The following is a 50,549-nucleotide window of genomic DNA, read 5'->3' as shown; positions in this document are numbered from 1 at the left end:
GGGTTCTTTGGTCGCCGAGTTATTTCGCGGGGAGTTGTGGTGGCGCACCAATATCCATTATCCGCCAGTACATTGAGCAACAGGAAACACCGAGTTAGTTAAAAAACCGCGCCTTATATCCCCGACCTGAAGGACGGGGTTTTACGGTGCTTTGGATAAGCTGATTTACAGCTGACCCTCTTTTTTGCGGATCAAATAACGATAAGGTGTTGCTTGCGTCTCTTGCTGTAATAGGTCATGTTCCATAAAACGACAAAAACCGGGAATATCACGCACTGTAGCCGGATCATCAGCAATCACCAACAGTGTTTCCCCCTGAGCCATATTTCTTATGGTTTTACGCACTAACATAACAGGCTCAGGACAACGTAGTCCTAAGGTATCTAATGTTTTTGTCGCATCATCAAATTGGGCATTCATTGTATTAACCATTTTTTCGCACTAACAGATAGCACTATTATATCTCGCTTTGCCTCGTACATCACGGCACATTCATCAACTTCACGTTGAGTTATCGCCGATCTTTGCTTTTGTTGCGCAACAAGAGTATGATGCGCATCCTCTCCTGATGAGAGAAAATCATACGTTTTATTGGGTTCCCTCACCCCAATCACTAAAAAGGTACAATTTATGTATAGGTTTACCTCCCGCCAAAAAGCGGCGGCGCTATTATGGCTTTCGTTATTTCATATATTGATAATTACTTCTAGTAACTATCTTGTTCAATTGCCTATTTCTATTTTTGGCTTCCATACCACATGGGGTGCATTTACTTTTCCATTTATTTTCTTAGCGACAGATTTAACTGTTCGTATCTATGGAGCCCCTCTGGCAAGACGCATTATTACTGCCGTTATGATACCGGCATTAGCTATTTCCTACCTAATATCAACACTCTTTTTCCAAGGAAGTTGGCAAGGTTTTGCCTCACTCAATGATTTTAATATCATGGTGGCAAGAATAGCGACAGCAAGCTTTATGGCGTATGTGTTAGGACAAATTATGGATGTTTCTGTCTTTAATCGTTTAAGACAACAACAAAAATGGTGGGTTGCACCAAGTGCAGCGATGTTTTTTGGTAATTTCTTAGATACTGTTGCCTTCTTTTTTATTGCCTTTTATCGCAGTACAGATGCGTTTATGGCGGCCAATTGGGTCGAAATAGCGCTTGTGGATTACACTTTTAAATTGACGATTTGTATGCTGTTTTTCTTACCGGCCTATGGCGTATTATTGAACTTTATTTTGCGCTACTTTTTTGCACAAGAAAATCAACAACAAAGCTATGCTCAAATCCGTCCTTAGCTGATTGACTCCCCCAATAAGGCTTTATTCTTTGCACAATAAAGCCTTAGCTTACTTTTACCAATACCTTGATCTACCGGCAATAAATACCATTATTTAGCATAATAAGTGAAGACACCGCACTACTATTGATGAATGATAAAGAGTAAGACTTTTATTGCCTAGCAATACAAAAATTAACCCGTTTCAATATAATATTTTTATTATCAATTAAACTATTAATAGTATTCTGGATCATCTCAGCTTTTTTCCATCTCGGTTAAGATGATATTCCCCGCCATAAAGATTTTTTACTCTTTTGAAGATAGTAGGAGTCTATTATGTTAAAAGTTATTCAATCCCCAGCGAAGTATATCCAAGGGCCTGATGCGTTATATCATATTGGGAAATATACAAAACCTTTGGGTGAGAGAGCATTGATTATCGCTGATAAGTTTGTCATGGATCTGGCTGGCAGCATCGTCAAAGACAGCATGACACAGTATGAAGTCAATGGACACTTTGAACAGTTTCACGGTGAATGTACACATAAAGAGATTGACCGCTTAGTTGAGATAGCCAAACAACAAGCCGCTCTTGTTATCATTGGTGTTGGGGGAGGAAAAACCCTTGATACCGCCAAAGCCGTCGCCTATAAATGCCAGTTACCTGTGGTGATCTCTCCTACTATCGCATCAACCGATGCCCCTACTAGCGCACTTTCTGTTATTTATACAGAATTAGGCGCATTTGATAGCTATCTTTTCTACCCGAAAAATCCTGATATCGTTGTTATGGATACCAATGTGATTGCCTCAGCACCACCACGTTTATTAGTGGCAGGGATGGGAGATGCCTTAGCGACCTATTTTGAAGCAAGAGCCTGTAGTCGAGCACAAAAGCAAACAATGGCTGGAGGTAAAACCACCCTTGCAGCACTGGCATTAGCAGAGCTTTGTTATCACACCCTACTTGAAGATGGCTATAAAGCCAAACTGGCCGTCAGCCGTAGTGTGTGTACTACTGCGGTTGAAAATATTATCGAAGCAAATACCTTTTTAAGCGGTATTGGTTTTGAAAGTGCCGGATTAGCCGCCGCACATGCAATACATAATGGTTTCACTGCATTAGAAGAGTGCCATGCAATGTATCACGGTGAAAAAGTCGCCTTTGGTACTCTAGTTCAACTAGTGCTAGAAAATAGCCCGTTAGAAGAGATCGAAGAAGTACTCGATTTCTGTGTTCAAGTTGGCTTACCTGTTACCTTAGAAGAATTAGGCGTACATGCTACAGGTGATGAATTAAATGAAAAAATCATGGCTGTCGCAGAATTAAGCTGTGCAGAAGGTGAAACAATTTACAATATGCCATTTGATGTTGATTCCGATAAAGTGTTTGCGGCGATTATGGCAGCAGACCAATTAGGGCGTGAGTGGTTATATTAAGGATTAATATTAATGGCGCCAACAGGGTGCTCTGTACCCTGTTGACTCACGATGTGATGTAAAGTAATAAAAAAGGGAATAAAAGGTCGACTTTTATTCCCAAATTGCTTGTTATTGTGATCAGTGACTACGTTATTGTTATCTGATTAATTTTTTCTACAATGCCCGAGCTAATAAGCTAATTGGGTGTTCACATTTTTTGGTTGTTGACATTTCTATTTGCCATTTACAGGTTTCGCAATCTGTAATGACTAAATCACAACCACTCTCTTCAATTTGACGGAATAATCCCGCCCCAATGCCTTGCGCAACATCGTAGTTCTCCGATTTAAAACCATAAGTACCGGCAATACCACAACATTGTGAATCTAATACAATCACTTCTACCCCAGGAATACGTTTGATTAAATCAATGGAGTAAGCCGCCCACCCCATTTTTTCCATATGGCAAGGGGTATGATAAACCACTTTTAATGGGGTATGTTTTAATGGTAATTCACGCCCTTCTTCCAATAACCGATAAATATAACGTGTTGCTAATTCTATATTTTCCCGTACTTTTGAAGTATCAATATCTAGAATATGTTCATATTCATCACGAATAGTGAAAGTACAAGTAGAAGATGTAGCAACAACCGGAATGTTGTTCTCCACAATTTTTTCTGTCAGAGATTCAAGGTTTACGGTGGCTTGTTTTTTCGCTTGTTTCACAAAGCCGTTGGCAATTAATGCAACACCACAACATTTTTCACGTTTTAATAGTTGAACACCAATATCCATTTTATTGAATACTTTAACTAAATCTTTCCCTAATTGAGGGTGATTGTAGTTAGCATAGCAACCGTGGAAAAACGCAACCTGATCTTTAAAGCGTGCTTGCTCTTCAACCTGTTTTTTCATCCATGTTCTAAATGTACCAAAAGAGTATTTGGGTAATTCACGACGATGGTCGATTTTAAGCGCTTTATCCAAGATTTTACGTACTGGTTTTAATCCGGTAATAGTGTTAACAATCGGCGCCATTGGCGTAGAGAGCGTTCCCATTAAATCAGTATGACTTAAAATAGCATCACGAATTTTAGGTGTTTTAGGATTGTAGTTAAGTTTAGCACGGGAAATGATATCCCCTATTTTTACATCTGAAGGACATGCCACTTCACAACGTTTACAGTTAGTACAGTATTTCAGTGCTTCATCATAAAGCATGGGATCTTTTAAGCGTAAACGCTCACCATCAGGGCCTGCTTGTTTAGGTCCTGGATAGAGTGGATTGACCTTTGCCACAGGACAATAGGTCGTACAAACTGTACATTTAATACAACTTTCAAAACTGGTATCTTGTAAACTCATAGTACTGCCTCCACAGCCGCAGATGTGGTGTGCTGCGATTTATCACTCTGTAATATTTGTTGAGCTGCATAGAGTGCACTTATCATGGAGACACCTGCACCACAGCCTTCGTTTAGAGGATCAAAACCACCTAAAAGCGCCCCCACCGCATAGACATTGTCTAACGCTTCACCATATTTTAACGGTCTTAATTGACTATCTGTATTAACACCAAATCGCATATAAGGCTGTTTGGCAAACACATTGACTTGTGTCCACTCATTACGCGGTAAACTTTCTAATAAATCTAATTCCATTAATGGCTCGTAAATACGATCAAATTCCGCAATTAAGCCATTATTGAAAAAACTGCCTGTGGCTAATACGACATGCTCGCTACGGATAGGGATATCAGTATGATTACGGGTATGAATACCGACAACCTTATTACCAACTAAATCGGCTTCTTCTGCGCGATCACCCGGCATGATCAAACCACCTGCTTGTTGAAAACGCAGTTTTAGTGCCTGATGTAGGCGAATACCTAATAATGAAGGCGGTAATGTCGGTAATAGACAAATTGGTTTACCCACACACTCTTGTAATAAATTAACTGGCGCTTCTTCATCTAGCCCGATACATGCAGGTAGTACAATTGCCTCAACACTATTATCTATGTGTTTAATTAATTCTTCTGCTAATGCTTGCGTGTTTTCAGGCTTATCTAAATAGCGCGCAATATTAATTGCTCTAAACTCACTTGGATTATCACGTAGTCTATCCAATAAAGGTAAATGAATGTGATAAGGAATGGCCTCAATACCTTGTTCATTTAAAGTACTACTTGCAAACTGAGGTTGAAAATCCAAGAATCCCTCAATCCCCACCACCGCTATTTTTTTCCATAGGAATGGTTGATTAACGCTATAAGTCGGCACACGCTGTGGGCTCATCCAACTCATACGTGAACGTCCAACCGGGGTAATACGGTAATGGTTTTCATCACCGTTACCTTTATAGTCTAAATTTCTCGTTGTTGATAACAGCGTTTGCGCTTGCTCTATCAATTGAGTGACATTTGCTTCACCAATACGACTATATGGATGCTCTGGTGCTTGTTGTGCCAGTGTTGATAACGCTTGTTTCGGATGAGAAACTGGCGTGCCATCGGGAAGATGCGTTAATAAATCCAGTGATCCAGATGAAAAATGTAACGCACTTTGTCCATTACTGATAATGGCGCAAGATTTGCCTGCTTCAGCAAGGCGGATCCCCGCAGTCAGCCCTGCTAATCCGCTTCCTATAATGATAACGTCAAATTTCATCATCGGCCTCCACTGAAGCTGTTTTATCAATCATATCGGCATCTAAGCCACATAAACCTTGGTACACCCAACTGGTAAACTCACTTTCACGTAACGCATTACCCCATGCGATAGGACGAATACCTTTCCAACGTTCATTTAGAAAATGAGCAAGTTGTTGTTCGGAGCCATGAGGCGTTGTGACTTGTAAACGATTTAATAATCCTGCTGCGCGACAAGCACATAACTCACCTTGGCAAGTTCCCATTCCCACACGAGTACGACGGCGTAAATCGAGCAAATTATTCACGGTTAAAGAATTCACTGCATAACGAACTTCACCGGCCGTGACCGCTTCACATTCACACACTAAGCTTTTATCAATACGCTCATTACTCAATAGTTTATTGGCTAAATCGCCATGACGATAAACCGCTGAGCCTCGAATTGGCGCCGGTAACGACACCACACTACGCAATGCTTGCTCTGCTGATTGGCGAGAGCCAGGCAGTGGCTCTTCAGCCGTGGTACATTTTGCTGAAATATTTAATTTCTCACAGATCTTGTTTGTGGCCCATTCAGCCATTAATCGGTAAGTCATTAATTTACCACCCGTTATGGTGATAAAGCCCTCGAGTCCATCCCGTTGTGCGTGGTCAAGTAATACAATACCGCGGCTCACATTACGACCAGAAGGATCATCGTCGCTAGCCACTAAAGGACGTACACCGGCATAAGCACGTAAAATACGAGTTTGAGCCAGTTTAGGTGCCAGCATTGAACCTTCGCGGATCAGGATATCAACCTCTTCAGGGGTGACATACATATTGTCGATTTCATCATAAGGAACGCGAGTTGAGGTGGTTCCTATTAATGAGATGGTATCGCCAGGCACTAAAATATCGGCATCCGCAGGCTTACGACAGCGGTTGATCACCATATTATTAATACGGTGTCCTAAAATCAGTAATGCCCCTTTTGCTGGGAACATGCGGACTTTTAAATCACCATATTCTGCAATTTTTTGTCCCCATATTCCTCCCGCATTGGCCACTATTTGTGCGCGGATCTCATACATATTTTTAGATTGATGATCATAAACACGTACACCTTTCACACGGTCGCCTTCACGGATCAAGCCCATCACTTCATGATAAGTGAGCACTTGCGCGCCATGTTCACGTGCATCTAACATATTGGCCGCCGTTAAGCGGAAAGGATCAACCGTACCATCAGGTACTTTAACCGCACCAATAAGATTAGGATTCACCGAAGGCTCTAAGCGAATAGCTTCTTCAGGTGAAATGGCTTGAGCATCAATACCTGCCGCTTGGCAAGATTGAATAAAGGTTTGTTGGAATTCTAACGAATCTTCAGGGAGAGTAATAAAAAGGCCATCCGTTTTTTCAACACAATGACGAGCGACCCGTTTTAAGATCATGTTTTCTTCTATACACTCACGCGCTGATTCCGGATCGGTCACTGCATAGCGTGCGCCACTATGTAATAAACCATGGTTTCGACCGGTTGCACCGGTTGCGATATCGTGTCTTTCCAGTAGGATACAGCGTAATCCACGACGAGCACAGTCTCTTGCCATGCCTGCCCCCGTAGCTCCACCGCCGATAATAATGACATCTGTTTCTGTCACTGGTGAACCGCTCATCATAGAGATGCCCTCTCACATTACATTCAGCAAACGCTTAATTATTCTTTAACGTTAATTATAGTGTATAAGATACACAAAAAATGTGGTTAATGTTTGATAATGAGCAAAAACGAAAGAGAAACGCTCATGAGTGAAAAATTAAAACGACATATGTGATACTAATCACAAATTATTTACCAGAAAGTGTTTCATAAAGTTAACATATCACTCAAAATTACACATCTTGAAAAATTATTCGACAACTGAGTATTACTTCACAGTAAATTTGCTTCAACAAGTTTACTATTACGTTCGTTAAAGAAAATTTTTTGATTCCTTTGTTGTTCGTTTTGTCATTGTTTAATATCAACATATTAAAATAAAAGCCATCGGAGGCTAATATGTTAAGTCTGTTTAGACCTGCGCCACATAAAGCGCGTCTGCCAAAGGAACAGATAGATCCTGTCTATCGCCGTTTACGTTGGCAAATCTTTATGGGGATTTTCTTTGGTTACGCTGCTTATTATTTAGTAAGGAAAAACTTCGCTTTAGCAATGCCTTACCTCGTTGAAGAGGGATTCTCTAAAGGGGATCTGGGTTTTGCTTTATCAGGGATCTCGATTGCTTACGGTTTCTCTAAGTTTATCATGGGGTCATTCTCTGACCGTGCTAACCCGCGTTACTTCTTACCCGCAGGTCTTATTCTTGCATCCATTGTGATGTTAATTATGGGCTTTGTGCCATGGGCAACTTCGAGCATTATGATCATGTTCGTGCTGTTGTTCCTGTGTGGTTGGTTCCAAGGTATGGGTTGGCCTCCTTGTGGACGTACCATGGTTCACTGGTGGTCACAAAAAGAGCGTGGCGGTATCGTCTCTATTTGGAACTGTGCTCATAACGTCGGTGGTGGTTTACCGCCATTGCTGTTCCTGTTAGGTATGGCATGGTTTAACGACTGGAAAGCAGCATTATATATGCCAGCATTCGCGGCTATTTTAGTAGCGATGATTGCGTTTGCATTAATGCGCGATACACCACAATCTTGTGGTCTACCTCCTATCGAAGAATATAAAAACGATTATCCACCTGATTATAAAGAAACAGACGAACAAGAACTGACAGCAAAAGAAATCTTTATGAAGTATGTTTTCCCTAACAAACTTCTGTGGATGATTGCAATTGCTAACGTATTTGTTTACTTACTTCGTTACGGCGTATTGGACTGGTCTCCGACTTATCTTCGCGAAGTCAAAGATTTCGCCATGGATAAATCCTCATGGGCATACTTCTTATATGAATACGCAGGTATTCCAGGCACACTGCTGTGTGGTTGGATGTCAGATAAAGTGTTCAAAGGTAACCGTGGTGCAACTGGGGTATTCTTTATGACCTTAGTAACCATTGCCACTATCGTATTCTGGATGAACCCAGCAGGTAACCCGAACATTGATATGGCATGTATGTTAATCATTGGTTTCTTAATCTATGGTCCTGTTATGCTAATTGGTCTGCACGCCCTTGAATTAGCGCCGAAAAAAGCTGCGGGTACCGCAGCAGGCTTCACCGGTCTATTCGGTTACTTAGGGGGTTCTGTTGCGGCAAGTGCTATCGTAGGTTATACCGTTGACTACTTCGGTTGGGACGGTGGCTTTATGGTCATGATCGGCGGTAGTGTATTATCTGTTGTGTTATTACTTATCGTGATGATAAATGAAACCAAACACAAACGTGAAATGTCACAGAAGTATGAATAATCATTAACTGATTATTTATGAAATTGATTAAATCTCATCTCTAAAAATCAAGCCACATCAACTTTCTGATGTGGCTTTTTTATTGCCAACTGTACATAGCTTTATTGTACGAAAATGAAAATGGAGCAACTTTATGAGTACACCTTTCAAACTGAAACCGTTAGTGGCGGGCGTTCTTTTAACTCTATCTTTAAGTACAATCGCACAAGCAGCAAGCGATAAAGTAGTGATTGCCCATCGTGGTGCCAGCGGTTATTTACCTGAACACACCTTACCTGCCAAAGCACTCGCCTATGCACAAGGTGCCAATTATCTAGAACAAGATCTGGTGATGACAAAAGATAACCAACTGGTTGTCTTGCATGATCACTATCTCGATCGTGTCACCGATGTTGCTGAACGCTATCCAGACAGAGCAAGAAAAGATGGCCGTTACTATGCTATCGATTTTACTCTTGATGAGATCAAAGGACTGAAATTTACCGAAGGTTTCGATATTGTTGACGGTAAAAAAGTCCAAAGTTATCCAAATCGTTTCCCAATGGGAAAATCCGATTTTCGAATCCACACTTTCCAAGAAGAAATTGAGTTTATCCAAGGCTTAAACAAATCAACAGGACAAGATATTGGTATTTATCCTGAGATCAAAGCACCTTGGTTTCATGAACAAGAAGGGAAAGACATTACTAAAAAAGTTCTCGAAGTCTTAAAACAGTATGGCTATACCCAAAAGAGCGATAATGTTTATCTACAATCCTTTGATCCTAACGATCTAAAACGCATTAAAACAGAATTAATGCCACAAATGGGGATGGATTTAAAACTGGTTCAGTTAATCGCTTATACCGATTGGAATGAGACATATGAAAAACAACCAGATGGCACATGGACAAACTACAGTTATGACTGGATGTTTAAACCTGGCGCCATGAAAGAAATTGCGACTTATGCTGATGGCATTGGCCCTGATTATCATATGTTAGTAGAAGAAGACTCGACACCAGATAAAATCACCTTAACCGGTATGGCCGCCGATGCTCATGCCAACAAGTTAACCATTCATCCATTTACGGTACGAGTGGATAAACTACCTAAATATGCCAAAGATGGCGATCAGCTTTATGACATTATTTATAACCAAGCGGGTGCCGAAGGGGTATTTACTGATTTCCCTGATTTAGGGGTTAAGTTCTTACAAAAACAAGCTAAATAACCTTTATTTCTGTTATCCTGCTCTTATCAATAAAGGGCAGGATAATTTCCCTTGAGTTGCTCTGCTACTCTCACCGTATCTCATAGTGAAAATCGCTCCGATTATCCATACGCTTTACTCGTTTGTTATCACAGTATATTGTGTTTTAGGCTAATTTTATGCTCGTTTAAATGCTCGTTTACCAATTTTTCGTATTTTTCCATATTATTCATATTAAAAAAGAGAGCCTAAACTCTCTTTTTAATCTGATTAGCAAATAAATTATGCTCTATAAACAGGGAAAGCAATCACATCACTAATGCGCTCAACACCGAGTGCGAGCATAATCAGGCGATCAACGCCTAAAGCAACCCCTGAACATTCAGGTAATCCAGCTTCAAGCGCAGCTAAAAAACGCTCATCAATAGGTTGTTCAGGTAATCCCATGGCAACACGTTGACGATTATCACGTTCAAAACGAAGACGTTGCTCTTTAGCATCCGTTAATTCACGAAAACCATTTGCTAACTCAACACCTTTAAAATAGACCTCAAATCGCTCTGCAACACGATGATCTTCTGAGCTAATTTCAGCAAGGGAAGCTTGTGAAGCAGGAAAATGATAGATAAAGGTTGGTTTTTCAAGACCAATATGAGGCTCTACACCTGACACAAAAAGTAATTGCAGTAGCGTATCTCTATTTTCTTCTGTGTCAGCAATATTTGATAAATCAAGCTTTGCCGCAACCTCACGTAACTTTTCTTTATCTGCAGATAAAGGGTCGATATCGAGATAGCGCAAAAAGGCTTGTTGATATGAGAGCGATTCAGACGCTTCACAATCAAGCACTTCTTGTAATAAATCATCGACTTCATTCATCAACCGGTACATATCAAAACAAGGTCGATACCATTCAAGCATCGTAAATTCCGGATTATGATATCTACCGGCTTCCTCGTTACGGAAGCAACGCCCCATTTGATAAATTGGCCCACTGTTCGCCGCTAATAGACGCTTCATATGGTATTCAGGACTGGTCATTAAATATAACTTTAGCCCTTGAGAAGCACCAGGCCCCACAAATTGGGTTTCAAATGGGCATAGATGAATATCGGTAACGGTAGCCTGACTCATCATCGGTGTTTCAACTTCTAAAACACCACGATCAGCGAAAAAACGCCTAATATTACTGACAATTTTCGCCTTTTTCAGTAAGTTGGCGATTGAGGCGCTTGGCTGCCAATCCGCGATTTCACTCATGAACGAAAAACTCCAACAGAAAACAAAGCGTGCAGTTTACTCGCATCCTCTTCAACAGACAAATTTCTTCCAGAAAAGATGTACCATATTTTCATTCCCACCAATTATATTGATTAAATATCGACAAACATATAAATACAATCAATACAATTCTACAAATCATCTACTTTTTTGCGTTTTTTCGTCACTAGCAATAGCACGTCTATCCCAAGACAATAACGATAACAACTTTTTATGCCACTAATAGCGCAGCGGTGTATCAAAAATAAAAATTAGAATAATTCTCTTTCTCAATTAAGTTCAACAATAAACTCATATTTTTCTTATATAAAATAAGTCTATTTTTTATCAATTTTAAGCACTATTTAATATTTAGCGCCGTTAAGTTTGATGGCTATTATAATCTTTAAGAGATTTTATTAATATTTTATTAACAATTAATAAGACAAATCGATTTGTTTTAGATAAATAGTAAAAGTTTATTTTAACTATTTGTTTATATTTTTATTAAATTATATTAAAACAGCTTAAAGATAATTTATTTTACCTTAAAAATCAGTCAATAACAAAAAACCATTGTTCTTTGTAATTCAAATTATCTATACTTTAAAAACGAATTATTCATTGCTAACTTTATTTTTATTTTAGAATTAAATATTTTATTTTATGCTCAAGTTTATCTGGTTAATTATTAGTAAAACCGAGAATTCTTGGTGTAGATCACACTTTTTTTGTGAAATACGGGAAAACCATCATTCATATCAAATTTCCGTACCTTACATTTCGTTATACTAAAATTACAGTCAATGATAATAACGATGTTATCAAGCGTAGTCACAAGGCAGTGAAACATTTTCGTTACGGATAGCTTAAAAAAATAGCATTACTAAATTAATAATGTCAGTGAATTGAATTCTAGACAATTATTCCAATTTTCACTTGAACAATGGAGAAGCGCAGTGCAAACCTTTAATGCCGATATAGCGATAATCGGAGCCGGGGGCGCAGGCTTACGAGCAGCAATTGCTGCAGCGGAAGCAAATCCTCAACTGAAAATTGCTCTGATCTCAAAAGTTTACCCTATGCGTAGCCACACTGTGGCAGCAGAAGGCGGATCAGCAGCAGTGACTCAGGCTCACGACTCCTACGACTTTCACTTCAATGATACCGTTTCTGGCGGTGACTGGTTGTGTGAGCAGGATGTCGTTGATTACTTCGTTGAGCATTGTCCAACAGAGATGACTCAACTAGAACTCTGGGGCTGCCCTTGGAGCCGTAAAGAAGACGGGTCAGTCAACGTCCGACGTTTTGGTGGGATGAAAATCGAACGGACTTGGTTCGCCGCCGATAAAACCGGCTTCCACATGTTACACACCCTGTTCCAAACCTCTTTAAAATACCCACAAATTCAACGTTTCGATGAACATTTCGTTCTCGATATCCTTGTTGATGAAGGCCACGCTCGTGGTGTTGTTGCTATTAATATGATGGAAGGGACGAAAGTTCAAATTCGTGCTAATGCTGTCATTATGGCAACAGGTGGCGCAGGTCGCGTTTATCGCTTTAATACTAATGGCGGTATCGTTACAGGTGATGGTATGGGGATAGCCTTACGTCATGGCGTGCCACTGCGTGATATGGAATTTGTGCAATATCACCCAACTGGTTTACCGGGCTCAGGTATTCTGATGACCGAAGGTTGCCGTGGTGAAGGGGGTATTCTGGTCAATAAAGATGGTTACCGTTATCTACAAGATTATGGCCTAGGACCAGAAACACCATTAGGTAAACCCGAAAATAAATATATGGAATTAGGTCCTCGCGATAAAGTTTCTCAAGCATTCTGGCATGAGTGGCGCGCGGGTCGTACCATTAAAACTCACCGTGGTGATGTCGTGCATCTTGATTTACGTCATCTGGGTGCGAAAAAACTTCATGAACGTTTACCATTCATTTGTGAACTGGCAAAAGCGTATGTGGGTGTTGATCCAGTTAATGAACCTATTCCAGTTCGTCCAACTGCACACTACACCATGGGTGGTATCGAGACTAATCAGCGCACAGAAACACGTATTAAAGGTCTGTTTGCGGTGGGTGAGTGTTCATCTGTCGGCTTACATGGCGCTAACCGTTTAGGTTCTAACTCACTGGCTGAACTTGTAGTATTTGGCCGTCTTGCTGGGGAAGAAGCTGTTCGTCGTGCCCAAGAAGCAACCCCTGCTAACGCATCAGCATTAGATGCACAAACTCGTGACATCGAAGACAATCTGAAAAAACTGATGAACCAAAAAGGTTCTGAAAATTGGGCTCAGATCCGCGATGAAATGGGTGAAGCCATGGAAGAAGGTTGCGGTATCTATCGTACACCTGAATTAATGCAAAAAACCATTGATAAACTGACTGAACTAAAAGAACGTTTTAAACACGTAGAAATTAAAGATACCAGTAGCGTCTTTAATACTGATTTACTGTATAAAATTGAGCTTGGCTTTGGTTTAGATGTCGCTGAATGTATGGCGCATTCTGCATTCAATCGTAAAGAGTCTCGTGGTGCACACCAACGTCTTGACGAAGGTTGTACTGAGCGTGATGACGTGAACTTCCTTAAACACACTCTGGCATTCTATAACCCAGAAGGTGCACCGCGTTTAGAATATAGCGATGTGAAGATCACCAAATCTGCTCCTGCTAAACGTGTCTATGGTGGTGAAGCGACTGCACAAGACAAGCAGAATAAGGAGAAAGCGAATGGCTGATGACATGAAGCACGTTAAGATGGAAGTCATGCGCTATAACCCCGAAACGGATGATGCGCCTCATTTCGTCACTTATGATGTGCCTTACGATGAGCAAACCTCATTATTGGATGCATTGGGTTATATTAAAGATAACTTAGCGCCAGATCTGTCTTACCGTTGGTCTTGCCGTATGGCGATTTGTGGCTCTTGCGGCATGATGGTTAACCGAGTCCCAAAATTGGCTTGTAAAACCTTTATGCGTGATTACCCAAATGGGGTGAGAATCGAAGCGTTAGGTAACTTCCCTGTCGAGCGCGACCTTGTCGTCGATATGACTCACTTTATTGAAAGCTTAGAAGCGATTAAACCTTACATCTTAGGGAATGATCGCAAGCCTTCAGAAGGTCCAAATAAACAGACTCCTGCTCAAATGGCGAAATACCACCAATTCTCTGGTTGTATCAACTGTGGTTTATGCTATGCAGCATGTCCTCAGTTTGGTTTAAATCCTGAGTTTATTGGTCCTGCAGCGATTACGTTAGCACAACGTTACAATACCGATAGCCGTGACCATGGGGCTAAAGAGCGTATGCCTCAATTAAATAGTGAGAATGGCGTCTGGTCTTGTACTTTCGTGGGCTACTGCTCTGAAGTCTGTCCAAAACATGTGGATCCTGCTGCGGCTATTCAGCAGGGTAAAGCAGCCAGTGCGCAAGACTTTGTCATTGCCATGCTGAAACCACGTTAAGGAGGAAACAAGACATGACAACAAAACGTAAGCCTTATGTTCGTGGTATGCAGCCAAACTGGTGGACGAAACTCGGTTTCTATCGTTTCTACATCACCCGTGAAGGAACTTGTCTACCACAACTTTGGTTCAGTCTGGTTGTACTGTTCGGTGTATTTGCACTGAAAAATGGACCAGAAAGTTGGGCGGGATTCGTTGGATTCCTAAGTAACCCAATAGTGATGCTGATTAATATTGTGACCCTTATCGCAACGGTATTCCATACGGCCACTTGGTTTAAGCTTGCACCGAAAGCCGTTAATATCGTCGTTAAAGATGAAAAATTACCACAAGAGCCTATCGTTCGTGGTTTATGGGGTCTAACCATCGTCGTGACTGTCGTTATTCTGGCAGTGGCGCTAATTGTTTAACCCAGGAGGAAATAATGAATCAGAATCAACTTCCTAAGCGCTCTGATGAACCTATTTTCTGGGGATTATTTGGTGCAGGTGGTATGTGGAGTGCGATTGTCTCTCCAGCAATTATTATCCTGCTCGGTATTCTAATCCCGATGGGTATTGCGCCAGAAGCATTTACTTACGATCGTATCATGGCATTTAGCCAAGGTTTTATTGGTCGTATTTTCTTACTGCTAATGATTATTCTGCCAGTTTGGTGTGCATTACACCGTATTCACCATACGTTGCACGATTTTAAAGTGCATGTACCTGCTAGTAATTGGGTATTTTATGGTGCTGCAGCAATTATTAGTGTTATCGCAATTATTGGTGTTTTTACACTATAATCGCTTGATAAATAAAATTAAAGCCACTCATTGAGTGGCTTTTTTTATCGCTAAACTGTGTGAATATTACTGACAATTAGCTCGCCAATTTCAAACCAATAATACCGAAAACAATCATCGCTAAACTCAATAAACGATAAATATTGGCGGATTCACCAAAAACGATAATACCAAAGATAGCCGTACCAACGGCACCAATACCGGTCCAAATGGCGTAAGCCGTACCCGCAGGTAAGCCTTTCATCGCATACGATAACATCCCCATACTCACGATCATCGCACTGATCGTAATAATACTTGGTGTTAAACGGGTAAAACCATGAGTGTATTTAAGACCAACCGCCCACACAATTTCTAATAGGCCAGCGACAAAGAGAATTATCCAAGACATAAACTACCCCTATTGATAATTGGGGTCGTCCCCTGAATATACAGATTAAAAAGCTGGGTCGTCCCAGCCTTTGAAAAGTGAAAATAGAGTATAAGAAAAAGTCAGCAACCATGCAAATAGTATTAAATTTGCTCAAGCACGTTTAGCTGTACTTTCCTCACCATAGAGAAAAGCACTCACATCGTCTTCGACTTCCCCCATCGCCATCAATGCGTTAAGGGTTTCTTGTGCTTCTTGTTCGTTAACGATACTCATGGCAAAACCCACATGGACTAATACCCACTTACCAATCATCGTATCAGGCTCGCCTTCACAAACTAATGCGATATTCACTTCACGCTTAACACCACAAACATCGACCAATGCATTTTCAGTGATGGTTTTTCCCACTTCAACAACTTGACCTGGAATACCAAGGCACATAACAACCCCTATTCGATCTCTATTTGTTTTATGCGCATTGCATCGTCATTCTCAACCCGCAAATTTTGACTACCACAAGCAGGACAACCTGCATTAAAAGTCGAAACAGTCACCACTTGATGGCAATCCCAACACCATGCTTTAGCAGGGATAACCTCAATATGTAGCTGGCAACCTTGTGCGATAGTATCTCGACAAACAATATCAAAGCAAAACTCAAGTGCAGAGACTTCAACACAAGATAGTGCGCTGATCTCCATCCAAACGCTTTTTACTTTTTGCGCATTATTTAATTTAGCTTGTGAGTCAATTATCTCAAATGCGCTCTGGCAAAGCGTGATTTCATGCATGTCTATACCTTACTTGAAGCAGGATAAATAATAGCAACTATAGTATCAGGACATAGTTGCTTTATTCTTGATCTTAGAACAATAAATCAGCGCCTGTTTCAAAAGCCGCTTTACGACGACGCTCTTTAACCATATCTTCAAGTGCATCTCTATCAATACAGACTAATGCCTGCGTTGGGCAGACCTCAACACAAGCAGGACCTTCAGCACGGTGATGACATAAATCACATTTATTGGCTTCTGCTTTAAATGCTTCAATCGTATTGAGAGCGGTTAATTTACGCATAACCGGACGAGAAACCACTTCCATAGTGCCATAAGGACAAGCCAAGACACAGGTTTTACAACCAATGCATTTATCCTGATCGACATAGTAATAATCTTTATTATGAATAATGGCACCATTAGGACAGACATTGGCACAAGGAGCATCTTCACATTGATGGCAGACAACTGCGGTACTAATTGAAAAGCCTTTCACCACATGAATGCGTGGTTGGAAATTTTGCTCACTAATTTGGTCGATTGCTAAATTATCTTGGGAAGCTTGCTGATGTGAAACAACACATGCTACTTCACAGGTATGGCAACCAATACACTTTTTAGGGTCTGCAATGATGAAACGGTTCATCATATTCTCCTGCTGTTTGTTATATATAGCCGTTATATTGGCGATAAACGCAATTAATTATCTAATTTAGAATAACAATTAGGTATCTATATATTAGATATAGCATGGTTCATGCCAATCTATTTTTAAATTAACTAATCCTTATTTTTCAATTAAATAATTTGCAAATAAAAATGATTATTAATTAGGAAAATTATATTTCGTCAATTTATTCGACATTTTTGACGATCTAATCAATCGATATATAAATAAATATATATCGATTTGTTAAATTTATATTTTTTACTTTCCCGTTAAATAAGAAAATAGCGGTTTGGATCAAAAATGACTCAGTCATTGATATAAATTTATAATAAAGCGATTACAATATAGTTAATTTTTTAGGGCAATCGGTGGTGTCATGAAATTAAGCAGTAACAATGCTGAAACTATGGAGAGCCTTCGCAGTGAGCGGAATCAATATCGTATACTTGTCGATATTACAAATTCTGTATTAGCGCATCTAGACATGGATGGCCTCATTTCTGAAGTATCTAAAGAAATACATCGTTTTTTCGGACTTAATCATATTAGTCTGATGTTATGTCGTACTTCATCACAAAATAGTCATGAAGGTATTCTTTATTCTAGTCGTTATCAGACAGGAAAATCTGTCATTCGTCAACAACGTAAGTTCAGTAGCGCCAATAACAAAGCCGAAGAAATTATTCATCAAAACAAACCCGTTTTAATCGATATCAATAAAGAAGATCAAGACGATGTTTTGATTAAACGTCTCGTAAAACAAAATATGCAGACGGCTTTGTTATTGCCACTGGCTTTTAACCGTAAACCGCTAGGTTTATTAATCCTAGCGCATGAAATAAGTAGTGTTTTTACTGAAGAAACTTGTCAATTATTGCAACAAATTGCCGCGCGCATCGGGATTGCAATTGAAAATGCCGCCGCTTATGAAGAGATAACTCACCTTAAAGATAGCCTTAAGAACGAAAATATTTGGCTTAATGAACAAATAAATAGAAATGGTAGTTTTAGCGAGATTATTTATCAAAGCGATGCCATGCATAATGTACTAGAACAAATTGAGTTAGTCGCTCAAAGTGACAGTACTGTACTTATCTTAGGCGAAACAGGTACTGGTAAAGAGTTAATTGCACGAGCGATCCATCGTTTAAGTCATCGTAAAAATAAGACGATGATAAAAATGAATTGTGCAGCAGTACCTTCCGGTCTGTTAGAAAGTGACCTTTTTGGACATGATAAAGGCGCTTTTACGGGTGCAACACATGCCCATGTAGGTCGATTTGAAATGGCAGATAAAAGTACGCTTTTTCTCGATGAAATTGGCGATATGCCCATTGAATTACAGCCAAAACTATTACGGGTTCTCCAAGAGCGTGAAATCGAAAGATTAGGTGGTAATAAAGTTATTCCTGTGGATGTACGCTTAATTGCAGCGACCAATAAAGATTTATGTGAACTGACGGATGAAGGGGAATTTCGAGAAGATCTCTATTATCGTCTGAATGTTTTTCCTATTATTATCCCGCCATTACGGGAGCGACCTGAAGATATCCCCTTATTGGCAAAATATTTTACGCAAAAAATTGCCCGCCGCATGGATAGAAAAATAGACTGTATTCCAACACATGCTTTGGAGCAATTAACCCATTATCCTTGGCCGGGAAATGTACGAGAGCTTGAAAATATTATTGAGCGCGCGGTTATTTTAACTCGAGGCTCTACGCTAAATTTGCAACTAAAAGAGTTAAATATCAATAAACCATCTCGTTTAAAACAAGTGCTTTCGCAACCATCAGCCATAGAAAAAAAGATGCAAACTAGCGCACCTGAAAGTGATGATGAAGAGCGTGAGCGGATAATACAAGCCCTTAGAGAAACTAACGGTGTAGTGGCTGGTGCCAGAGGTGCGGCATTAAAATTAGGATTAAAAAGAACCACCTTATTATCACGTATGCAACGCTTAGGTATTTCCATTCCTGAAATTCTTTAGTTTTACGACCACTACAGCCGATATTGTAAAACGAGTGTAATTAATTTGTTACACTCGTTTTTTTCTGTCCATTGGCAACTTTTTTATCCCTATCTATAATTTTAGTGGTTATATTTCTTTAATTATTATCACTAGTTAATTAACGCTAACTTATTATAAGAATATAAATAATCCATGGAGCATATTACCTATGAATGACCTGCTTACGAATAAAATTAATAAAATAAAAGAAGAATATAAAAATAATAAATATGTTTTTATTCCACAAAAAATAGTTATTGATTTAATAAAACAATTAGGTGCAACAGAGAAAGATATAGATACACTCATAGAATATGGTGATTATCTCGCGCAAGATCCTACATTGTCGTTTCGTCACTCTCGCACCGGACGCTACCTTTTCGATAATGAGGCTAAAACCATTTCACGACTAGAGTATCAACCTTTTGTCCTCACTGAAGAAGATGGCTTTATTCGTGAAGATAGCGGTGCACAAAGACACTTTCGAGCAATTGACGATCGCTGGCAAAGCAATACCGCTTACCAAGCATTATTAAAATTGAAAATGCTCCTGATTGAAGGAAATCGATTTACACCACGTCGCTTAACCGATCAACAATCCCCTAAATCAATTTCAACGGTATTTCATTTAAGACTCATTGCTGAACCTAATTCGTTAAGTGAGCTTTCTATTGAAGGGGTGCATAAAGATGGTGTTGATCACACCATGATTGTCATGATGAATAAAAATAATGTAAAAAATAATTCCGGCGCATTACGTGTTCATTCTCATCAAGAAGCAATAGGTACACCTTGGCAAGATATTAATCCTAATAATGTTCTCTATGAGCATAATAATGCCCAATATCTGGATATATTGTTAATTGCGGATAATGAGTTAAATCATAGTGGTACACCTATTTTTACGCATGACAATAACCACTTTGCTTATCAGGATTTTATTGTTTTATTATCCCGTTATCCAACCGTAGATACTCATCCATCACATCAGTTTGATTCAACCCAATTACATCCCGATTTACCACTAACGTTACATTTAAATAAGCAAGTAGCCTAATCATAAAGCGATAAAAAACCGAGCTTACTGATATCTAGATCAGTCATGCTCGGTTTTCGGACAGAAAATAAATATTAATCAGCAAAGTTAGCCTTCAGCGGCTTCTCTTAAACGACGTTTAATATTGTTATATTCTGTTTTTACATAGTGCTCAGCTTGAGCTTGATCTTTAATTGACTCAACACAAACCGCACAATATTTATACTCAGGTGTTTTGGTTATTGGACTTAAGTTTTCTGCAACTAGTTCGTTACAAGCCCCAATCCACCATTGGTAAGTCATATATACCGCACCTTTATTTGGTCTATCACTGACCGCAGCACGAGTAATAACCTTACCTTGTCGAGAGCGTATCCAAACCAACTCTTGATCTTTAATTCCTAATTGTTTGGCATCTTCAGTGTTTAATTGAACATAACCGGGTTCATCAGCCAATGCAGCTAATGCTTTACAGTTACCTGTCATTGAACGACAAGAGTAATGTCCAACTTCACGAACCGTTGCCAATACCATTGGGAACTCATCAGAGAGTTGATCAATAGGTAGCGCCCACTCACAAGTATAGAATTGACCTTTACCATTAGGAGTATCGAACTTACCGCCTTCATAAAGATATTGTGTACCTGGGCTATCTTCTGTTGGGCAAGGCCATTGAATATACGCCAAATCAGCCATTTTTTCGTAAGTTGCACCATAATAAATCGGGCATAACTCACGCAACTCATCCCAAATTTCTTTGGTGTTGTTGTAATGCATTGGATAACCCATTGCTGTTGCCATTAAGCTGATTATTTGCCAGTCTGTTTTAACATCACCAACAGGCTCTACCGCTTTATAGAAACGCTGGAATCCACGGTCTGCTGATGTGTACACCCCTTCATGTTCACCCCATGATGTGGCAGGGAAAACAACATCAGCAATCGATGCTGTTTTGGTCATAAAGATATCTTGTACTATCAGTAAATCGAGTTTTTCAAAAGTTCTACGAATAGTGGCTAAATCTGGCTCAGTTTGTAGTGGATCTTCCCCCATCACATAGTGTGCTTTAATTAAACCATGGTCGATATTATGAGGTACTTCACTAAGCGCATAGCCCACTTCTTCAGGCATCGATTCAATGCCCCAAGCTTTGGCAAATTTTTCACGCGCTTTCGCATCAGTAACATACTGATAGCCTGGTAGCGTATTAGGTAGTGCTCCCATATCGCAAGCACCCTGTACGTTATTTTGACCACGAACAGGACCTACCCCAACATATTTCTTACCAAGATTACCGGTTAATAATGCTAAGCTAGTGAGTGAACGAACGGTTTCAACCCCTTGATAGAACTGTGTTACCCCCATTCCCCACAAGATTGTCGCCGTTTCCGCTTTGGCATACATACGCGCGGCTTCACGGATAATTTGTGCACTTAACCCCGTTGTTTTTTCTACCGACTCAGGGGTGTAACTTGCGACTAATTGGCAATACTCATCAAATTGCTCGGTATGATTTTCAATAAAGGATTTATCGTATAATTTTTCCTCTATGATCACATTGGCAATAGCATTTAGCAGTGCAATATTAGAACCATTTTTCAATGCTAAGTGTAAATCAGCCAAGCGAGCTGTTTCGATATAGCGTGGATCACATACAATAATTTTGGCACCCTTTTCTTTCGCCTTCACAATACGGCGAGCGACAATAGGATGCGAGTCTGCGGCATTATAACCGAAGACAAATAGACATTTGGTATCCTCAATCTCAACGATTGAGTTGCTCATAGCACCATTACCGACCGAACGCTGCAGACCTGCAACCGAAGGGCCGTGTCAGACACGAGCACAGCAGTCTATATTATTATTTCCGATAACCGCACGAGCAAATTTCTGCATAACGAAGTTAGCTTCATTACCAGGTCCTCGTGATGAACCGGTTGTCATAATAGCTTTAGCGCCATATTTCTCTTTGATAGCAAGTAGTTTGCTACTCGCAAACTCAATAGCTTCATCCCAAGAAACCGCTTCTAATTTTCCACCTCTTTCACGGCGGATCATAGGTGTTTTAAGGCGTGGAGTCAGTATCTTAGTATCACGGATAAAATCCCATCCATAATACCCTTTCAGACACAGCTCACCTTGGTTTGTTAAACCATTGGCTCCTTCAGCGCCAATGATTTTACCGTTTTCCACCTTCAGGTAGATTTTGCATCCTGAGGCGCAATACGGACAGACCGTGATGACTTTTTTCATCAACATTGCTCCTGTGTTCATCAACTTTCAGGTTAATACCCGATTCTCTCCTTTATCTATGCAGAGACTGTGCCAAATAAGCCATTATTTTAAATATTTTATAATTAGATGAAAAACAAAGAAAAATAACAGACAGTTATCAGTAATAAGATGAGTAAGAGACAAAAAGGAAACAATTATCGACACTAATGACGATTTTTCTGTCGACGATGAGCAAGCAGTAATAGCAAAGATTAATCGGTCTAATTAACACGATTTGCTCTATGTATTCTTCTCATCAATAAAATTATTATTTTTCAATAAATACAATTAGTTATTTTTATTTAACAACTAAACACATCATTATTTGATGACAATATGATAATTTGACTTGCTATATTCTTATTTAGGTAAATTTTTAAGAATTAATATTTTGAATAACAATTTATTCGCAAGAAAAAAGGTGAAAAACAATAAAAAAAAAGCCCATAATACTGAACCTGAAAACAACAATGCGGTCTTAAAGACCTCTACACCCCAAAAATTTGATAATAGCTCAACATGCAAAAATTAAAGTTTTTACGATTTTCAAAAGAAAAAGTTTCTCTTTTTTTAGCTGTCTATATTGGTTTATTTCTTAATCTTTCCGTTTACATTGGCCGTTATGGCACACAGAATTCTCACAACTCCCTCATTGAAAGTTTATATATACTGGGTGAAGTTGCAGTAAACATTGCCTTTACTTTCTTCTTATTACGACTTATTTCTTTTTGTGGCACACTATTTTTTAAAATAGTCGCTTCTTTTATTCTGCTCATTAGTGTTTGTGCTAGTTACTATATCTCTTTCTTTGATGTAGTTATTGGCTATGGCATTATTATTTCTACGCTCACCACAGATATCGATTTATCAAAAGAGCTGATTAGCCCTAATGTGATTATTTGGATTATTGGGTTATCTATTTTACCCCTAGCGCTAACTTGGTTATGTAAGAAACCAGAAAAAAATATAACTCAGCAGCAAAAGAAAAAAATCTGGATCAAAAATACGGTCAAAATGCTCGTAATTGCTCTTGCGGTATTTGTCTATCTAAAAACCTTAGATTCGAAACAAAAAGCCTATGAAATCAAGAATAACTTAGATTTGCCAAGCTACAGCGGTGGTTTAAGTTACGCCTATTTACCGACCAACTGGATTATTCCTTTATTTCAATATGCGATAACACAGTACGACGACCACTTTAATAGCCAGAATATCTTTGATCCCGCGGATAACTTTACTTATATCCCGTCAAAAGCCAATGAAGATGTCTATGTGGTCTTTATTATTGGCGAGACAGCAAGGTGGGATCATATGGGGCTATTCGGTTATGAAAGACAAACCAATCCCTTATTAAGCCAAGAAAAAAATCTGATTGCTCTGAAAGGTATCTCTTGCGATACAGCAACAAAACTTTCGCTAAAATGTATGTTTGTGCGTGAAAATGGTACAGAAAATAACGATCAACGAACGTTAAAAGAGAACAATATTTTCTCAGTATTACATCAGCTAGGAATGACATCAGAACTCTTTTCAATGCAAAGTGAGCTTTGGTTTTACAATAAGCTTGATTTAGATAACTATGCCATGAAAGAGATGATGACCGCCAAAAATAGTAATTTTGGCAAAGAATTAGATGATACTTTGCTTATTAACGAAGTCGCAGATTCCGTTGCTCACTATTCTAAAGGTAACCACTTAGTAATTTTACACACTAAAGGTTCACACTTTATGTACTCACAACGTTACCCAAACGCATTTAAAAAATACCAACCTGAATGCTTAAACGTTGACGATGAGTGCACCAAAGAGCAGCTAATCAATGCTTATGATAACTCTATTCTTTATACTGATTACTTTATTGATGGTGTACTTAATACCTTGCGTGATAAAAAAGCCATTGTGTTTTATACCTCAGATCACGGCGAGTCAATTTCAGAAAAAGGTGGCTTACACGGCACACCAAAAGAAATTGCACCACCAGAACAATTTAAAGTGCCTTTCTTAGTGTGGATGTCAGATAGCTATTTAGCTGAGCCTGAAAATAAACAGTTATTTGATAATCTCAAACGAAATCAAGATAATAACCGGACTTTCTATCATCATAATATTTTTGACTCGATATTAGGCTGTCTAGGTTACTCATCACCCGATGGGGGGATTAATAATCAAAATAATCTCTGTTTTGGTGACATAACTAGCGAAGCACATTAAGTCGTTTCTAATCAATAAAAACCCCATGCTTAAGATTAAGCATGGGGTTTTTACTCGCTGAGATTAAAATAATGGCTTATTTAAAGTCAGCATCTGTATACAGGTGTGTTGCTTGAATTTCTTTGACGTTTCTTGCACCACCTAACATCATATTAATTCTTAACTCTTTATTTAATTGCTCGATAACTGAATTTACACCTTCAGCACCGCCTAAATTTAATCCATAAAGAATTGGACGCCCTACAGCAACAACATCTGCACCACTCGCTAGCGCTTTAAAGACATGTGAGCCACGACGAACACCACTATCGAAAACGATAGGAACACGTTTGTTCACGACTTTGGCAATGGCTGGCAATACATCAATGGTTGCTGGTGCACTATCTAACTGACGACCACCATGATTAGACACCCAAATCGCATCAGCACCCGCTTTAATTGCAGTATCGGCATCTTCAGGTGATTCAATACCTTTCACAATGACTGGTAAACCTGACATCTTTTTCACATATTGAATATCCGCAGGAGTAAATGCTTGTTTAGCTTGAGCATAGATCTCACTAATACCCGAACCTTTACCTGTTTTTGATTTATCATCACTGATTTTGGCGAATGCTTCCAAATTGGCAAAACCTAATGGGAATTGAAAACTATTTTTAATATCATCTTCACGATATCCCCCCACAGGAGAATCAACCGTTAAAATAATACCTTTCGCGCCATACTGTTTTGCTTGCGATAAAATATACTGATTAAACGCGTCGTTTTTACTCATATATAGCTGAAAAAAGAACGGATAACCCGGTTGTGCTTGCGCGACTTCTTTAATGGTTTTATTACCATAAGTACTTAATGAGAAAATAGAGCCCGCTTTCGCCATACCTTTTGCTGTGGCAACTTCGCCTTGTTGATGAGCAAGCCCTTGGGCTGCCATCGGTGCCTGAATAATAGGCGTATCTAATTTAATACCTAAAAATTCTGTTTTTAAATTCAGATCGGAAAATTCAATCCCTTGTAATGCACGAGGCATAATATATTTTTTATTAAATGCATTTGTATTAGAACGCAAGTTATTTTCGTCTTCAGCACCACCACGAATATAACCGAAAGCGCCTTTATCCATATTTTCTTTTACTTGATTTTCAAGAGCATCTAAATTAACTATTTTGATTGGATGTTCTGCGGTACTCGCTTTATATTCAGTCGCTTGCACAACTCCCACACTTAATGCCATAGCAATTGCAGTCGTTTTTAACAATGTATGTTTCATTATCTCCCCCTATGTAGGAATTAATGGATTATATTTATAGTTTAAGAAACAACGCTCAGATTATAAGAATAAATATAAACTCTATTTTTATAGAAACTTAAAATAATCGTTCTGATTTTTTAATATATAATAATTAAATAAATCAAATGTAACTTAATAAAAATTAGGTCATTAAGGAAAATATATATAATTATTTAAATATCATGATATTTAAATAACATAATGACATTTTAAAAAATAATCTTGATGTCGTTAAAAGCGAGTATAAGCTGACTATGGAAATAATGTATCTAAAGATTATTGCTTTAAGCATTCAAAAAATTTGTTTAAGTTAAAAAAAACCCCCGCGGGCGGGGGTGAGATAAGCGCAATTAAAAGTCTCAAATCAACTCAGGAGAAAAATACCTTTAGTGTCGATTACGAACAATTTGGTAACGGCGCGTTAGATACTCAATTGGCACGCTCCAAATATGAACTAAACGGCAGAATGGGAACAATAAAAAAATCGTCATACCTAGGAATATGTGCAATTTAAAAATAAGTGCAACACCTTCAAGATTTGCCGAAGCACCGCCATGGAATGTCACAATAGCTTGCGCCCATGCCACCAGCTTCATCATCTCACTACCATCCATATGCTGTGCAGAGAATGGGATAGTCAGTAAGCCGAGTGCAACTTGGACAACCAGCAAGGTTAAGATCATGATGTCACCAAATGACGATGTTGCTCTTACTCGTGCATTCGTCAAACGACGTTTTAACAGCATAATGCCGCCAATCAGCATTAACACACCACAAGTACCACCACCAACCATCGCCATAATTTGTTTATATTCAATTGGTAGAAAAGATTGATACATCCAGTGTGGCGTTAACATCCCCAGAAAATGACCTGCAAAAATGCCGATAATACCAATATGGAATAAGTTCGAAGCAAGTCGCATGTTTTTCTTGTCTAACATCTGACTGGAGCCTGCACGCCATGTATATTGACCATAATCATAACGTAACCAACTACCGATAAGAAAAACAGCACCAGCAATATAGGGGTAGATATCAAAAAACAACATATTAACGTAATTCATTTTTGTGCTCCCATATCTAGCGAATTACCGACATTGAGATATTGAACAGGCGTTTCTTGCGCAAAACGTCGCTGATGCTGGCTAATATTGTTACTACCACATTGCGCACTTTCACCTAGAAACGTCACTTGCTCTTCTTCCCATACGGCATCTAATGCAGCCGGCGTATCATCTACAGGCTCTTTTTCTACTTGAGCCGCCAGTTGTGAAGCGTCTAACTCACTTTGTGAGAGACAAAGCAATACATCAAAAAGAGCGTGATAATCACTGCCTCGCTGTTTTAAACGCTCACTCAGCAATGCCAAAATAGGGGCAATATTATTAAGCCCTTCAATACTTTCATCGGTAGGCAATAGCGTTAAATACTCAAGGTAAGTAGGTAAGTAATCAGGCAATTCACGACTACTTAAGGTGATCCCTGCTTGTTGATACTGATTAAGCAGATCAACCATTGCCTGACCACGATCACGCGATTCACCATGTACATGTTCAAATAACAATAGCGATCTCGCTCTACCTCGATCAAAAATCTCACTGTAATTCGCTTGTGCATCCAGCAGATCTTGTTGCGTGAGTTCACGAATAAACGCCATTAATTTTGCGACTTGCGTGACAGGAAGCTCGTCAGCTTCCTGCAATGCATCAATGATCTCATTACGATGTTCCCAGAGATCTTCGCTGGGATAATCCAATAACAGAGAAATAACTTTCAAAGAGATCATCATATTTTCTCCTCAGAACGGCGCTCATCTTGAGGGGTTTTGGAAGTGATATCGATGGCATCAATACGATGGCTATTAAACAGATTAAATTTACTCTCGCTGCCATGACAACCATCACCAAAACTAAAACCACAGCCGTTACGCTCAGGAAAAGCTTCTCTTGCTAACTCACGATGGCTAGAAGGAATAACAAAGCGATCTTCATAATTGGCAATCGCCAAATAGCGATACATCTCTTGTGCCTGTGCTTCGGTTAATCCCACTTGCTCTAATGCTGTCAAATCGGTTTTACCTTCTACCGTTTCTGCGCGTTTATAATGGCGCATTGCCAACATTCTTTTTAATGCTAATAACACTGGCGCTGTATCGCCTGCGGTCAGCAAGTTAGCCAAATATTGGACAGGAATACGTAAACTTTCTACATCCGGTAATACTCCCGTATGTGGCAACACTCCTGCATCAGCCGCAGATTGAATAGGTGACAGAGGTGGCACATACCACACCATAGGTAAAGTACGATATTCAGGATGTAATGGTAATGCCAGCTTCCAATCCACCGCCATTTTATAAACCGGCGAACGTTGGGCTGCATCAATCACACTTAATGGAATACCTTGCTCTTCTGCAGCTTTAATAACTTCAGGATCGAAGGGATCTAAAAAGATATCTAATTGACTTTGGTATAAGTCTTTTTCATTATCAGCACTGGCGGCTTGTGAAATTTTATCTGCGTCATACAGCATCACACCAAGATAACGAATACGTCCAACACAGGTTTCTGAGCATAGGGTTGGTTGACCTGATTCGATGCGCGGATAACAGAAAATACATTTTTCTGACTTACCGCTTTTCCAGTTAAAGTAGATTTTTTTGTATGGACACCCTGTTAAACACATACGCCAACCACGACACTTATCTTGATCGATAAGCACAATACCATCCTCAGCACGTTTATAAATCGCACCACTTGGACAGGTCGCGACACAAGCAGGATTTAAGCAGTGTTCACATAAACGAGGTAAATACATCATAAATGTATTTTCAAACTGCCCATACATCTCTTTTTGCATATGGGCGAAGTTTTTATCCGCAGCACGTTTGCTAAATTCGCCCCCTAAATCATCTTCCCAGTTTGGGCCTTTTTCGATCTTGGTCATACGCTGACCTGTTATCAACGAACGAGGACGTGCGGTGGGTAATGAGCCTTCTGGTGCATTTTTTAAATGCTCATAGTCATAATCAAATGGCTCATAATAATCATCTAATGCTGGCACATCTGGGTTGGCAAAAATCTTTGATAATAGCCCAACACGGTTACCCATTCTTGGTACTAACTTACCTTTAATATTTTTGATCCAGCCGCCTTTCCACTTCTCTTGATCTTCCCAATTTTGCGGATACCCTGTACCCGGTTTAGTTTCAACATTATTAAACCAAGCGTATTCCACACCTTCACGACTGGTCCAAACATTTTTACAGGTTACTGAACAGGTATGGCAACCGATACATTTGTCGAGGTTCAGTACCATACCGACTTGTGAACGAATTTTCATTATGCCTTCTCCTGTCCATTCAGGGTTTGTTGATAAGCATCGCCTTCACCATCAAGCCAATCAATCTGTTTCATCTTACGTACCACAACAAATTCATCGCGGTTAGAGCCCACAGTTCCATAGTAGTTAAAGCTATAAGCCAACTGAGCGTATCCACCAATCATATGGGTCGGTTTAGGGCAAACACGCGTCACGGAATTATGAATACCGCCACGCATTCCAGTTATTTCAGAGCCCGGTAGGTTTATTTGACGCTCTTGTGCGTGATACATATAAATCATGCCATCAGGAATACGTTGGCTAACAATCGCTCTTGCGGTTAACGCACCATTACTGTTGTATGCTTCAACCCAATCGTTATCACTAATACCCATCTCTTTAGCATCATCTTCACTCAGCCAAACCACAGGGCCACCACGACCGAGGGTTAACATCAGTAAGTTATCGCTATACGTTGAGTGAATACCCCATTTTTGGTGAGGCGTCAGGAAGTTCAGCGCTTTTTCTGGGAAGCCGTTCGGTTTTTTACCTTTCACGGCTTCGATTGCCTTAGTATCAATAGGTGGACGATAAACCACTAAACTTTCGCCATAAGCACGCATCCACTCATGATCTTGATATAACTGCTGACGGCCACTTAAAGTACGCCAAGGGATCATCTCGTGAACATTGGTATAACAAGCGTTATAAGAGACATGCTCATCTTCCAGACCAGACCATGTAGGACTTGAAATGATCTTACGAGGTTGAGCAACGATATCGCGGAAACGAATTTTCTCATCTTCTTTTACTTTAGCTAAATGAGTGTGATCGCGTCCTGTTACTTTACTTAGTGCATCCCACGCTTTTACCGCCACTTGACCATTCGTTTCAGGTGCTAAAGAGAGGATAACTTCGGCTGCATCAATTGCGGTTTCAATCGCCGGGCGCCCTTTTGCCACACCGTCATGACGAACGCGATTAAGTTTTTTCAGGAAATCAACTTCTGTCTGTGTATTCCAACCGATCCCTTTACCGCCATTACCTAATTTATCCATTAACGGCCCAAGTGAGGTAAAACGAGCATAGGTATTTGGATAATCACGCTCCACAGGAATAAGATGCGGTGCAGTTTTCCCCGGGATAAGGTCACATTCACCTTTTTTCCAATCTTTGACATCAAATGGTTGTGCCATTTCAGCCGCGGAGTCATGTTGTATTGGCTGTGTCACTAAATCGGTTTCAACCCCTAAATGACCGACACACAATTTAGAGAAGGTTTTAGCAATACCTTTATAAATTTCCCAATCGGTTTTAGACTCCCAAGCGGGATCTACCGCGGCGGTTAATGGATGAATAAATGGATGCATATCCGAGGTATTCATATCATCTTTTTCATACCATGTGGCGGTTGGTAACACGATATCGGAGAACAGACAGGTACTTGACATACGAAAGTCTAAAGTCACCACTAAATCGACCTTACCCTCACCGCCTTTATCTTGCCATTCCACTTCTTGTGGCTTAACTTGGCCTTGTTCACCTAAATCTTTACCTTGTAATCCATTTTCCGTCCCTAATAGATATTTCAGTAAATATTCATGCCCTTTACCTGCAGATCCCAATAAATTAGAACGCCAGATAAATAAGTTACGAGGGAAGTTTTGCGGATTATCCGGTTGCTCTGATGCAAAGCGGATCTCACCTGATTTCAGAGCATTAACGGTATAATCCGTTGCACTGACGCCAGCTTGTTGAGCTTTCTTGGTAATAGACAATGGGTTAACGTTTAATTGCGGTGCTGACGGTAACCACCCCATACGCTCCGAACGCACATTCATATCAATTAAGCTACCGCTAAAGCGTGATTTATCTGCTAAAGGTGATAGTAATTCTGTCGGTGATACCGTTTCATAGCGCCATTGACTTGAATGATTATAGAAAAATGACGTGCTATTCATATGACGAGGTGGACGCTGCCAATCCAGACCAAAAGCTAATGGCAACCAACCTGTTTGTGGACGCAGTTTTTCTTGTCCCACATAGTGAGCCCATCCACCACCACTTTGGCCAATACAACCACAGAAGATCAGCATATTGATAATGCCACGGTAGGTCATATCCATGTGATACCAATGGTTAATGCCCGCACCGACAATCACCATTGAACGACCATGTGTTTTTTCTGCATTATCAGCAAATTCACGTGCAATGCGGATAATATCTTGACGGCTAACCCCTGTTACTTGTTCAGCCCATGCGGGTGAATAGGCTTTGATCTCATCATAGTTTGTCGCACAGTTTTCATCATTTAAACCACGATCGACACCATAGTTAGCCAGTAATAAGTCATAAACGGTAGTGACATATTTTTCTTCGCCATTGGCAAGAGTAATGCGTTTTGCTGGCAGTTTATGAACGAGAACATCATCAAGGGCAACACCTTCAAAGTATTCACTCTTGATGCCACCAAAGTAAGGAAATGCAACGTCAACCACATCATCATGGTTTTCTAAAAGACCCAATTGTAAAGTGACTTCTTCGCCACTCTTACCGTCTTTAGGCTCTAGATTCCATTTGGCAGCGCCTTCCCAACGAAAACCCATTGAACCTTGAGGAGCGACCAATTGCTGTGTTTTCTCATCAATAGCAATGGTTTTCCATTCTGGATTTTTCTCCTGATCAAGATTGTTCACTAAATCAGCGGCACGTAGCATGCGACCCGCAACTAACTTGCCAGAATCATGCTTATCTAACATCACTAACATTGGCATGTCAGTGTAAGTGCGCACATAGTTACTAAAGTATTCAGTTTGGCGTTTAACGTGGAATTCGTTAAGAATAACGTGTCCCATCGCCATTGCCATGGCGCTATCTGTACCTTGTTTTGGGTTTAACCACTGGTCACACAGTTTAGCAATTTCAGCATAATCAGGTGTTACTGCTACCGTTTTGGTGCCTTTATAACGAACTTCGGTAAAAAAGTGAGCATCTGGCGTACGGGTTTGAGGTACGTTTGAACCCCATGCAATCAGATAAGAAGAGTTATACCAGTCAGCTGACTCTGGCACATCTGTTTGCTCCCCCCAAGTCATTGGTGAGGCAGGTGGTAAATCACAATACCAATCGTAAAAACTTAAGCAAGCACCACCAATAAGAGATAAATAGCGGGCACCGGCGGCGTAAGACACCATTGACATTGCCGGAATAGGTGAGAAACCAATAATACGATCTGGGCCAAAAGTTTTAGCGGTATAGACGTTAGAGGCAGCAATAATTTCATTCACTTCAGACCATGAAGAGCGAACAAAACCACCACGACCACGTGCTTGTTTATAACTTTTCGTTTTTTCGGGAGCATTAACAATCGATGCCCATGCATCAACTGGATCAGCGTGTTGCGCTTTGGCTTCACGCCATAATTTGATCAGACGTTTACGCACCATTGGGTATTTAACGCGGTTAGCGCTATATAAATACCATGAATAGCTCGCACCACGCGGACAACCACGGGGTTCATGATCAGGCAGATCAGGACGAGTTCGTGGATAGTCTGTTTGCTGGGTTTCCCATGTTACTAAGCCGTTTTTGACATAAATTTTCCAGCTACATGATCCGGTGCAGTTAACACCATGTGTAGAACGCACGATTTTGTCATGTTACCAACGGCTACGATAACTATTTTCCCAGTCGCGATTAACATTTAACTCTTGCCCGTGATCTTGTGAAAACGTATCACCAAGCTGTTTAAAATAGCGGAATCTATCGAGAAATTTACTCATCAGATACTCTCCCAATGCGCGTTAGCGCGCTCACATTGCGTATAATTCGTCATTATTATTTATTGTGTTTACGTCCATAGACCAACCAAGTGATCAGAACGCAGGCGATATAGAACAGAACGAAGATTTTCATTGCCCCAGCAGGTGAACCCGTCATCGCAAGGGATGTACCAAAGGCTTTAGGAATAAAGAAGCCACCAATCGCACCGATTGCAGAGATAAAACCCAATGCAGCTGCACTTTCTGTTACGGCTTCTTTTTGCGCAGCTTCATCTGAAGCCCCTTGTGCCTTCATGCGATCAATAGTGATTTTTCTAAATACCACGGCAATCATTTGGAATGTTGAACCACTGCCTAGCCCTGCCGTTAAAAACAGCACCATAAACACGCCATAGAAAGCAATAAACGATCCACCAGCACCATTTTCCGGTAGGGTTAAGAACAGGAGCACTGAGAAAATAGCCATAATGATAAAGTTGATAAGCGTCACTTTAATGCCACCAAATTTATCAGATAGCGCACCTCCCACAGGGCGAGCTAATGCTCCAAGTAAAGGACCAAAGAAGGCATAATGTAAAATGACAATATCGGGGAACTGGGTTTTCGATAACATTGCAAACCCGGCAGAAAAGCCGATAAAAGAACCAAAAGAGCACAGATAGAGGATACTGAGTAACCAAAGATGACCACGTTTTAAAACAGGTAGCTGTTGACTTAAAGAAGCTTTATTAGCAGCCAGATCATTCATGCCAAACCAAGCCGCAAAGGTAAAGATAAGCAAGAAAGGTACCCAAATCCACGCCGCATTCTCTAGCCATAAACGTGAGCCATCAGGTTGAACGACACCGGGGCCACTAAACATAGCAAAAACGCCCACACTGACAACCAAAGGCGCGATTAATTGCATCACGCTGACACCTAAGTTACCCAGTCCGCCATTTAATCCTAATGCACCGCCTTGGTGTGCTTTAGGAAAAAAGAAGCTGATATTTGCCATACTCGATGCGAAGTTTGCACCAGCAAAACCACACAGCAGAGAGATAACGATAAAAGTGGAATAAGATGTCGTGAGATCTTGCACAGCAAACCCTAGCCAGAGACAAGGAATAATCAGAAATACCGTACTAATAGCCGTCCAACGACGACCACCAAAAATAGGAATAACAAAAGAGTAAGGGACACGTAGTAGCGCACCTGAAACAGAAGGTAGAGCAGTCAGCATAAAGAGCTGATCAGTGGTAAAATTAAAGCCAACCTTATTTAAATTGACAGCGACTGCACTAAATAGCATCCAGACGCAGAAGGATAGCAGTAGACAAGGAACAGAAATCCATAAATTACGCGATGCGATTTTTTGACCAGTTTTTTCCCAAAAAGCTTTATCTTCAGGATGCCAATTTTCGATCACCCCTTTTTTCATTTTTTCTGGGTGTTGAGAAAGTGCCATAACAACCTCGGTTAACGGTTAAATTGGCTTCTTTTTACGGTGAGATTGGTTTACGAGTCATGATCTGCATCAAGCAAGATTTTGTTTGATTTTTCATCTAAATCTATGTTTTATACCTAAGTATTAATAGGGTTACGTGACTATTTTAAATGTAAATCAATAAATTAGGTAAAATCACTTACTCTTTATTAAACACATTACAATACTTAGATATTTAGAGGTACTCCCTTTGGAGTATATGTTATTTAGCGGTTTTTTAAGGCAAGATAGACCAGATCAAACTGGGAATACATCATGAAAATGCACAACATTCAATGGCATTATCGCTTTTCAATTATTAATCAAATCGCTATTTTAATGTTGCTTTTCACACTATTTGGTGTGGTAGGTATGGCTATTTCTAACCACATTATTTTAAGCGTACAAGGCAATGCTCACGCCATTAATAAATCCGGCTCACTGCGCATGCAAAGCTATCGTTTACTCTCAGCCTTACCCCTTGATGATAAGCACCGTGATTATCTACAAGAATTAGAAAATGATTTAGATAGTAAAGAGTTACGTCAAGTATTAAGCACCTCATCACTGCAATCACAATATGTACAACTGACTCATTACTGGAAAGAGACATTAAAACCAACTTTGTCAGCAGCCAAACAGCCTAATGATGCGAAACAAGAAGTTATCTTTTTTGTTTCTCAACTCGATACATTAGTATCAAGTATTGACCAACTTACTGAACAAAAAATCCGCCTAGTCGCTTATACTCAACTTATCTTTACCGCTCTTACCTTATTACTGCTGTTTGGTTCTGTTTGGCATTTTCGTCGTCGCTTATTACTGCCTTGGCAACAATTGATGTCCATGGCTAATTCTATTGGACATGGTGATTTTTCAACTCGTTTTCGGCCTCGTCCTCACCATGATGAAATTGCCACACTAGGAATTGCACTTAACACCATGTCAGAAGAGCTATCGACGCTCTACAGTGAATTAGAACAACGAGTCATTGAAAAGACCCATGATTTACAACAAAAAAATAAGGTTCTCTCTTATCTTTATCACTCAAGTCAACAACTGCATTCCCAAACGCCACTTTGCGCTCGCTTAAGGCAGATCCTTGCAGAGCTACAGCATATTATTCCTGATAGCTATTTGCAGATCCGTCTATATGAAGATAATCAACATACATTATTTAATGAGATAAGCTTAGCCCCTTCCTCACGCCCTGAATATTGTCCAACGCCTGATTGTGAGCGTTGCAATGAAGATACCAGCATCACTACACCGTTAAATAATCGCTTATTACATTGGGAATTGACCGATCAGATCCACCGCTATGGTTTATTCGTAATGCAGCTACCGGAAAATAGTGTACTTACTGACGAACAGAATAATTTAATGCTCTTATTGACTAAGCAAATTTCCGCAATGCTTGCCATGGAGCAACAAAATGAACAGCAACAACAGCTATTATTAATGGATGAGCGTTCAGCGATTGCACGTGAATTACATGATTCGATTGCTCAATCGCTATCATGTTTAAAAATGCAGGTCAGTTATCTACAAATGCAATCGAAAACCTTGCCAGATAACTGTCAAAAACTACTAAAAGAGATGCGAGAAGAGCTAAATGTGGCTTATCGTCAGTTAAGAGAATTACTGACCACATTTCGCTTGAAATTGACAGAGCCTGGCTTATTAGCCGCATTAGAAAATACACTAAATGAATTTAATCAACGTTTAGGGTTTGCTATCCATTTTGATTATCAGTTACCTGCAAAATGTGTTAATTCACATCAAAGTATTCATGTGGTGCAAATTGTTCGTGAAGCATTAAATAATATTCTGCAACATGCGAATGCAAACTGGGCTGAAGTCGCATTAACACTTAATAATGGCATCGTTGAACTGCAAATTAATGATAATGGTGAAGGTGTTACGCCTAATCCCGAAAAGATAAATCACTACGGACTGATTATTATGCGTGAACGCGCGAATAGTCTGAATGGCTCTTATAGTATAAGGGTTCGCAAAGAAGGTGGAACGCAAGTATTTGTCACATTTCCGTTAATCACTACCCATAAAGATCCTATCGAAAAGGGAGCAAATCATAATGAATAATATGGGAGCAGTCGCAGACAAAGCGACTATTTTATTAATTGATGATCACCCGATGTTACGCAATGGTGTGAAACAACTTTTAAGTCTTGATACAACATTAACCGTCGTTGGTGAAGCTGGCGATGGTATTCAAGGGGTAAAATTAGCTGAAGAGTTAGATCCTGATTTAATCCTACTCGATCTCAATATGCCGGGTATGAATGGTTTTGAAACACTCGATCAATTGCGATTACGATCGCTATCTGGGCGGATCGTTGTGTTTAGTGTATCAAACTACAGTGATGATCTGATCACCGCCTTAAAACGAGGAGCGGATGGCTATCTCTTAAAAGACATGGAGCCAGAAGAGCTATTAGCCGCTTTAAAGCAAGCAGCCGCAGGGAAAATGGTGGTTAGCCCAACATTAACCCCCATTTTAGCGCAGTCGCTACGAGAAGATCGTTCTGAAGGTGAGCGGGATATAGACCAACTCACCCCACGAGAGCGCGATATTTTAAAGCTGATAGCACAAGGGCTATCCAATAAGATGATCGCACGTAAACTCGATATTACTGAAAGTACGGTTAAAGTACATGTCAAACATCTACTCAAAAAGATGAAATTAAAATCTCGTGTTGAAGTCGCGGTTTGGGTTCATCAACAACGTGTGGATTAATCAAAATTGGGCACAATGGGTTGGTGAATATTCATTAACTCCACCAATTCCTTTGCCCCTTTTTGTAGTGACTCGCCTTTTAACCACATTGCATGTACCGGTAAACGCAATTCATTTTTAGTATTTTTAAATTGCAATTGTTTTAATTTTCCCTTTTGTAACTGCGTATAAATCAGCGAATAAGGTAAATTCCCCCAGCCCATCCCCGCTTCAACCATACCTAATGCCATTTGAAAGCTATCTGTTTGCCAGTAATTAGTCGCCACTAAAGAGCGTACATCTCTTATCTCTTGAGTATGGCTGGCTATCATTATCTGTCTTACATTCACTAAATCTTCAATAAATACCCCTGCAGGGTGAGCAAGTGCAATATGACTTGCCGAAATTGTGGCAACTAATGACTCAGAGCCCAAATATTGAAATTGTTCATCGCCATTGACGTATAACCCACCATACACGAGACATAATTGGATTTTACGTGCGTGCAGCATCTCAATAATGTCATCTTGTGCCGCGGTTACTACATTCACTTTTAGTAAGGGGTAACGCTGTGTTAACTCAGATAATGCCGGTAATAAATAGTCGGGATTAATATCTGCCGCGACGCCAATATTTAATATACTTTCCAGATCCATTGAAAGCTCTTGTGCATGAACCTGTAATAGCTTTAATTGCTCAGCAATCATTCTGGCGTGAGGTTCAAGTGCTTTAGCTTTTTCTGTTGGCCGTGGCTCTCTCGATGAACGCTCAAACAGCGCATAACCTAATTCAGCCTCCATATTAGCAATCGCCATACTGACCGCAGAAGGAACACGTTTTAATGAACGCGCAGCCGCAGAAAAAGAGCCTTTATCCATAACGGCTAAAAATATCGCGATATGTTCACTTGAGAACTGCATGTTCACTCCTGATGTTTCAGTTAAATTGATATTAGCTAACTTTTTCTGTCACTATTACTGATTTATCTTACGATGCTTAACCACACTGATCCACAAAAAAAGAGAGTATCATGCAAGGTATTAAGCGAAAAATTGTCTATGTTACCGCTTATGAAGTATTTGGTTGGGTTATCTCATCGGTAGGACTGGCGCTTTTAGCCGATAGTTCAACCGCTGTTACGGGGCCACTCGCACTCATTATTACCACTATCGCGGTAAGTTGGAATTTTATTTATAACTGTTTATTTGAATTTTGGGAGAGTCGACAAAAGTCGAGAATTCGCACCTTTAGACGCCGTCTTGCTCATGCGGTAGGTTTTCAGCTTACGTTGGTAGTTTACCTTATTCCGCTGATAGCTTGGTGGCTAGGGGTTTCATTATGGCAAGCACTGGTGATGGATTTTGCACTTATTATCATCATCCCTTGCTATACATTTGTCTATAACTGGGTATTTGACAAAATTTTTGGCTTACCAAAATCAGCATTGCCCGAAGATGTGCCTGTTGCTTAATAAAGTGATGTAGAAGTGATCGTTATTTCGATCACTTCTCTATTAGATAAATATCTTCTAACGCAAATTGTTCAATCCCACCTTCTAATTCACAACGCCCTAACCCAATATTTTTATCATCTGCCGTCGTCCTTCTTAGCAATTTACCGGTCACTTGTGATAATGCGCTATCTAACTCCAACACACGATAATATTCCTTCATATAGCTCTCTTCACCCAATGCCATATAAACCAAAAACTCATCGCCGACTTTAATGTTCATGATTATTACCATTGATACTTTTAATAAGTTGCATAAATTCCCAATGAATTTAATAAATCTACATCAATTAATACATTAGCGGGTAATTTTGCATCTCTTCTATAGTTACGTATAGATTGACGTGTTGTTGGCCCCATAATACCATCAATGATCCCATTAAAATAATGTCTTTCAAATAGGGCATATTGTACCCTCATTATCAGGCGCTTTTTTTGTTCCTGATTAACATTAGAATTCTTAACTGCTTGTGAAAAATCATTATTAGATAAATTAGAAGTTGTTCTATTGGTTGTTTGTGGTTGAGAATAACTTTGTGTAGAAGGGGTACTTCGATAATATCCTCCCCCAGATGAAGAGCGATGAGAGCTATGACTACGATGGCTTCGATGAGAACTATGGCTTCTATGCCCTGCTATATAAAACGGTGTTTCTGTATTTAAAGGAGCAAACACGAGATCTTCAGGTTCAAATGTTAATTCAGAATTAGGTAGCCCTGTTGAACTAGCAACAGCTTGACTATTTAACGTTAAAAAACCAGGTAATAGTGCTGCTAAACTCCACTTTTTCATAATATCGCCCTCGCTGTTTGATGATATTTTCCATATGAAGAACTAAAATATCCACCACAATGACTCTTCATTTTACATTGGTCACATTCATTCGGATAATAATTCTTCCAATCAGAAATAGATTGAATAGTATATTTCCATAAACTATTAGGTAAATGACATAAAGGATAATTAAATAAAGCTATAGGTAATTGACTAATATCAGCCATGTTGATAGCAAGATTCAGATTTTCTATATATTTATCTGGTGAGATATATAAATTATCCCAATTTTTTTTAGCCCACCCAACGGGTTCAAGATTCATAATAGAAATTTGATTAATATTTGAGAACACTCTAGCACATAATTCAACAATATTATGAAAGTGAAGATAATTTATTTTTGTTGGGATTATTCTCAATTCAATATTAATGCCTAAATTACCTGCATTTACTATTCCCATAATTGTTTCTTCATATGCACCATTATGCCCAACTAACTCATCATGAATTTCTTTATGAGATGAATAAAGAGGGATCCCAAATGAAATATTCATATCTTTTGCTTCAGATAATAATTTCTTTGTAAAATAAATATCAGAAAACCTTCGCCCATTCGTTAATACATGTAAAACGGTCCTCGGTGCCAATCTTTTTATTTCTCTAATAAAATCAATAAATTTATTGCCATAAAGTAAAGGCTCTCCACCACTAATTCCAATAACACCATCGAAATTAAAAGCAGCAATCGCAAGTAGAGCATCATCTAAAAGCCAAGAATCATCTCTATTTTTAGGGGGCTGAGAACAAAATTGACATAAATTATTACAACGCTCAGTAACAAGTAACGTATTATGATTTGCCTTGCGAGATAAAATAACTCTAATTCTACTATTTGAAACAGATATAATATCACCATTTTCAATACTATTATAAAGTTCACTATCTGCTATTATATATTTTGCACCGTTACAGAGTGTCGACGATAAAATTTTTCCTTCTTGTTGAACAAGAATATTATCTAAATAGAATGTAGGATCTACCAGTCTATCTTTAAATATTTGATAGTAGCCATTGTCTAATTTACTTCTAATATCGAATAAATCTTTCCTAATAACCTCAAGCATAAATCCAACTTTTTAGTAATGTAGCCCCTGCATTATCTTCATCAATTTTTTTTACTAGTAGTTTAAACATCCCTTTATGATAAAGACAAAATCGTGAAAGACTTTTATTTCCAACCGGCTCACCAAATAAACTGATATTTTGACAAGGGTCAACGCCACAATATGGCTGAAAAGCACAAGTTTCACAACCAACATGTAGCATGTTAAATGAATTAGAAAGTAAATTATTATAGATAGTGTTTTTATTAAATGATAACGAATCAAAGTCACCTAAAGAAAAGTCAATATCAGAGTATACCTGCTGAAGCATTCTTAATTCGTCACTTCCATATACTTTCCCATCATAATTGAATAATAAGCTATTAAATACTATACCACTAGGGGATTTTAAATCAGCATACCCACAAAAACCAGGATTATATAATCTTTTTATATGTATAGCACCAGAATGCTCAACAAAAGGAAACCCTTTTTTATTTTCCTCGAAAATAATATCTAATAATTTTTCATAAAAATTAATATACTCAGATATTGTGTAGCTTTCTTTTTTCTCAGCAAATCCATAAGGGCTTATAGGCCTAATAAAAAGATCAAATACATCTAATTCAAAATGAGCATCAATCAGTGATTGAGGATTATGAAGCAATTCCTTTGTTACTGTAGTAACTGTTGAAACTCTATCGCGACCTAATCTATGTTGTAGTTTTTTTATATTTTCTGTGATTATTTGAAATGAGTTCTTTGTAGGTAATATCCTGTTTTTATTATGCACATATTCATTCCCATCTAAAGATACTGAGTAGATTACAGGTTTTTCTTCTGACCATTCAATCATTTCATCTGTGAGTAATGAAAGGCTTGAAGTAATTACAAACTCAATATTCTCTTGACCAAGTTGGAATACTGCCTCATTATATATTTTTTTGATTAAATCAAATCTTATTAAAGGCTCACCACCTTGAATCTCTAGTTTATAGTTTTTTTTTGATATTCTTTTTATTAATGAAATTATTTTAGGGATATTCTTCTCATCTAAATCATAATGTTGTGCACTTATAGAGGCTCTACTAACTTGACAATACTTGCAAGTATGATCACAGCGTAATGTTGGAACAATCATAAATATCGGAGAAAATGTCATCTCTGACATTAATTTTTTTCCCAAACCCGATGCTATCATCATTTCAGAAAGTTGAATATCATCATTAGTAATAAATAACTTATTCCTAAGTATATTATTTAAGTTATCATTATTACTTTTACCAAAATCTATAATATTAGATAAATCCATCTGATTTAAGACATGGCTAAACCCTGCCAAATTACTGATAAAATACTTATTTTCATCAATTAATTCAAAATTAAATGGCAATAGTTTCATGTAATTAACCTTTCATTCATACTTGCAAGTACTTTATTAATAACAGATTCTCTAAATTTTCCTGTCTTTAATTCTATTATTTCTCTTAAAATATAATCATTCAGCAATTTATTAAATTCAAACAATACTGATTCATCATTATTTTTAAATGTTATTTTCCATTGTTCATCAGTTTCTTCTAGAAGCCAGTTACTATAAATAGACATCCAATATAAAGAATTTCTTATAACCCACTGAGAATAAATGGCTTTATCTAATATAATATCTCTCATTCTTATCTTCCCATCGAAATTCATAAGAATATTTTATATTTTTGTCCTATTAATGTCATTAATAAATGAGAAAAAATTTTTTCTTATTTTATTCAATATATTAGTTTCCAACTCATCATAATGATGCTGATCAGAATAAATAACAGAGTTAAATATTGAAAAAAGCGCTCAGATAAATACACCAGTAAATAGCGCGCTAAAGGAATCGAAATAAGTGATCCTAAACAAAGAATGATGGCCGTATGCACATCGGTATAGCCACCAGCACTATAAGCAATAGCAGAGCCACCTGACAAAATTGTAGTAATAAATATAGAACTACCGATCGCTTCCTTAATATTCATTTGTGCAAAACGCATAAGCACGGGTAAGACAACCAATCCCCCACCAACCCCCGTCGCCCCTAAGACAAATCCGGCACTCATACCGGGAACAAAAAGAGAACTCAGAGGAATTGATGAGCTAGGTGCCAATGATGATAACGGATGTGATGATGTGGATTTTTTGAATATTCGTTGTAAAAAAAGGAACATTGAAAAGATAATCGCCACAATCATCAGGATATTAATGCCTAATTCAACCTGCTCATAATATTGAGGTTGTGATCCCAACCAGGTTACCCCATAGCTGGCTAAAAATGTGGCCGGAAACATGATCCCTAAAATCAATAATGCTGGTTTTAATGGAATATTTCCTAAACGAAAATGAATATAAGAAGAGGAAATTTTCATTAACATCGATAATAAATTAGCGGTCGCCACTGCTGCTAATGCATTCATTCCAAATAAATAGATAAGCACAGGTAATAAGATAACACCACCCCCCACTCCCGTTGTGGTGATAACTAAACCTATAGCAGAACCAATAAGGAGTTGAGTGGCCAGTAGCATCTAATTTCCTTTTGTAGAAAACATATTCAGTTTCGATTATAAGCAAAATAACTTATAACAAAAAGGAATTAGATATAACAAATAAGAATATAAAGACAGTTATTATAAAAAAGCCTCTTATTGCTAAGAGGCTTACTCGATAATTGTTTGATAACTCAGCTAGTTAATCTCAGCTAATAGACTGTCTGCTGAAAAATAGTCACCGGCTTTCGCCTTTTGCTGCAATACACCATGACAGGTAGCAACTACCTGTACTTCCATTTTCATCGCCTCCATAATGGCAATAACATCCCCTTGATTGACTTTATCACCATCGGATAATAACCAACTATGTAATATCCCTGAAATCGGTGCAGTGACCGCATTTTCCCGCACCTGACACTCTTTGTGCTCGCTAATAGCCGTGGGTATAACGGCCGAGAGAGAAAGTAATTGTGCAGGTAGCGCTAATTGATGACGACGACCATCTATTTCAATAAAGGTACGTACTAGTGGTTCATTTTCTGCTGGTATACTACGAGGAAAATGACTGTTTTTTGCTTGAAAATCGCTTTCAATCCAACGAGTGTGAACACTGAAGTTATCAATAAAATCAGGATGTTCCATCATTTCGCGATGAAAAGGCAATACACTGGCTACGCCTGCGATGTTAAATTCAGCTAAAGCTCGGCGCGCTCTCGCAATGGCTTGTTCACGACTAGCCCCTGTCACAATAAGTTTTGCCATCATTGAATCAAATTGACGTGATACTTGGTCATTTTCCGCCACACCACTATCAACACGAACGCCCGGCCCAGCCGGTTGACTAAATTGGCTAATTAAACCGGGGGTGGGTAAAAAACCTTTTGCCGGATCTTCTGCATTGATCCTAAACTCAAAACTATGACCACGAGGCTCAGGGGTTTCATTAATACTTAACGGTAATCCCTCAGCAATACGCAATTGTTCAATCACTAAATCAATACCGGCTGTTTCTTCAGTCACCGGATGCTCTACTTGTAGACGTGTATTCACTTCAAGGAAAGAGATTGTCCCGTTCGCACTCAATAAAAATTCTACCGTCCCCGCACCGATATAACCTGCTTTAGCACAAATGTCTTTTGCTGATTGATGAATACGTTGCCGTTGTTCATCAGTTAAATAAGGGGCAGGGGCCTCTTCAATAAGTTTTTGATTACGGCGCTGTAATGAACAATCTCGTGTACCAACTACCACGACATTGCCTAATTTATCAGCAATAATTTGTGCCTCAATATGGCGAGGCTTATCAAGAAATTGCTCAACATAGCATTCACCACGACCAAATGCGGTTACTGCTTCTCTTACCGCTGAATGGTAAAGCTCTTCAATTTCTGCCATATGATGGGCAATTTTTAGGCCTCGTCCACCACCACCAAATGCCGCTTTAATGGCGATAGGCAAGCCATACTGTTTCGCAAAATCCAGAACCTCTTTAGCATCACTAACCGGATCAGCAGTACCATTCACCAATGGTGCACCTACGGATTGTGCAATTTTACGCGCTTGAACTTTATCCCCTAATACTTCGATAGTCTGTGGATCTGGGCCAATCCAAAGGAGTCCCGCTTGCTGTACCGCTTTAGCGAAATCAGCTCGCTCAGAAAGGAAGCCATAACCAGGGTGGATCATGGTGGCTTTGCTTTTATGGGCAATTTCAATGATTTTATCTATCGCTAAATAACTTTCTTTCGGTGAGTTACCCTTTAAACCATAGGCTTCATCTGCAAGACGCACATGTAATGCATCTATATCATCATCTGCATAAATAGCAATGGACGTTGCACCATAATCCTGACAAGCACGAATAATACGAACTGCGATTTCACCTCTGTTAGCAATCAACACTCGATGCTTCACTCGTTGCTTTTGGTTAGTTGTTATCATGAGTGGCATACTCCTATCAATATTCTTGAAATAAAGTAATTGGGTTAAAACGAATTTTAGCGTTAATAGGGATTTGCCCCGCCAATGACAGATGGTATTCGGCAACTGCCCCAATTACGGGGTATCCTCCAGTGAGAGGGTGATCATGAAGAAATAATACCGGTTGACCATTAATCGGTACTTGTATGGCGCCAATGCAAGTTCCTTCACTCGATAACTCTTGTTGTTGCTGACGTTCAAGCGATTTATCCCCCAATAGACGTAATCCGATACGGTTAGATTGTGGTGTCACTTGCCATAATTGTGAGGTTAATGTTTTTATCGCATCTTCTGTAAACCAATCCGTACGAGGCCCTAACACAATATCAAGGGTAACGATATCCTCTTGCTTTGGTAAACTGAAACTCGGTTGCTCTTGGCTAATAATGCCCGTTGATGCGTTATCATCGTTTAGATGAAGAATATCGCCATTTTGTAAGGCTCGAGGGCCAATCTGAGCTAAAGTATCAAACGCATAACTACCTAACACTGGGCTTAATTCAAAACCCCCTCTCACTGCCAGATAACTACGAACCCCCGCTGTAGGTATTCCTACTGTGATTTCATCTCCACTACGTATATCAATAGTTTGATAGGTAGAAAAAAAGGCTATATCTCCGGTCGTTTGTTTTAAGCTAATCGTACAATCTGCACCTGACAGCGCTATGACACAGTCTTGTTGCGCTTTTAGTATTAATCCACCTTGTGTTATTTCTAATGCTGCTAATGAAGGCGGGTTTCCCACTAAGCGATTCGCTGCATGTAACGCACATTTATCAAGTGCTCCTGATGCACTAACCCCCATTGATGCAGCACCTAAACGCCCTTCATCTTGAAATAAGGTTTGTAGACCTGCGGAAATAACATATAGCCCTTTATCCTTGTTAAAGGATAAAGCATTAATAGATTGTTTTTTCTCAGGTAATGAAACCGTCACTGGCGCTTTTTGTACATCAACAAACTGTACAGTATCACCAGGTAATAAAAATGCCGGCTGTTCACGTGAGAGATCCCACATTTTTATCTCTGTAGTACCAATTAATTGCCAGCCACCAGGGCTTTGCTGTGGGTAAACACCGCTAAATTCTCCCGCTAATCCTACAGAGCCTGCAGGGATACGTGTACGTGGTGTTTTACGTCGAGGAACATAAAGCTCAGTTTTATCAGCAATTAAATAAGCAAATCCCGGTGCAAACCCCGTAAAAGCGACTTGATAAGTTTGTTCTGTGTGTCTGCGGATCACCTCTGTCGCAGTGATCCCCAATAATTCAGCCACCTCATGCAGATCTTCTCCTTGATAATGAACGGGGATTGTTAATAAGTGACTTTGACGCATCGCGATCGCTTTTATCTCGATATTGCGCAATATTGCCACTAACTCTTTCGCCGTAATTAACCAAGGTACATATTGGATCAATAGTGTTTTTGCCGCTGGAACAATATCTTCTATCTCAGCAATATTGGCTTGCTTAATTGCTTCATAAAACGCCAATGTCTCTTTTAATGAAGTCAACTCAACTAATATGTGAGATAAATTAACAGGTAAAAAGCGCAAAATACGCCTCCCTTTTATTGCCAATAACGGATCGGGCGGCTGCTGTAATAGCATCAGGCGTTGCATGCATAAAATAAGTCATTACGCCTCCTTTATTCCTATTGCAGATGTGAAAGGTTTTATCGCAATACCGTGTGTTATTAAGATCTCTTTGACACTTTTTGCGAGATTAACCGCATCAGGACTATCACCATGAACACAAATAGAATCCGCCTGTATAGCAGTAAAAGTACCCTCTATCGATTCAACGCCCCCTTTTTGTACTAGCTTTAACATACGCTGAGCCACCAATTGAGGATCGTGTAATACAGCCCCCTCTTGTTTGCGCGAAACAAGTGTGCCATCAGCATGATAAGCTCTATCAGCAAAAGCTTCGGCAACAACATGTAATCCTTTCTCTTTCGCAAGTGTGATCAACGGCGATCCCGCTAAAGCCACTAATATAAGTTGTGGATCAATAGCTAAAATAGCTTCAATAACCGCTAATGCTTGGCGTTTATCATGAGCAATGGTGTTATAAAGCGCACCATGAGGTTTAACATAAGTCACCTTCATACCGACAGCTTTTGCTAAACCTTGCAAAGCGCCAATTTGATAAATGACATCAGCGGTTAATTCATCACTGGCAATATCCATATTACGTCGCCCAAAACCCACTAAGTCAGGATAAGCAACATGAGCACCTATCGCGACTTGATGCTGTTTCGCTGCTTTTAATGTTTTTAAAATGCCTTCTGGTGAACCGGCATGAAAACCACAAGCAATATTGGCACTGCTGACAATTTCAAGCACTGCAGCATCATTGCCCATACGCCATTGACCAAAGCTTTCACCTAAATCACTATTTAAATCTACCGCTTTTATCATCGTTATTATTCTCTTAAGCAATATTGAGGTAATTGAAAATAGCGCCAACAGACATGATCCCCATATACCAAGTCAAAGCGCAGACTAAAATTGCCGACCATTGCAACCACATTGGATATTTATAGCCATTCATAAGATCTTGACGACGCCATGCAACAAAAATAAATAACGTCATACCAATAGGTAAAATCAATCCGTTGAAGCCACCAGCAAAGACTAATAAGGCAGCAGGAGCTGTTCCCATAACCATATAAATTGCCAATGAAATAGCGATAAAAATAATAGTAGCAATATTGCGTTGACGCTCTGTAATACCCTTTTTAAACACGGTTATAAACGACATAGACGTATAAGCAGCACCAATCACACTAGTCAACGCAGCTGCCCATAAAATAAGACCAAAAATTCGTAGTCCAGTTAAGCCCGCTGCATGTTGGAATGCTTGAGAAGCAGGATTAGCCGCATGGCTGGAAATATCTAGTGTCACTCCACTTGCGACAACACCTAAAATTGCTAAAAATAGGATATAACGCATTAATCCAACCACTAATATCCCTTTAGTTGCCGCGCTAGATACCGCATCGATATTTTCAATACCTGTTGTACCTTTATCGAGCAGACGATGTGCTCCTGCATAACAAATATAACCACCAACCGTACCTCCGACGATGGTTGTTATAGTGGCAAAATTAATCGTATTAGGCAGTACTGTTTGTTTTAATGCTTCACCTATAGGAGGATTGGACGCAAACATTACAAAAAGTGTTAATAAAATCATCACGATGCCAAGAACAATGATCATGCGATCAATAAAATGACTCGCTTTGCGTGAAGAGAAGATATAAATCGCCAGTAAAGCACTTAAAACCCCACCCCATTTAGGATCCAGTCCTACCATGGCATTAAGCCCTAAACCAGCCCCAGCAATATTACCGACATTGAATACCAAACCACCAAAAATAACCAATACAGCTAATAAGTATCCACTACCGGGAATTGCCTTATTCGCAATATCAGAAGCGCGCATGTTAGTCACGGTAATGACTCGCCAAATACTTTGTTGCACAACAAAGTCAATGACGATAGAAGCTAATATCCCAAATGCAAAGGCTGCTCCCATCGTCGCTGTAAAGGTAGCTGTTTGCGTAATAAAACCTGGACCAATTGCAGATGTAGCCATTAAAAAAATCGCTGCAATTAATGATGAACGCCTATTTTTTATAAATGATGGTGATGTTGTATTCACAGGATCTTGTGTAGCCATAACTGACCCCCTTTTATCATAATTATTTTAATTATTATTGCTTAGGTAAGTAGTAAGGCAATTAGCATGCCATTGTTGAGCACGAAGTAATAATTGTTAATCAATAGATATTAGATTGTTGAACAATTAATAATAATAGATGAATAAATAAGCAAATAGATTTAAATATGCGATGATAAAAGTGCCAACAAGATCTCATTTTTAACATTTTATTGACATTTGCGTGGGGGAGTAAAAAATAGATATGCCCCAAAATAGCGCATAAAAAAGAGTTATGCGCAAAATTGGTGCATACATTTTGGCATCAAATACAGTTGATAATATAAAAATTTATTAATGATTTTGTTAACTATTTTTAATAAAAACAAGGATAAAGAGAGTGAGGAAACTAGCACAGTTGTATATTAGAGGTTATATATTATATAGCTGACTGTTAGAATAGAGGCTTCTATTACGTTTATAGCAGAAGATAATGCAGAAAAAACATCACCACAGATCCTTTGCCAAAAAATCGCTGATATTATTCGCCAAAAAATTACTATCGGCGAATTACCTCCAGGAGAGAGGCTTTCAGAAGCTACTTTAAGCGAGCAGCTTGAAATATCTCGTAATACATTAAGAGAAGTATTTCGTATATTAACCCAAGAAGGCCTATTAACCTATAAACCTAATCGTGGTGTGTTTGTTTCTGTACCAGATATGGCATCAATTATGGATATTTATCGCGTAAGAAGGCTGATTGAATGTGATGCTTTACGACATGCCTATCCAATGCACCCAGCCATTTCCCGCATGCAAGATAACGTTAATCAAGCAAAAATGTTTCAACAACAAAAAGATTGGAATAGCGTTGGAACCTGTAATATGCATTTCCATACCGCTATCGTCGAGCTTTCTGATAGCCCTAGGTTATTTAAACAATATCAACTTATTTTAGCAGAATTACGATTAGCCTTTGGTTTACTCAATGATCCCCAGTTATTACATGCTCCTTATATTGAGAAGAATGAGCATATTTTAACGCTATTGATGAATGGGAAAGCGCAAGAAGCGGCAATCGAAATGGAAAGTTATTTAGAAATATCCGAGCGAACCGTATTAGCCGCTTTTTCTCGCCACAACATCTGTTAATATCAACGAAAAATAGATAGTAAAATTGCCCTCATCTAGAGCATGCTTAAATTTACAGGATTAGTTTTCAAACGCAAAAAAAGCCAACCCATTGGGTTGGCTTTCTCGTCTTATTTAATGCTTGGCAGTTCCCTACTCTCACATGGGGAGACCCCACACTACCATCGGCGCTACGGCGTTTCACTTCTGAGTTCGGCATGGGATCAGGTGGGACCACCGCGCTATGGCCGCCAAGCAAATTCGGTTTTAATCACTCGCTTCCTTCCTTTCGGTAAGTCGCCAGTAATTCAATCTTGAACAAGCTGACTTCATTGTTTCGTCTCTCTGACAAAACACTTTCGGTGTTGTCAGGTTAAGCCTCACGGTTCATTAGTACTGGTTAGCTCAACGTATCGCTACGCTTA

43 protein-coding genes, 1 rRNA gene and 1 pseudogene are annotated in these 50,549 nt (G+C 39.2%); 16 read left to right on the top strand and 29 right to left on the bottom strand.

The annotated features are described in order from the left end of the window. A partial coding sequence (locus ACYUCW_RS13775) for a transposase (RefSeq protein WP_170837719.1) occupies positions 1-98 on the top strand: 98 nt, incomplete at its 5' end. Positions 99-165: 67 nt separating this feature from the next. Here ACYUCW_RS13775 and tusA read toward each other — a convergent pair. Together tusA and ACYUCW_RS13765 are read right to left on the bottom strand one after the other, a co-directional pair. Further along, positions 166-420 (bottom strand): sulfurtransferase TusA, encoded by a 255-nt coding sequence (tusA, locus tag ACYUCW_RS13770; RefSeq protein WP_004245397.1) that lies wholly within the window; start codon positions 418-420, stop codon positions 166-168. Further along, positions 417-605 carry a hypothetical protein gene (locus ACYUCW_RS13765; protein ID WP_242630274.1) on the bottom strand — a complete coding sequence of 63 codons (189 nt, stop codon included), beginning with the start codon at positions 603-605 and terminating at the stop codon, positions 417-419. The genes tusA and ACYUCW_RS13765 overlap by 4 nt, the downstream gene beginning before the upstream one ends. A gap of 25 nt (positions 606-630) precedes the next feature. Here ACYUCW_RS13765 and ACYUCW_RS13760 point away from each other — a divergent pair, with 25 nt between their 5' ends. Both ACYUCW_RS13760 and ACYUCW_RS13755 read left to right on the top strand, forming a co-directional pair. Then, on the top strand, positions 631-1,305 hold the full coding sequence (locus ACYUCW_RS13760) for a 7-cyano-7-deazaguanine/7-aminomethyl-7-deazaguanine transporter (protein WP_004245400.1): 675 nt from the start codon (positions 631-633) through the stop codon (positions 1,303-1,305). 320 nt (positions 1,306-1,625) lie between these two features. Next, complete coding sequence (locus ACYUCW_RS13755; protein ID WP_004245401.1) at positions 1,626-2,729, top strand: glycerol dehydrogenase; 1,104 nt, start codon at positions 1,626-1,628, stop codon at positions 2,727-2,729. Positions 2,730-2,885: 156 nt separating this feature from the next. On the opposite strand, the gene glpC is transcribed toward ACYUCW_RS13755, so the two are convergent. The 3 genes from glpC to glpA are packed head-to-tail and all read right to left on the bottom strand — an operon-like array spanning position 2,886 to position 7,031. Continuing rightward, entirely contained in the window at positions 2,886-4,079 is a 1,194-nt protein-coding gene (gene glpC, locus ACYUCW_RS13750) for an anaerobic glycerol-3-phosphate dehydrogenase subunit GlpC (protein ID WP_004245402.1), read from the bottom strand. Next, entirely contained in the window at positions 4,076-5,383 is a 1,308-nt protein-coding gene (gene glpB / locus ACYUCW_RS13745; RefSeq protein ID WP_049256171.1) for a glycerol-3-phosphate dehydrogenase subunit GlpB, read from the bottom strand. The genes glpC and glpB overlap by 4 nt, the downstream gene beginning before the upstream one ends. Further along, positions 5,373-7,031 carry an anaerobic glycerol-3-phosphate dehydrogenase subunit A gene (gene glpA / locus ACYUCW_RS13740; protein ID WP_004245405.1) on the bottom strand — a complete coding sequence of 553 codons (1,659 nt, stop codon included), beginning with the start codon at positions 7,029-7,031 and terminating at the stop codon, positions 5,373-5,375. Before glpA ends, glpB begins: the two co-directional genes overlap by 11 nt. Before the next feature lie 380 nt (positions 7,032-7,411). Here glpA and glpT point away from each other — a divergent pair, with 380 nt between their 5' ends. Then, complete coding sequence (gene glpT / locus ACYUCW_RS13735) at positions 7,412-8,764, top strand: glycerol-3-phosphate transporter (RefSeq protein WP_004245406.1); 1,353 nt, start codon at positions 7,412-7,414, stop codon at positions 8,762-8,764. A 133-nt stretch (positions 8,765-8,897) separates the two neighbouring features. Beyond that, positions 8,898-9,977, top strand: coding sequence for a glycerophosphodiester phosphodiesterase (gene glpQ / locus ACYUCW_RS13730; protein WP_460408802.1), 1,080 nt, complete (start codon positions 8,898-8,900; stop codon positions 9,975-9,977). Between the two features lie 261 nt (positions 9,978-10,238). Here the strand turns inward: glpQ and epmA are convergent, their stop codons facing one another. Further along, a complete protein-coding gene (gene epmA, locus ACYUCW_RS13725) occupies positions 10,239-11,216 on the bottom strand; it encodes an elongation factor P--(R)-beta-lysine ligase (protein ID WP_004245408.1) in 978 nt (325 codons plus the stop codon). A 959-nt stretch (positions 11,217-12,175) separates the two neighbouring features. On the opposite strand from epmA, the gene frdA reads away from it, so the two are divergent. Genes frdA through frdD form a run of 4 tightly spaced genes read left to right on the top strand, consistent with a single transcriptional unit; the run spans position 12,176 to position 15,486 of the window. After that, on the top strand, positions 12,176-13,972 hold the full coding sequence (frdA, locus tag ACYUCW_RS13720; protein ID WP_004252782.1) for a fumarate reductase (quinol) flavoprotein subunit: 1,797 nt from the start codon (positions 12,176-12,178) through the stop codon (positions 13,970-13,972). Then, positions 13,965-14,702, top strand: coding sequence for a succinate dehydrogenase/fumarate reductase iron-sulfur subunit (locus ACYUCW_RS13715; protein ID WP_004245410.1), 738 nt, complete (start codon positions 13,965-13,967; stop codon positions 14,700-14,702). Before frdA ends, ACYUCW_RS13715 begins: the two co-directional genes overlap by 8 nt. A 14-nt stretch (positions 14,703-14,716) precedes the next feature. After that, positions 14,717-15,112 (top strand): fumarate reductase subunit FrdC, encoded by a 396-nt coding sequence (frdC, locus tag ACYUCW_RS13710; protein ID WP_004245411.1) that lies wholly within the window; start codon positions 14,717-14,719, stop codon positions 15,110-15,112. A 14-nt stretch (positions 15,113-15,126) separates the two neighbouring features. Continuing rightward, positions 15,127-15,486 carry a fumarate reductase subunit FrdD gene (gene frdD / locus ACYUCW_RS13705; protein ID WP_004245412.1) on the top strand — a complete coding sequence of 120 codons (360 nt, stop codon included), beginning with the start codon at positions 15,127-15,129 and terminating at the stop codon, positions 15,484-15,486. A gap of 76 nt (positions 15,487-15,562) precedes the next feature. Here frdD and sugE read toward each other — a convergent pair whose 3' ends face one another. The 4 genes from sugE to hydN form a co-directional block, all read right to left on the bottom strand. Beyond that, positions 15,563-15,877: a quaternary ammonium compound efflux SMR transporter SugE gene (sugE, locus tag ACYUCW_RS13700; RefSeq protein WP_004245413.1), complete on the bottom strand. Its 315-nt coding sequence runs from the start codon at positions 15,875-15,877 to the stop codon at positions 15,563-15,565. 132 nt (positions 15,878-16,009) lie between these two features. Beyond that, a complete protein-coding gene (hybG, locus tag ACYUCW_RS13695) occupies positions 16,010-16,300 on the bottom strand; it encodes a hydrogenase maturation factor HybG (RefSeq protein ID WP_004245414.1) in 291 nt (96 codons plus the stop codon). Between the two features lie 8 nt (positions 16,301-16,308). Continuing rightward, positions 16,309-16,650, bottom strand: coding sequence for a hydrogenase maturation nickel metallochaperone HypA (gene hypA, locus ACYUCW_RS13690; protein ID WP_004245415.1), 342 nt, complete (start codon positions 16,648-16,650; stop codon positions 16,309-16,311). 73 nt (positions 16,651-16,723) lie between these two features. Next, positions 16,724-17,281 (bottom strand): electron transport protein HydN, encoded by a 558-nt coding sequence (hydN, locus tag ACYUCW_RS13685; protein WP_004248867.1) that lies wholly within the window; start codon positions 17,279-17,281, stop codon positions 16,724-16,726. A 400-nt stretch (positions 17,282-17,681) separates the two neighbouring features. Between hydN and ACYUCW_RS13680 the strand changes: the two genes are divergently transcribed. Next, complete coding sequence (locus ACYUCW_RS13680; protein WP_004245418.1) at positions 17,682-19,295, top strand: sigma 54-interacting transcriptional regulator; 1,614 nt, start codon at positions 17,682-17,684, stop codon at positions 19,293-19,295. A gap of 190 nt (positions 19,296-19,485) precedes the next feature. Beyond that, positions 19,486-20,373: a 2OG-Fe dioxygenase family protein gene (locus ACYUCW_RS13675; protein ID WP_004245419.1), complete on the top strand. Its 888-nt coding sequence runs from the start codon at positions 19,486-19,488 to the stop codon at positions 20,371-20,373. Positions 20,374-20,460: 87 nt separating this feature from the next. Here ACYUCW_RS13675 and fdhF read toward each other — a convergent pair whose 3' ends face one another. Further along, complete coding sequence (gene fdhF, locus ACYUCW_RS13670; RefSeq protein ID WP_460408798.1) at positions 20,461-22,605, bottom strand: formate dehydrogenase subunit alpha; 2,145 nt, start codon at positions 22,603-22,605, stop codon at positions 20,461-20,463. Between the two features lie 540 nt (positions 22,606-23,145). Here fdhF and eptB point away from each other — a divergent pair. Then, entirely contained in the window at positions 23,146-24,837 is a 1,692-nt protein-coding gene (gene eptB / locus ACYUCW_RS13665; RefSeq protein WP_063215741.1) for a kdo(2)-lipid A phosphoethanolamine 7''-transferase, read from the top strand. Between the two features lie 76 nt (positions 24,838-24,913). Here the strand turns inward: eptB and ACYUCW_RS13660 are convergent, their stop codons facing one another. From ACYUCW_RS13660 to ACYUCW_RS13635, 6 genes and pseudogenes are all read right to left on the bottom strand, one after another. Then, positions 24,914-26,107, bottom strand: a complete 1,194-nt coding sequence (locus ACYUCW_RS13660; RefSeq protein WP_004245423.1) for a lactate oxidase — start codon at positions 26,105-26,107, stop codon at positions 24,914-24,916. 407 nt (positions 26,108-26,514) lie between these two features. Then, entirely contained in the window at positions 26,515-27,192 is a 678-nt protein-coding gene (gene narI, locus ACYUCW_RS13655; protein ID WP_004245424.1) for a respiratory nitrate reductase subunit gamma, read from the bottom strand. Continuing rightward, a complete protein-coding gene (gene narJ, locus ACYUCW_RS13650; RefSeq protein ID WP_012368809.1) occupies positions 27,189-27,914 on the bottom strand; it encodes a nitrate reductase molybdenum cofactor assembly chaperone in 726 nt (241 codons plus the stop codon). Before narJ ends, narI begins: the two co-directional genes overlap by 4 nt. Next, positions 27,914-29,467 (bottom strand): nitrate reductase subunit beta, encoded by a 1,554-nt coding sequence (narH, locus tag ACYUCW_RS13645; protein WP_036905933.1) that lies wholly within the window; start codon positions 29,465-29,467, stop codon positions 27,914-27,916. Before narH ends, narJ begins: the two co-directional genes overlap by 1 nt. Continuing rightward, positions 29,467-33,228, bottom strand: a pseudogene (locus tag ACYUCW_RS13640) (nitrate reductase subunit alpha). Before ACYUCW_RS13640 ends, narH begins: the two are co-directional and overlap by 1 nt. Before the next feature lie 55 nt (positions 33,229-33,283). Next, a complete protein-coding gene (locus tag ACYUCW_RS13635) occupies positions 33,284-34,675 on the bottom strand; it encodes a NarK family nitrate/nitrite MFS transporter (RefSeq protein ID WP_004245428.1) in 1,392 nt (463 codons plus the stop codon). Between the two features lie 294 nt (positions 34,676-34,969). On the opposite strand from ACYUCW_RS13635, the gene narX reads away from it, so the two are divergent. Both narX and narL read left to right on the top strand, forming a co-directional pair. Further along, positions 34,970-36,799, top strand: coding sequence for a nitrate/nitrite two-component system sensor histidine kinase NarX (gene narX, locus ACYUCW_RS13630; protein ID WP_460408794.1), 1,830 nt, complete (start codon positions 34,970-34,972; stop codon positions 36,797-36,799). A gap of 1 nt (position 36,800) precedes the next feature. Then, positions 36,801-37,454 (top strand): two-component system response regulator NarL, encoded by a 654-nt coding sequence (gene narL / locus ACYUCW_RS13625; RefSeq protein ID WP_369744359.1) that lies wholly within the window; start codon positions 36,801-36,803, stop codon positions 37,452-37,454. Here narL and ACYUCW_RS13620 read toward each other — a convergent pair. Continuing rightward, entirely contained in the window at positions 37,451-38,353 is a 903-nt protein-coding gene (locus ACYUCW_RS13620; RefSeq protein WP_004248858.1) for a LysR family transcriptional regulator, read from the bottom strand. The two genes, narL and ACYUCW_RS13620, sit on opposite strands and share 4 nt — an antisense overlap. A gap of 110 nt (positions 38,354-38,463) precedes the next feature. On the opposite strand from ACYUCW_RS13620, the gene ACYUCW_RS13615 reads away from it, so the two are divergent. Further along, positions 38,464-38,904 carry a PACE efflux transporter gene (locus ACYUCW_RS13615; RefSeq protein WP_004245432.1) on the top strand — a complete coding sequence of 147 codons (441 nt, stop codon included), beginning with the start codon at positions 38,464-38,466 and terminating at the stop codon, positions 38,902-38,904. Between the two features lie 31 nt (positions 38,905-38,935). On the opposite strand, the gene ACYUCW_RS13610 is transcribed toward ACYUCW_RS13615, so the two are convergent. The 10 genes from ACYUCW_RS13610 to ACYUCW_RS13565 form a co-directional block, all read right to left on the bottom strand. Beyond that, positions 38,936-39,166: a hypothetical protein gene (locus ACYUCW_RS13610; RefSeq protein ID WP_004252797.1), complete on the bottom strand. Its 231-nt coding sequence runs from the start codon at positions 39,164-39,166 to the stop codon at positions 38,936-38,938. A 20-nt stretch (positions 39,167-39,186) separates the two neighbouring features. Continuing rightward, the gene (gene hxsA / locus ACYUCW_RS13605; protein ID WP_012368804.1) at positions 39,187-39,735 is read right to left on the bottom strand and encodes a His-Xaa-Ser repeat protein HxsA; all 549 of its coding nucleotides are present in this window, start codon (positions 39,733-39,735) and stop codon (positions 39,187-39,189) included. Next, on the bottom strand, positions 39,732-40,841 hold the full coding sequence (gene hxsC / locus ACYUCW_RS13600; protein ID WP_012368803.1) for a His-Xaa-Ser system radical SAM maturase HxsC: 1,110 nt from the start codon (positions 40,839-40,841) through the stop codon (positions 39,732-39,734). Before hxsC ends, hxsA begins: the two co-directional genes overlap by 4 nt. Then, on the bottom strand, positions 40,834-42,222 hold the full coding sequence (hxsB, locus tag ACYUCW_RS13595; protein WP_017827249.1) for a His-Xaa-Ser system radical SAM maturase HxsB: 1,389 nt from the start codon (positions 42,220-42,222) through the stop codon (positions 40,834-40,836). Before hxsB ends, hxsC begins: the two co-directional genes overlap by 8 nt. Further along, complete coding sequence (hxsD, locus tag ACYUCW_RS13590) at positions 42,219-42,494, bottom strand: His-Xaa-Ser system protein HxsD (protein WP_026164624.1); 276 nt, start codon at positions 42,492-42,494, stop codon at positions 42,219-42,221. Before hxsD ends, hxsB begins: the two co-directional genes overlap by 4 nt. Before the next feature lie 92 nt (positions 42,495-42,586). Next, entirely contained in the window at positions 42,587-43,384 is a 798-nt protein-coding gene (locus ACYUCW_RS13585; RefSeq protein WP_063109097.1) for a sulfite exporter TauE/SafE family protein, read from the bottom strand. 159 nt (positions 43,385-43,543) lie between these two features. Continuing rightward, positions 43,544-45,289: an acetyl/propionyl/methylcrotonyl-CoA carboxylase subunit alpha gene (locus ACYUCW_RS13580; protein WP_036900660.1), complete on the bottom strand. Its 1,746-nt coding sequence runs from the start codon at positions 45,287-45,289 to the stop codon at positions 43,544-43,546. 16 nt (positions 45,290-45,305) lie between these two features. Then, a complete protein-coding gene (locus tag ACYUCW_RS13575) occupies positions 45,306-46,883 on the bottom strand; it encodes a 5-oxoprolinase subunit B/C family protein (RefSeq protein WP_004252802.1) in 1,578 nt (525 codons plus the stop codon). Between the two features lie 81 nt (positions 46,884-46,964). Next, positions 46,965-47,750 (bottom strand): LamB/YcsF family protein, encoded by a 786-nt coding sequence (locus tag ACYUCW_RS13570; RefSeq protein ID WP_004248853.1) that lies wholly within the window; start codon positions 47,748-47,750, stop codon positions 46,965-46,967. Between the two features lie 13 nt (positions 47,751-47,763). Continuing rightward, positions 47,764-49,014, bottom strand: a complete 1,251-nt coding sequence (locus tag ACYUCW_RS13565) for an NRAMP family divalent metal transporter (RefSeq protein ID WP_004245440.1) — start codon at positions 49,012-49,014, stop codon at positions 47,764-47,766. A gap of 459 nt (positions 49,015-49,473) precedes the next feature. Between ACYUCW_RS13565 and ACYUCW_RS13560 the strand changes: the two genes are divergently transcribed. Continuing rightward, positions 49,474-50,145 (top strand): GntR family transcriptional regulator, encoded by a 672-nt coding sequence (locus ACYUCW_RS13560; RefSeq protein ID WP_460408805.1) that lies wholly within the window; start codon positions 49,474-49,476, stop codon positions 50,143-50,145. A gap of 119 nt (positions 50,146-50,264) precedes the next feature. On the opposite strand, the gene rrf is transcribed toward ACYUCW_RS13560, so the two are convergent. Then, positions 50,265-50,380: ribosomal RNA gene (rrf, locus tag ACYUCW_RS13555) — 5S ribosomal RNA — on the bottom strand. Between the last annotated feature and the right edge of the window lie 169 nt (positions 50,381-50,549).

The organism is Proteus sp. MB838, from assembly GCF_054767435.1.
Note: the sequence above shows the minus strand (reverse complement) of the source record. Positions and strands in the feature narration are given on the sequence as shown.

Coding starts and splice junctions, on each gene's coding strand:
- ACYUCW_RS13680 (WP_004245418.1), top strand. CDS start 17,682: ATGAAATTAAGCAGTAACAATGCTGAAACTATGGAGAGCCTTCGCAGT.
- ACYUCW_RS13615 (WP_004245432.1), top strand. CDS start 38,464: ATGCAAGGTATTAAGCGAAAAATTGTCTATGTTACCGCTTATGAAGTA.
- ACYUCW_RS13580 (WP_036900660.1), bottom strand. CDS start 45,289: ATGATAACAACTAACCAAAAGCAACGAGTGAAGCATCGAGTGTTGATT.
- tusA (WP_004245397.1), bottom strand. CDS start 420: ATGAATGCCCAATTTGATGATGCGACAAAAACATTAGATACCTTAGGA.
- glpT (WP_004245406.1), top strand. CDS start 7,412: ATGTTAAGTCTGTTTAGACCTGCGCCACATAAAGCGCGTCTGCCAAAG.
- ACYUCW_RS13635 (WP_004245428.1), bottom strand. CDS start 34,675: ATGGCACTTTCTCAACACCCAGAAAAAATGAAAAAAGGGGTGATCGAA.
- hydN (WP_004248867.1), bottom strand. CDS start 17,281: ATGAACCGTTTCATCATTGCAGACCCTAAAAAGTGTATTGGTTGCCAT.
- narX (WP_460408794.1), top strand. CDS start 34,970: ATGAAAATGCACAACATTCAATGGCATTATCGCTTTTCAATTATTAAT.
- eptB (WP_063215741.1), top strand. CDS start 23,146: ATGCAAAAATTAAAGTTTTTACGATTTTCAAAAGAAAAAGTTTCTCTT.
- narI (WP_004245424.1), bottom strand. CDS start 27,192: ATGAATTACGTTAATATGTTGTTTTTTGATATCTACCCCTATATTGCT.
- sugE (WP_004245413.1), bottom strand. CDS start 15,877: ATGTCTTGGATAATTCTCTTTGTCGCTGGCCTATTAGAAATTGTGTGG.
- hxsC (WP_012368803.1), bottom strand. CDS start 40,841: ATGCTTGAGGTTATTAGGAAAGATTTATTCGATATTAGAAGTAAATTA.
- glpQ (WP_460408802.1), top strand. CDS start 8,898: ATGAGTACACCTTTCAAACTGAAACCGTTAGTGGCGGGCGTTCTTTTA.
- ACYUCW_RS13585 (WP_063109097.1), bottom strand. CDS start 43,384: ATGCTACTGGCCACTCAACTCCTTATTGGTTCTGCTATAGGTTTAGTT.
- glpB (WP_049256171.1), bottom strand. CDS start 5,383: ATGAAATTTGACGTTATCATTATAGGAAGCGGATTAGCAGGGCTGACT.
- narH (WP_036905933.1), bottom strand. CDS start 29,467: ATGAAAATTCGTTCACAAGTCGGTATGGTACTGAACCTCGACAAATGT.
- ACYUCW_RS13755 (WP_004245401.1), top strand. CDS start 1,626: ATGTTAAAAGTTATTCAATCCCCAGCGAAGTATATCCAAGGGCCTGAT.
- ACYUCW_RS13660 (WP_004245423.1), bottom strand. CDS start 26,107: ATGAAACATACATTGTTAAAAACGACTGCAATTGCTATGGCATTAAGT.
- glpC (WP_004245402.1), bottom strand. CDS start 4,079: ATGAGTTTACAAGATACCAGTTTTGAAAGTTGTATTAAATGTACAGTT.
- frdC (WP_004245411.1), top strand. CDS start 14,717: ATGACAACAAAACGTAAGCCTTATGTTCGTGGTATGCAGCCAAACTGG.
- hxsB (WP_017827249.1), bottom strand. CDS start 42,222: ATGAAACTATTGCCATTTAATTTTGAATTAATTGATGAAAATAAGTAT.
- narJ (WP_012368809.1), bottom strand. CDS start 27,914: ATGATCTCTTTGAAAGTTATTTCTCTGTTATTGGATTATCCCAGCGAA.
- epmA (WP_004245408.1), bottom strand. CDS start 11,216: ATGAGTGAAATCGCGGATTGGCAGCCAAGCGCCTCAATCGCCAACTTA.
- glpA (WP_004245405.1), bottom strand. CDS start 7,031: ATGATGAGCGGTTCACCAGTGACAGAAACAGATGTCATTATTATCGGC.
- ACYUCW_RS13715 (WP_004245410.1), top strand. CDS start 13,965: ATGGCTGATGACATGAAGCACGTTAAGATGGAAGTCATGCGCTATAAC.
- frdD (WP_004245412.1), top strand. CDS start 15,127: ATGAATCAGAATCAACTTCCTAAGCGCTCTGATGAACCTATTTTCTGG.
- narL (WP_369744359.1), top strand. CDS start 36,801: ATGGGAGCAGTCGCAGACAAAGCGACTATTTTATTAATTGATGATCAC.
- ACYUCW_RS13570 (WP_004248853.1), bottom strand. CDS start 47,750: ATGATAAAAGCGGTAGATTTAAATAGTGATTTAGGTGAAAGCTTTGGT.
- ACYUCW_RS13565 (WP_004245440.1), bottom strand. CDS start 49,014: ATGGCTACACAAGATCCTGTGAATACAACATCACCATCATTTATAAAA.
- ACYUCW_RS13760 (WP_004245400.1), top strand. CDS start 631: ATGTATAGGTTTACCTCCCGCCAAAAAGCGGCGGCGCTATTATGGCTT.
- hypA (WP_004245415.1), bottom strand. CDS start 16,650: ATGCATGAAATCACGCTTTGCCAGAGCGCATTTGAGATAATTGACTCA.
- hxsA (WP_012368804.1), bottom strand. CDS start 39,735: ATGAAAAAGTGGAGTTTAGCAGCACTATTACCTGGTTTTTTAACGTTA.
- ACYUCW_RS13675 (WP_004245419.1), top strand. CDS start 19,486: ATGAATGACCTGCTTACGAATAAAATTAATAAAATAAAAGAAGAATAT.
- hybG (WP_004245414.1), bottom strand. CDS start 16,300: ATGTGCCTTGGTATTCCAGGTCAAGTTGTTGAAGTGGGAAAAACCATC.
- hxsD (WP_026164624.1), bottom strand. CDS start 42,494: ATGAGAGATATTATATTAGATAAAGCCATTTATTCTCAGTGGGTTATA.
- ACYUCW_RS13620 (WP_004248858.1), bottom strand. CDS start 38,353: ATGCAGTTCTCAAGTGAACATATCGCGATATTTTTAGCCGTTATGGAT.
- ACYUCW_RS13610 (WP_004252797.1), bottom strand. CDS start 39,166: ATGAACATTAAAGTCGGCGATGAGTTTTTGGTTTATATGGCATTGGGT.